This window comes from Ruegeria sp. A3M17 (assembly GCF_003318255.1).
GTDB lineage: Bacteria > Pseudomonadota > Alphaproteobacteria > Rhodobacterales > Rhodobacteraceae > Ruegeria.
Genome location: NZ_QOCF01000008.1, coordinates 1 through 54974, shown reverse-complemented (window position 1 = coordinate 54974; position 54974 = coordinate 1). Strand labels below are relative to the sequence as shown.

Below are 54974 nucleotides of genomic sequence, written 5' to 3'. Positions count from 1 at the left end.
ATGGAAACGCAACTGCGCCGTTATAAGCGCCGGCTGAAAGACCACCACAAGGATCGGTCCGAGCCTGTTGAACTCTTCGGAGCGTCGTCTTATATCCTCGCCTCTGACGAATCGGAGATGGCTGACGAGCCCGATACTCTGCAGCCCATGATCGTGGCTGAGATGGAAACCAAGATCCCATCGCTGAGTGTTGGAGAGGCGGTCATGCAGATGGAACTTGCCGGTGCGCCGGTGCTTGTGTTCCGAAACGAAAACAAGGACGGATTGAATGTCGTGTACCGTCGCGAGGACGGTAACATCGGCTGGATTGATCCGTAACAGGCAAGACTAGCAAGGCACGCCCCTGCAATTGCAGGGGCCCCGCCATGGAGCGTGATGATGGAGCTTTCGAGCATATTAAGGCCCGAAGCAGTACGTGTGTTGTCCGCCGCTTCTAGTAAGAAGCGGTTGTTTCAGGAAATTGGCGATGTTGCCGCCGGGACTTTGCATCTGGATGCGCAGACTGTCGTCGATTGCTTGCTGGAGCGCGAAAGCCTGGGTCCGACCGGGGTTGGACACGGTGTCGCGTTGCCACACGCTCGGCTGGGAGATCTGGACTCTGTCTCGGGTGTATTTGTTATGCTCGAAAAACCGATTGATTTTGGATCGGTCGACCGGCAGCCCGTTGATATAGCATTTGCGCTTTTCGCACCGGAGGAGGCAGGTGTCGATCACCTTAAAGCGCTTGCGCTGGTGTCCCGAACACTGCGCGACACGTCTGTTTGTACAAAGCTGCGGGCTAACCCTGATCCGGTCAAGCTTTATGCGATTCTGACCGAAGCGCAGTCCATGCAGGCCGCCTGACCTGCTGAAATAAAAAAGCCCCCGAAAGCTGGGGGCTTTTTCCTCGAGGCGGCTTTTGGTTACCCGCCTGCTCCCATTTCCAGCGTCCACCAGATTTTCCCGCCACCTTCCTGATGCCAGGAAAAGCCCATTTGTGACGCTTTGGGATCCATGATCACGGCTCGGGGGCCGGGTTCCTGCATCCAGGCGGCCAGGGTTTCGGTTTCGGTCTCATAGGTTTCTGAAATCGCCTCACCCAGGAAAGTCCCGTAGAAACCGACGCGTTGCGCGCGATCTATGGGCGACGACCCGTCCGAACCGAAGTGCCATGGGCGGTTCTGGCGCGCCATATCCTTGGAGTGGGTCGCGGCCGCGGCATTCAGCTGCGAGTTCAGCTGCACCGCCTGCAAACCCTGAGCCTGGCGCAAGGCATTTACCGAATCCAGCATGCGGAACTGGAGCTTTTCGGGGTTGCCGCGAATCTTATAGACCGACGGCAGTGGACGGCCATCTGATCCGTAAGTTGGGGTGCCGCTTGGGGTACATGCAGCCAGCGCAACAAAGCAAAGAAACAGTAATGTGATAATACGCGTCATGATCGACCTGATTATTGTGTCGACATACGGCATAGCGCGCCATGCAGCCTTCGGCAAACCTGCAATGGCTGATTCTTGCATGTTTCTGCCGGTTTGATTTGCGATTGACGCATTCTGGCAATAAAATACGTGAAAATTTCAGGACATCTTTCGCAAAGGACCGGTCACTATGGTCAAGAAACCCATTCACTCATCAAGCCGCCGAGGATTTCTGGCCGGTGCTTCGGCCCTGCTGGCATCGCCAGCGCTCGCCCAGTACACTCCAGGTGACCCACTGCGCCCAGCACCCGAGGCCGAGCCAGACGTGCGTCGCAATGTCTCGGGGTTCCGCGCCCTGGATTGGCAGCCCTATTTCTCGAACACGAATAATGGGGCTATTCTGGTCGATACGGTTTCCCGAGCGCTGCATTATTGGTCAGATGATCAATCTGTATACAAACTCTATCCCTCATCCGTTCCGCTGACCGAAGAATTGACCCGCCGGGGCCGCACCAGCGTCATCCGCAAAGTTGAAGGTCCCAGCTGGTCGCCGACACCTTCTATGAAGAAGCGAAATCCCGAATGGCCGGACCATATTCCGCCGGGCCCCGATAACCCATTGGGAACGCATGCTTTATACCTGAGTTGGAAATACTACCGGATTCACGGAACGCATGACACGCGCAAAATTGGTCGCCGGTCGTCGAACGGATGCATTGGCCTGTTCAACGAAGATATCGCTGAGCTGTTCTCGATGGCGAAGGTCGGCACGCAAGTGTTGCTAATTTGACGACATTTTCGCGCACGAACCCGCTTGTGGCTCAAGTTGCAATTGCATTCCAGCCATATAGCTGATTAGAAAAAAACCACGAGGTAAGTCTTAGGTGTGCGGTTCCGATTGATGGAGCCGTGCAAACTCTGGAGGTTAATATGAAAAAACTCGTTCTCGCCGCTGCATTGACTGCTGCTGCTTCGACCGCTTATGCCGGTAACCTGGAAGAGCCGGTTGTTGAAGCACCGGTTGTTGTAGAGGAAACTCAGGGTTCGTCGCAGGGTATCATCCTGCCGCTGATCCTGCTGGTCGTAGTTGCCGCAGCTGTTGCAGCAAGCTAATTTGACGAGCTAAATCTAGAGAAAAGGCGGTGGAGCGATCCACCGCCTTTTTTCATGTCTGTATGATTGGAAACGGTCAGTCGAGCCAGCCCTTCAGATTGTCTTCGATTACCTTGCCCAGCGCGCCAATGTGCGAATCATCGTCATTGAGGCAGGGGATATAGGTAAAGGTCTGACCGCCGGCCTCTTCAAAGCTTTCCTTGATCTCTTCGTTGATCTCTTCCAGCGTCTCGATGCAATCGGCGGAAAACGCGGGCGCTATCACGGCGATGTTCTTCTTTCCCTGCCGCGCCAGATCAGCCACATGATCCACGGTATAGGGTTTAAGCCATTCCTCGGGACCGAATCGCGATTGGAAGGTTGAGACCAGCTGATCGTCCGACCAGCCCAGCCGTTCTTTCAGCAATCGGCTCGTTTTCGCGCATTGGCAATGATAGGGGTCGCCCTGGTGCAAATAGCGCTCTGGCATGCCGTGATAAGAACAGACAAGGACATCCGGTTTGGTCTCCAGCGCGGCATAGGCTTTTTCCACTGACCCGGCCAAAACGTCGATATATGCAGGCTCGTCGAAATAGGCCGGAACGGTGCGAGACGCAGGTTGCCAGGTTTCGTCCATCAGCGCGCGGAAGAACTGATCATTGGCTGTTGCAGTCGTCGCGCCAGCATATTGCGGGTAAAGCGGGAAGAACAGGATGCGGTCGCAGCCTGCGGCAACCATCTCACGGACTTTGGATTTGGTCGAAGGGTTGCCGTAACGCATGCAGAAATCGACCATCACCTGATCGCCATACCGTTCCTGCATCGCGTCGCGCAGCTTGGCTGTCTGGTCCTTGGTGATCGTCATCAGTGGGCTTTCGCCCTTGTCGTGGTTCCAGATCGACTTGTAGGCCTCACCGGAACTGAACGGGCGTTTGGTCAGGATGATTCCCTGAAGAATCGGCTGCCATTTCCACTTGGGATAGTCGATTACGCGCTGGTCTGACAAAAACTCGTTCAGATACCGGCGCATCGGCCAATAGCTGTAGTCATCCGGGGTACCAAGATTGGCCAGCAGGATGCCGACGCGGCCCATTTTGACCTTGGGGTGGTCTGCGGGGGCATGATCGGGGCGAGTGGCGTCAAACATCTGATGCTTCCTAAGATTTCTCTGTACTGGCCTGAGATAACCGGAAAAGCCCGGTCGTCAATTGGACAGTTTGCCTTCTTTTGTACCCAGCGCATCCGCAAGCCGCGCTTTGGCTGATCCGGGGCGTAATGGTTTTTGCTGGCTGTCATCGGGCGACCAGCCGGTCAGGCAGATCAATTCATAGGTGGCGGCCAACCGCTCCCCGGGCGTTGAGAAGTTGTCGGCATAGACCTGCTGTGCGCGAGTAAAGACCTGTCGCTTGGTGGGTTGTTTCATGCGCCCGGACAGGCTGTTGGTCTCACCCATGGCGCGCAGGTCATGCATCAGGTGGTGCATGTCGCGGTATTCAGCCGTCAGGCGCGCAGTGTCGGCGACTGGCAGCGCAAACCCCGCCCGTTGCAGCAACCCGCCAAGATCGCGTAGCTCGGCCATCGGAACGATGCGGGGGCTGAGGCCTCCGGTTACCTCGATTTCGGCCTGTCCCAATGCGGCGCGCAATTCGTGCAGGGTTTCTCCGCCCAGACACACGACCAACAGCAACCCGTCGGGGCGCAGAGCACGGCGACATTGGATCAATTGCCCGACAGGATCATTGGCCCAATGCAGCGCCATGGCGTGGATGACCAAATCATGCGCGCCGGGAGTCAGGGCCAGAACCTCTTCATCCGCAACGATCTGCGCCTCGGGCAACGTGTTCTGCCAGATATGTGCAAATGGCGTCACGATCGCAGGGGCCGTAAAGGTTTTGTTAACCATGGAGAGCCGATCCTGCACTTCGTCCACAGCGGCACGATGCAGGAACAGGGCCTCATTCTTCGCGCGGACGCGATGCAGGGCAAGGACCTGGCGATCAAACAAAGAGGGTGTATTGGACTCAGGCAGTTTCATAGGGCGCAACTATCGCATGTGGCACCGGATTCAAACCGCCGTCGCGCTGATCTATCCGCCGCGCTGTCTGGGATGCGGGGACCTGACCGAATCGGATTTCGGGCTGTGTGGGCCCTGCTGGCGCGAGACGCCCTTTATCGGTGGAGTTGTTTGCGAAAGCTGCGGGGTGCCGTTGCCGGGGGTTTCAGGCGGTCACCGGATTGAGTGCGACGATTGCTTGGCGGCGCCGCGCCCGTGGCGGGATGGGCGTTCGGCCCTGTTGTACGATGGCAAAGCGCGGTCGCTGATACTGGCCTTGAAACACGGTGACAGGCCCGAACTGACCCGCCCCGCCGCACGCTGGCTGGCGCGGGCCGGGCAAGAGCTGTTCCGGGGAGGCATGCTGCTTGCACCGGTGCCTTTGCACTGGTCCCGATTGTTGAAACGGCGGTACAACCAGTCCGCTCTACTGGCGCAGCACCTTGGGAAAGAGGCTGGGCTTGAGGTGTGCCCGGACCTTTTGCTGCGCCACCGAAAGACACCGGTTCTGGACGGCAAAACAGCCGCCGAGAGGGCTGAAATCCTTGAACATGCGATCATCGCCCATCCAAAGCGGCAAGACCAATTGCAGGGCCGCGATATCTTGCTGGTGGATGATGTGATGACGTCCGGCGCAACACTGGCGGCTTGCGCGCGTGTCTGCCTTGCATCCGGAGCAAATCATATTTCCGTGTTGACCCTAGCGCGCGTTGCCAAGGATGCCTAATTCGCCCAAGATTATGCGAAACGCGAAGGTACGGAATATGAAACCGGTAGAAATCTACACCTCGCCGCTCTGCGGCTTTTGTCACGCGGCCAAACGCTTGCTGAAACAGAAAGGCGTCGAATTCAAGGAAGTCGACGTGCTGATGCACCCCAAGCGCAAGCCCGAGATGATCCAGCGCGCTGGTGGCAAAAGAACCGTGCCACAGATCTTTATTGGTGCGCAGCACGTGGGCGGCTGTGACGAACTGTATGAGCTGGAGCGTCAGGGCAAGCTGGATCGCCTGCTCGCAGCCTGATGAAGACCGCGCTGCTGCAAATCACCTCGTCGGACGATCCGGCCGAAAATCTGGACAGGGTGCGCGCCATGATGGCCGAGGCGGCGGCGCTAGGCGCGCGGTTCATCCTGACGCCCGAGGTGACGAACTGCGTGTCCACCAGCACCACGCGGCAGCGCGAAGTCCTGCAGCACGAAGAAGAGGACCAATCGCTGGCCGGCCTGCGGGATCAGGCCGCCGCGCTGGGTGTCTGGCTGCTGATCGGGTCTTTGGCAATCAAAACCCATGATGCGGACGGTCGGTTTGCCAACCGGTCCTTCATGATCGACCCGCAAGGGCAGGTCGTGGCGCGGTATGACAAGATCCATATGTTCGACGTGCAGGTCACCGAGACCGAAACCTTTCGCGAATCCAAAAATTACCGACCCGGCGACAAGGCTGTGATTGCCGAAACCGATTTTGGCAAGGTTGGCATGACCGTCTGCTATGACGTCCGGTTTCCAGCGCTTTACGCAGCATTGGCACAGGCGGGCGCACGTATCCTGACGGTTCCGGCGGCGTTTTCGCCGGTCACGGGTGCCGCGCATTGGGAATCGTTGCTGCGCGCCCGGGCGATTGAGACCGGCTGTTGGGTTCTGGCCCCCGCACAAACTGGCGAACACCCTAAGACCCGCGGCAAGACGCGCTATACCTATGGCCACAGCACGGTTGTCGCCCCTTGGGGCGAGGTCGTCATCGACGCAGGGACCGATCCGGGCATTCACATTTTCGATATGCATGATAGTTCTGTGTCTGAGGCGCGCCGTCGCGTGCCCTCGTTGACTCACGTCCGTCGCTTTGATGGACCCTGATCCAGAACCGGACCATGACTGACGAACACAATGCCCTTGCGGTCACGCTGTTCAGCGAAATCCTGACCGCCGACCAGCTGTTGCGTAATCGGCTTAGCCGGGTGCTGCCCAAGGGTATGGAGATTTCGCATTTCTCGGTGCTTAACCATCTGGTCTTTGTGGGGAACGAGCGTAGCCCGGCACAATTGGCCGATACGTTCCACGTCACGCGTGGCGCGATGACCAACACATTGGCTAAACTGGAATGGGCCGGGTACATCCACATCCGCCCCGACTGGGACGACGCCCGCCGCAAGATGGTCGCCATCAGCCCCGCCGGTCGCAGGGCGCGGGATCAGGCGATTTCCTCGATTGCCCCGCTGATCAACCGCGTGGTCGGAGAGCTGGGGCTGGAGCGCGTCCGCAGCACGCTGCCGGTGCTACGGGATTTGAGGTTGCAGTTGGAGGGGGAATAGGGGTCGGTGCTTAACGACGTCCCTATTAAATTTCGCCGTTCATCACTTTAAACAATTATTCGGTTTGCCCTTGGCTACAACTTCGGCCCAATTGGTGCCTAAAGTGGTTCTTGCATCAATTGCGTTTGCAGCTTCTAGATCGTTTTTCTTGAACATAACGGCAACAACGGCTGCATCTTGCGTACCGCCGATGATTGGTGTCGCAGTAGTGTGCCCGGAATAGGTTCCGGTGTTTCCATACGTGTTTAGAGTTCCGGTCGTGTTGTAGTTGGCCCCGACAATGCGAACATTATTCTCAGAGTCCATCGCCGCGATAAGATACTTGTCGTAACCCAAGCGAATGGTTTCGACCGCAGCCATTCTTGAAACCAGTTTTCTTGCGCCAGTCGAGCCGCAGGCTGGAGCGGCGCTAACATCAATTCGTACGATGTTTTGAGCGAGTCGAGTTGTCGTTGAAGAAGCGCATGCGCCTACAATGGTCACCACTGACAACGTGGCGATTAGATGGAGAAAGTTCATTGGTTGCCCTACTAAGAATCATCGCGAAATATCAACACGATGCAGAGCGTATAAATTGATGTTTGTCAATTTTGATTGCTTTTGACTCGAAAAGGCAATTCCTCTGAGCTTTGGTTAGGATGGGTTAAATCTCCACCCTAAGCCCAGTTTATGTGCTCACCCCGGTTTCACACTCGCCGTCACATAATTGACGCTCAAATCCCGGTCCGAGATCGACCAACTCCACAGGATTGGGTTGAATACAAACCCCTTGCGATCCACCGGCTCCAGCCCGGCCTGACGCAGCAGGTCGAACAGCTCATCGGGTGTGATGAACTTGTTCCACTCATGCGTGCCGCGGGGCAGCCAGCGCATGACGACCTCGGCCCCGAAAATGGCCATCGCGTAGGATTTCGGGTTACGGTTGATGGTGGAACAGATCAGCAATCCGCCCGGTTTCAGCAAGTCTTGCGATGCGGTCAGAAAGCCAAGGGGGTCGGCCACGTGCTCGACCACCTCCATGTTCAGCACCACGTCGAATTGTTCACCTGCAGCGGCCATGTCTTCGGCAGTGGTGTGGCGATAATCGATCTCCAACCCCGATTGTTCAGCATGAATACGTGCGACGGGCAGGTTGCCTTCGGCGGCATCGGCACCCACGACCTCGGCCCCCAGCCGCGCCATCGGTTCGCTGAGCAAGCCGCCGCCGCAGCCGATATCCAGCAAACGCAGGCCCTCGAACGGCTTTGGCGACTTCAAATCGCGATCGAATTCGCCCGCGATCTGCTGTGTGATATAATCCAGCCGACAGGGGTTGAGCATGTGCAGTGGTTTGAATTTTCCATGCGGGTCCCACCATTCCGCAGCCATCGCTTCGAATTTTGCGATCTCAGAAGGGTCAACCGTGTTCGGATGCGCTTGCATTCCTGTCTCCGTATGCTCTTTTACGCTTAAGGACTATATAGGGCCATAATGGACAAGTACCCGGACCAAAAGCGCGCAGTTCAATATCTGTACCCGCCGATCGATCCTTTCGATCAGCGTATGGTCGATGTGGGCGACGGGCACCGTATCTATATGGAACAATGCGGCAATCCCAACGGCATTCCGGTGGTGATTCTGCACGGCGGGCCGGGCGGCGGCTGCAGCCCCGCGATGCGGCGCTATTTTGACCCGGACGTCTACCGGGTGATTCTGTTCGATCAGCGTGGCTGTGGTCGGTCGCGGCCCCACGCGTCGGTCACGGACAACACCACTTGGCATCTGGTGGACGATATCGAACGTCTGCGAACCCTGCTGGATATCGACGACTGGATTGTCTTTGGCGGCAGCTGGGGGGCAACGCTTGCGCTGGTCTATGCGCAGTCCCACCCGGATCGGGTCAATCGCCTGGTGCTGCGCGGTGTGTTCCTTGCGACGCAGGCCGAGTTGGATTGGTTTTACGGCGGCGGCGCGGGCAAGTTCTGGCCGGAGCAATGGGCGAAGTTCACCGCTCTTCTGTCCGACAATGAGCTGAGTGACACCATAGGCGCATTTAACAAGCGCCTGTTCTCGGGTGATCGCGCGACCGAGATCCTGTATGCCCGGGCCTGGTCCAGTTGGGAAAATGCGCTGGCCTCAATCCATTCCCATGGCGCAACCGGGGAAAGCCCCGGCGAATACGCGCGCGCCTTTGCGCGGCTTGAGAATCACTATTTCATCAACCGCGCGTTCCTTGAGCGGGACGGGCAGATTCTGGACCAGATGGACAGAATCGCGCATATCCCCGGTCATATCGTGCAGGGGCGGTATGACATGATCTGCCCGCCTCAGGCCGCGTGGAACCTTGCCCAGCTATGGCCCAATGCCGAGCTGAAGATGGTGCGTCAGGCCGGGCATGCGCTGTCCGAACCCGGAATTAGCGCTGAATTGGTTCGCATCATGGACCGAGTGGCGGAGGGCGCATTATGACCCGTATCGACCGTCGTGCTCTGTTTGCGTCTGGTGCTGCTGCCGCCTTGTTGGCGGCGACGGGCGCTTCGCTGGCGGATACGCCCAAAGTGGGTGGTACGCTGCGCCTGGCCGTGCCGCGCGATGACAGTTTGGAGCAGGTCGCCCGCGGGGCTGTGTTCGACACCCTGACCGAGATTGCACCCGACGGCACCCTTCGCGGAGAGCTTGCGACCGGTTGGCAAACTGATTCCCAAGCCCGCATCTGGAGCTTTGATCTGCGCGAGAACGCTCGTTTTCACGATAGCGCAGTCCTTGATGTAAAGGATGTGATGGCTGTTCTGGGCGATGTCGGGCAGATCGAAGCCTTGTCAGATAACCGCGTGCGTCTGGAATTGGCTCAGGCCAACCCGGGTCTACCCTTCCTTTTGGCCGACAGCAGGTTCGTTATTACGCGCAACGGGCAAGGTGTCACGCCTTTGCAGGCCGCGAATGGCACCGGATGCTATCGTGTTGAACGGGCGGAAGATGATCGCCACTTCCTTGGGCGCCGTGTTTCCGGCCATTACAAGGATGGATCGGCCGGCTGGGCCGAAACCCTGGAGGTTATCGTCATCCCCGATGCACGTGTGCGTACCGAAGCGCTGCGGGAGGGCTTTGTGGATATCGCAGCGCTGCCGCAGGGCGAAGGGTTGAGCCCGCAACGCGGATTGCGCTTTTTCCCGAGCGAATCCGATATGGCGCTGGCCGTTGCCGGGCATGTCGGCATGCCCCGTCAGATCGGAACGGATCGTCCCCTGGATGATGGCCGAATTTCCGAGCGTTGGTGGTTGATTTAAACCCCAAAAACTCGTCTGACTTCTACTTTGTGCAAAAATTTGGTACTGTGTGCGCTGTATTAGCTTAATTGTTTCGAAAATGGGAGAATTCCCATGAGGGTTGAAGGTTTAAAGAATATATCAATATCCATTTTGTCCGTAGCATTGGCGGTTGTTGCGGTGTTTGCCCTGAAATCAGGTAAAGACGTTACCGTAAAAGTCAGCAAAAACGGGACGATAGAGTTGGATGCCCGCGAAGGGCAGTCGCTGACTCAGTTGCTGGATAAGGGTTTTGAGGCCGTAAAGGCGACCCCTGAAGATGATAGAGAGACGACGGCGCGGAAACTGTCCGATATGCGGGCTCTGACCCGCACGCTGAAATCGCACGGCTATTATGCGCTGAACGATTCGGAACTGGTTCACGAGATTAGAGGGCTGGAAAAGGAGGATCCGCTGTCGGCCGGGCTGCGCGACGTTCTGTATGATCTGGAAGGTCCGTTTTCGCTGCCCGGAACACTGCGTGGGGCGGATTCACGGATGTGGCAGGCGATCGCTGATCTGTACGAGGGCATAAAGTCCGAACCGCGTGGTGACAGTCAGCTATTTGCGACGCTTTACACCAATTTCATTCAGCAAGAGACCGTGTTCAGCCCCTTCAAGCACGAGGTAACGGCCGAGGGCGTGTTGTTGCATGACGCAAATGGCGACGAAAAACCGATGGTGTACACCTGCCCCGACAGTTTTTTGAAACCGGGGATCACCGTCCTGATCAAACCGACCGGCGGGTCATCCAATATCATGCGTCAGTTCACGGTGCGGCAAGATCCTGTTTTTCACGCCTGCGCCGCGCGGACACCGTTCGAGTTTTTGTCGGGTTCGGAGATGAAGCTGGGGCTGAACCGGGTGGCCTTTGATCAACTCTTCCCACCGCGGACGGCGAATGCCGAGCAGTTTCAGGGCAGGGGCACTCTTTCGGTGATTATCTACCCGCGCAACACGCAGCCTGCGCTTTTTGCATCTTCGGCGGAATAGGAGCTTTCCATGAAAAAACTTGCTGTTCTGGCTGCCACTATTGCACTTGTGACCGTCGCTCTGTCAGGCGTAGCACATGCTCAGGGACGTCAATGCCTGTTTGACGGCGAGGTCTACGAAGACGGGGATCGCGTTGGCCCCTACCTTTGTGAAAATGGTGAGTGGATTCTCTCAGACTGATATTGTGATTGACCATCCTGCCGCTTGGGCTTGCAATCTTGCAGTCGCTTGGCTATATGGCCGTTAACAGCGGCGTGTCGGGCTTCGGTCCGGGGCACCACCGGAAAAGATCGACGGGCCGCGCGCCCGTTTTTTTGTGCCCGACTGACAGGGTAGAGTACCAAATGACAAATGACCTGATAGCCAAAGCAGCCATCGACCGGCGACTGGCCGAGATCATCACCCCCGTGATCGAGGATCTGGGGTATGAACTTGTGCGTATTCGCCTGATGAGCGGCAAACAAACCACGCTGCAGATCATGGCTGACAAGCCTGATGGCGGTATTGAAGTGGATGATTGCGCCGAGATTTCGAACGCGGTCAGCGCCACGTTGGATGTCGAGGATCCGATCCTTGACGCCTATGCGCTGGAAGTGTCCAGCCCCGGCATCGACCGCCCCCTGACTCGTCTCAAGGATTTTGAGGCGTTCGAAGGGTATGAGGCCAAGATCGAAACCGCCGAACTGATCGACGGACGCCGCCGTTTCAAGGGTGAGCTGGCCGGAATCGAAGGCGACGAGGTTCTGATCAACCTCGCCGAGGGGGACGAGACGATCACCATCGGACTGCAATTCGACTGGCTGAGCGACGCCAAACTGGTCCTGACCGATGACCTGATCAAGGAAATGCTGCGCCAGCGCAAAGACGCCGGTGCCCTGAACGAAAACGCTTTCGACGAGATTGAGACCGAAGGGTCCGAAGAGGAGACGAACTGATGGCAATCACCTCAGCCAACCAGCTGGAGCTGCTGCAGACCGCCGAGGCCGTGGCCCGCGAAAAGATGATCGACCCCGGTCTGGTTGTCGAAGCGATGGAAGAATCGCTCGCCCGTGCTGCCAAGAGCCGTTACGGCGCCGAGATGGACATCCGCGTCAGCATCGATCGCAAGACCGGCAAAGCGACATTCACCCGCGTTCGTACCGTGGTCGAGGATGAAGAGCTGGAAAACTATCAGGCCGAGATGACCGTCGAGCAAGCCAAACAGTATATGGAAACGCCTTCGGTTGGCGACGTCTTCGTTGAAGAAGTGCCGCCAGTTGAAATGGGCCGTATCGCGGCACAATCCGCAAAGCAGGTGATCCTGCAGAAGGTTCGCGAAGCCGAGCGTGACCGTCAGTACGAAGATTTCAAGGATCGTGCTGGCACCATCATCAATGGCGCGGTCAAGCGCGAAGAGTTTGGCAATGTCATCGTCGATCTGGGCGGTGCCGAGGCCGTTCTGCGCCGCAACGACAAGATCGGTCGCGAAAGCTATCGTCCGAATGACCGTGTGCGTGCCTATATAAAGGAAGTGCGACGGGAAGTTCGTGGCCACCAGATCTTCCTGTCGCGTACCGCGCCGGAATTCATGGCCGAGCTGTTCAAGATGGAAGTGCCGGAAATCTACGACAACATTATCGAAGTTAAGGCCGTGGCCCGTGACCCCGGATCGCGCGCCAAGATCGCCGTGATTTCCTATGATGGTTCGATCGATCCCGTTGGTGCTTGCGTTGGTATGCGCGGCAGCCGCGTGCAGGCCGTTGTGAACGAGCTGCAGGGTGAAAAGATCGACATCATTCCGTGGAACGAAGATCAGCCAACCTTCCTGGTGAACGCGCTGCAGCCCGCCGAGGTTTCCAAGGTGGTTCTGGACGAAGAGGCCGGCAAGATCGAGGTTGTGGTTCCCGAAGAACAACTGTCGCTGGCCATTGGTCGCCGCGGTCAGAACGTGCGTCTGGCCAGCCAGCTGACCAATCTGGACATCGACATCATGACAGAGGCCGAAGAATCGGCGCGCCGTCAGAAAGAATTCGAAGCCCGCACCGGCCTGTTCATGGACAGCCTGGATCTGGACGAGTTCTTTGCCCAGTTGCTGGTGTCCGAAGGCTTCACCAACCTCGAAGAGGTGGCCTATGTCGAGATTGACGAACTGCTGGTGATCGACGGTGTTGATGAGGGCACCGCGCAAGAGCTGCAGACCCGTGCTCGTGAACACCTGGAAGCTCAGGCCAAGGCGGCGCTGGACAGTGCGCGCAGCCTGGGTGTTGAGGACAGCCTTATTGAATTCGAAGGCCTGACACCCCAGATGGTAGAGGCTCTGGCAAAGGACGGCGTGAAAACGCTTGAGGATTTTGCCACCTGCGCCGACTGGGAACTGGCGGGCGGCTGGACCACGGTCGATGGCGAGCGCATCAAAGATGACGGTGTGCTTGAGCCTTTTGGCCTGTCGCTGGAAGAGGCGCAAGATCTGGTCATGACCGCGCGCATCATGCTGGGTTGGGTTGATCCCGCCGAGCTGGAACAAGCCGAAGAAGATGGCGAATCAGTAGATGAGGAGGCCGAGGCCTGATCTCAGGCTTCGGGTGGCGCAAATGAGTCGCGGTGGCGTCCATAAGGATCGGTCTGACGGACCTGATCGCAAGTGCATCGCCACGGGCGAGGTTCAACCTAAATATGGGTTGATCCGCTTTGTGACGGGGCCGGATGGTCAGGTTTTTCCGGATGTCGCGGCGAAACTGCCGGGGCGCGGTGTCTATGTTGCGGCGGATCGCGGTGCGTTGGACAAGGCCGTGGGCAAAAAGCTGTTTGCACGCGGTTTCAAGGCGCAAGTCAGCGTGCCTAACGATCTTGCGGATGAAGTTGAGCGTCAGATTGCGCGCCGTGTGATCGAGTTGATGAGCCTTGCGCGCAAATCCGGTGACGCGATCGCCGGTTACGAAAAGGTCAAGACGTGGCTGGACCGGGAAGAGGCCCAGGTACTGATACAAGCCTCTGATGGATCGGGGCGCGGCAAGTCGAAACTGAGCACGCCGCACTTCGGAACATACATCGGCTGGTTGACGGCGGACGAGCTGGGACAGGCATTTGGGCGCCAAACCGTGATTCATGCGGCGCTCGCCTCTGGCGGACTCGCCAAACGTGTTGTAGAGGAAGCGCAGCGCCTGCGTGGCTTGCGCGAAACGGATGACGGCGGCAGGGGCCGCGCGGAAGGGTAAGAAGCTTTATGAGCGATAATGACGGCAAAAAGACATTGGGTCTTCGTGGCGGGGCACGCCCCGGAAATGTGAAACAAAGTTTCAGCCACGGACGTACCAAGAATGTCGTGGTGGAGACCAAACGCAAGCGCGTGGTGGTTCCCAAGCCGGGTGCCGGCAAGCCGGGTGGCGGAGCAACGCCCTCGGGTGATCCGTCGCGCCGCCCTGCCGGGATTTCCGATGCGGAGATGGCCCGCCGGATGAAGGCGCTGCAGGCCGCCAAAGCCCGCGAGGTCGAAGAGGCCGCGGCCCGCGAGGCAGCTGAAAAAGCGCGTGAAGAAGAACGCGCCCGTCGTCGTGCGGAGCAAGAGGCTAAGGAACGCGAACAGCGTGAGGCCGAAGAACGTGCACGTGCCAAGGCCGAAGAAGAAGATCGCAAGCGCAAAGAGGCTGAAATTGCGGCCCAACGCGCTGCTGCTCCGGCTGCACCGGCAGAGCCCAAGGCGGCTGCTCCGCGCAGCCCGGCCAACAAGCCTGCACCGGCTGCAACGCCGCGGAAAAACGATCGCGAGCGTGAACAGCGCGGCAATCGTGGCAAAGGCCGTGATGACAACCGCCGGTCCGGCAAGCTGACACTGGGTCAGGCCACGGGCGGCGAAGGTAATCGTCACCGTTCTATGGCGGCGATGAAGCGCAAGCAGGAGCGGGCGCGTCAGAAAGCAATGGGCGGCACGGTCGAGCGCGAAAAGGTAATCCGCGACGTACAGCTGCCCGAGGCGATCACGGTATCCGAGCTGGCAAACCGTATGGCCGAGCGTGTGGCAGATGTGGTCAAATCGCTCATGAACATGGGTATGATGGTCACGCAGAACCAGACCATTGATGCCGATACCGCCGAGCTGATCATCGAAGAATTCGGTCACAAAGTGACCCGTGTCTCTGATTCGGATGTCGAGGACGTCATCAAAGAGGTCGAAGACGACGACAAAGATCTGAAATCGCGCCCGCCGGTCATCACCATCATGGGTCACGTTGACCACGGCAAAACCTCGCTGCTGGATGCGATCCGCGATGCGCGGGTTGTGGCAGGCGAGGCGGGTGGCATCACTCAGCACATCGGTGCCTATCAGGTGACAACCGATAGCGGCACCACGCTGTCATTCCTGGATACGCCGGGTCACGCGGCCTTTACCTCGATGCGCTCGCGCGGTGCTCAGGTCACGGATATTGTGGTTCTGGTTGTTGCCGCCGATGACGCGGTGATGCCGCAGACGGTCGAAGCGATCAACCACGCGAAAGCGGCCGGAGTGCCGATGATCGTGGCGATCAACAAGGTCGACAAGCCGGGCGCGAACCCGGACAAGGTGCGCACCGATCTGCTGCAGCACGAAGTCATCGTCGAGAAAATGTCGGGTGAGGTTCAGGACGTCGAAGTTTCTGCCATCACCGGTCAGGGTCTGGGCGAGCTGTTGGAAGCCATCGCGCTGCAATCCGAGATTCTGGAGCTGAAAGCCAACCCGAATCGCGCCGCCCAGGGTGCCGTGATCGAGGCGCAGCTGGACGTGGGTCGCGGTCCCGTCGCCACTGTTCTGGTTCAGAACGGCACGCTGCGTCAGGGTGATATCTTCGTTGTGGGTGAGCAGTACGGTAAGGTTCGTGCGCTGATCAACGACAAGGGTGAACGCGTCAAGGAAGCTGGCCCCTCGGTTCCTGTCGAAGTTTTGGGCCTGAACGGCACGCCTGAAGCGGGCGACGTTCTGAACGTGACCGAGACCGAAGCACAGGCTCGCGAGATCGCGGAATACCGCGAACAGGCCGCCAAGGACAAACGTGCCGCCGCTGGCGCCGCAACGACCCTTGAGCAGCTGATGCAGAAGGCCAAGGAAGACGAGAACGTCAACGAACTGCCAATTCTGATGAAAGCAGACGTTCAGGGCTCGGCTGAGGCCATCGTTCAGGCGATGGAAAAGATCGGCAACGACGAGGTGCGCGTGCGCGTGCTGCACTCGGGCGTAGGTGCGATTACCGAAACCGATGTCGGCCTTGCCGAAGCATCCGGTGCGCCGATCCTGGGCTTCAACGTGCGTGCCAATGCGTCGGCGCGGAACACCGCGAACCAGAAGGGCGTGGAAATCCGCTACTATTCAGTGATCTACGACCTGGTCGATGACGTGAAAGCTGCCGCATCGGGCCTGCTGAGCGCCGAGATCCGCGAAAAGTTCATCGGCTACGCCGAGATCCGCGAAGTCTTCAAGGTTACTGGTGTCGGCAAGGTTGCTGGCTGTCTGGTCACCGAAGGCGTGGCGCGTCGTTCCGCAGGCGTCCGCCTGCTGCGCGACAACGTGGTGATCCACGAAGGCACGCTGAAGACGCTCAAGCGCTTCAAGGACGAAGTGGCCGAGGTTCAGTCGGGTCAGGAATGTGGTATGGCGTTCGAGAACTACGACGATATCCGTGCAGGCGACGTGATCGAAATCTTCGAGCGCGAAGAGGTCACCCGCACGCTGGATTGATCCGGTTTTGCAGAAAAACAAATAGCGGCGGCCCCATGGGTCGCCGTTTTTCATTGTAGCGGGCGCTTTTCTACAGCGCGAATGCGGCAAAAGGCAGTGTTGTTGGTCATGAAAAAGCATGAAATCCAGCATTTACATTCTCGCTCAGATTGTTTCAGCCTACTGCCATTGGATCGCGTCAATCTTGTGAGGATCGCGAAGTGTCAAAAATGGTGTTTTCTTTTGTCATCATTGCCTGCGCCGTATTGGCCGTTTTCGGGTTGATCGGCCGGCCTGCAAACACAACTGAGCAGGATCCGGGGCGGGGGCCTTATGAGCATGTCATGCGCATTACGGCCGTGCTTGAATTTGATGGCGAACGTATTGAGGTGGATGATCTAATTGATTGTCGATCTGACTATTCTGGTCCTGCATCAAGAGCAGTTCAGTTGCCGTTTAACATCTCTAGGGCGGAATTGGCATACGGAACGAAAGATGGCGGCCTGATCAAAATCGACATCCCTCCCAAACTGTGCAGCGCTTATTCCGAGGTGTGGGCAGGGATCGACAAAGGGTATGTAGTGCCTGAAGCGTGGATCCCTATCATTGGTTGGTTTGACAACCGCGATCCAAATAAGGCGACCATTGGTGAGCGCTACTGGAGTGAAACGGCCCTCAAAAATCCAAATGGACGGTTGAAAGTCATCAAAGGCTTTAAGGTGCTGGTTCCGGAACAAACGGATGCTTTGATCGGTGAAGCCGAGGAACAAGCTATTGTTCGTGATCTTTGGTTGGGGGCCGAGCGTCATACAACGCGACGAGACTTGGGTGTCAGATCGCTTCCATCCTACATTCGAATTCCGCGCGAGGAATGGTCACAACCGCCTGAGTATTTACGAAACCCAGACCGTCCCGCTGATCCGAGCGGGTTGAGAAATCTATTGGATTCGTTACCTCATGGAGAAGGGCTCATGTTCCTCGGAGATGATATCAACGGGGAAAACAACGAAGCTATTAGTTTTTCGATCAATGATCTAATCACCGGCAGATGGGGAAGAGCAAATTCTATTGGTTACCATGGTATTCCTCAGCGAAATGAGCCGCGTTGGGGAATGTATCTGAGCCAACGTTCCTGGGAACGCGCGCAAACCCAGAAAGAGAGAATTCCCTTTTATGATGATTGGGTGCCTCTCGAATACGATAAAGGCGAACTGGTTCTTCGTACGGACAGACCCGGCCTTCGTTACCATTACAGAGGGTATGGCGACTGGTATCGAGAAACAGACCGTTCGATCAACTTTTTGGGAAAGCCATTCTTTAATGGACCTTATGAGGTCCTGAAGGGCTCTCTAATTTTTGATCTCGAGACAAGGGATTTGTGGGTTCGCACGTAGTGGCAGCCTATGGTTTTACCAAAAACGTCCCCGGATGCATGATGATGTCGAAATGCTGCATGCCCTCCTGCAGTTCAAAAATTACCGAATGCCCACCCTTGCGCAGCAGTTCGGCGTAATCGCGGCTCTGACGAATGAACTCTGGCGTGTCCCGTTCGGCCACGGTCACGTGGTACCGCGGGCCGGGGGCGGGCAGGTGCAGGATGGGGGACTGATCATGTATCTCAACCGGGGTCAGCTGCAGGGGATCGTTTACCGTCGTCAGGCTGATCGGTTCCAGATCATAGACCCCGCTGATCAGGATCACATCGCGCACGCGTAGCCCAGCACGGGCCAGCGCATCAGCCGAGGTCGCCATGACCATGGCCACCAGATGCGCACCAGCACTGTGTCCCGATAGGGTGATCCGCGACGGATCAAAGCCCAAATTGAACGCGTTTTCTGTCAGCCAAAGCAAGGCATCGCGGCATTCGTTGACCATCTGATCCAGCCGCGCATCCGGGGCCAACGTGTAATTCAACGTGGCAAAGGACTGCTCGGCCTCGATCAGTGTGGGGGCCATCATCGCTGATTCGCGCTGGCTGAGCGCTTGCCAATATCCGCCGTGAACAAAGACGTGCAGCGGCGCACCTGATCCTTTCGCGGGAAAGAAATCCAGCACTTGTGTCGGCGATTCGCCATAGGCAAGGTTTTCCCGTACCTCCATCCTTGCCCGGTGCTGCGCGCTGAGTGCGGTATAGCTGTCCAGATAAGGCGTAAGATCGCCACCGATCATCGAGCTGGGAGAGTATTCACGCTCCAGCTCATCCTTAGGGAACCCTCGATACAGCATCGCCTACTCCTGCCCCGCATACATCAATTCGGTGCGCACATCGTAGAGGTCGTGAAAGAAGCGTAAATCCAGGGCCTTGCGCAGAAAGGACACGCCGCTGGATCCACCCGTGCCGGGTTGGTTGCCGATGACACGTTCCACAGCCGTGACATGGTCAAAACGCCAGCGTTGGAACAGGGATTCGACGTCCATCAGCTTTTCGGCTAGCGCATAAAGGTCCCAATACCGGTCCGTGTCGCGGAACACCTGCCCCCATATCTTCACCACGCGGTTGTCGCCGGAATAAGGCTGCGCATAGTCCCGGTTCAGTAAATCATCGGGCACATCGAAACCTTGACGGGACAACATGTGCAGCACCTCGTCATACAGCGACGGTTTTGTCAGCGCGGCATTCAGTAAGCCCATGACCTCGGCGTCATGTTTGTGCACTTTCAGGGTCGAGGCATCTTTGTTGCCCAGAATAAATTCGATCTGACGATAGCCGTAGCTTTGGAAACCCGAAGAACTACCAAGCGCCTCGCGGAAGGTCATATAGTCGGCCGGCGTCATGGTCAGCAACGTCTCCCAAGCCGAGATCAGTTGCCGCTGAATCGCCTTGACCCGGTCGAGGTTCTTCATCGCAGGCCCGAATTCATCCTTTTGCAAGAACCGGCGCACCTCTACCAGTTGGTGGTGCATCAGTTTCAGCCACAACTCGCTGACCTGATGGATGATGATGAACAGCATTTCATCCGGCTGCGCAGGGTCCTGAAACGTTTTTTGCAGGTCCAACAAGGTCTTGAGCTGCAGGAAGTCGCCATAACTTTTGCGATGGGTTTCCGCGAAATCGGTGACCAGAGTTTCCTCGATCCCGCGTTTCAGATACCGGTCCTTGTCGCTCATGTGCTCCTCCAAACGCCCGAGTTCACCCCTGTTTAGGGTCTGATCCCGCGCAATTCCAGAGCGTTAAGTCCAGTCCAGAACAACTTTGCCGGATTGGCCGGATTTCATCGCGTCAAAACCTGCGGCGAAATCGTCGACCTTCATCTGGTGCGTGATGACCCGGCTGACGTCCAGACCGTTCTGCAACATGGCGATCATCTTGTACCAGGTTTCGAACATTTCACGCCCATAAACTCCTTTGATGGTGATGGCCTTGAAGACGATGCGGCTCCAATCCACCGGGGATTTTCCGGGCGGAATACCCAGCAGCGCGATTTTGCCGCCCATCACCAGCGCCTCGACCATCTGGTCCAGTGCGGCTTGCGAACCGGACATCTCCAAGCCAACGTCAAACCCCTGCTGCATACCAAGCTCGGTTATGACGTCTTGCAGGTCTTCCTTGCTGACATCCACGGACCGCACGGTGGGCACGACGTGTTCAGCCAGCTTTAGACGATCCGGGTTAATATCTGTGATCACCACATGCCGCGCGCCTGCATGCCGGGCTACAGCCGCGGCCATGATGCCGATAGGGCCTGCGCCCGTGATCAGAACGTCTTCGCCCAACAGGTCGAAGCTGAGCGCGGTATGAACAGCGTTGCCAAGCGGGTCGAGGATGGCACCGATCTCATCCGGAACATCCTCGGGCAAGGGCACCACGTTGAAGGCAGGAAGTTTAAGGTATTGGGCAAAGGCCCCCTGTTCATTCACACCAATACCTCGCGTGCCGGGGTCCAGATGGAACTTGCCCGCACGGCTCTGGCGGCTGTCGGTTGTGATCAGATGACCTTCGCCGGAACAGCGCTGGCCGATCTCCAGACCGGTGACATTACGCCCGATTTCGACGATCTCACCCGCGAATTCGTGGCCCGTGATCATCGGGATCGGCACAGTGGCCGCAGCCCAGTCATCCCAGTTCCAGATATGGATATCTGTCCCGCAAATGCCGGTCTTTTTGATGCGGATCAGAACCTCGTCCGCGTCGATTTCAGGCACCGGGGCCTGAACCATCCACAGGCCTTCTTCGGGCTTGGATTTTTCTAAAGCTTTCATTGTGTTGGGGCGCATCAGATCACTCCCAATTCTTTGCCGACCTTGCCAAAGGCTGTCAGTGCACGGTCCAATTCATCCCTTGTTAGAGCCGCATTCATCTGTGTTCTGATCCGTGCCTGACCACGTGGGACCACAGGGAAGAAAAAGCCCGAGACATAGACGCCTTCGTCGAACAGGCACGACGCCATATCTTGCGCCAATTGCGCCTCGCCCAGCATCACCGGGATAATTGGATGCTCACCGGGCAGAAGATCAAAGCCCAGCTTCTGAAGCCCCGCGCGCCAGTATTTCGCGTTGCCGAACAGTTGGGCGCGCAGCATGTCGCCCTCTTCGACCAAGCGGATTGCTTCCAATCCGGCGGCGACGATGGAGGGTGGCAGCGAGTTTGAGAACAGATAGGGCCGCGCCCGCTGCCGCAGCAGGTCGATCACTGGTTGCGGCCCGGCGATGTAACCGCCGATAGCCCCCCCAAGTGCCTTGCCCAAGGTTCCAGTCAGAATGTCCACGTCGACGCCGAAGTGATCCGGCGTGCCCGCCCCGTTTGGCCCCATGAAGCCGGTGGCGTGGCAGTCATCCACCATGACGATGGCATCGTATTTGTCCGCCAGCTCGCGAATTTTCGGCAGGTTGGCCAGATAGCCATCCATTGAGAACACGCCATCGGTCGCAATCATGATGTGCCGCGCACCATCCTCGCGCGCCTGTTTCAACCAAGCCTCAAGATCGTTCATGTCATTGTTCATGTACCGATAGCGCTTGGCTTTGCACAACCGCACACCGTCGATGATCGAGGCGTGGTTCAAACTGTCCGAGATGATGGCGTCTTCAGACCCTAACAAAGGCTCAAACAGGCCGCCATTGGCATCGAAACAGGCGGCAAACAGGATCGAATCGTCCTTGTTCAGGAACTTGGCCAAGCGTTGTTCCAACTCACGGTGAATGTCCTGCGTACCGCAGATGAAGCGGACCGAAGCCATGCCGAACCCCTTGGGTTCCATCGCGCCTTTGGCGGCCTCGATCAAAGCAGGATGATCGGCCAGACCTAGATAATTGTTGGCGCACAGGTTGATGACCTTCCGGTCGCCAACCGTAATCTCACCGCCCTGAGGCGAGGTGATCATTCGTTCGCGTTTATACAGACCCTCAGATTCGATCTGCGCGAGGGTGTCCGTGATGTGGGACAGGAATGCATCTGCCATGGCGATCTCCTTGCTCTGAGTCGCGTATCTATCATAACGGATGCGTTTCCCGAATAGAGGAATGACAAAATTACGGAAAAAAATCCGTGAAGGCGGAATTTCGCTGAGATTAGGCGTTTTTGACGATCAGGAAAACGCGCGCTGGCCCATTGGCTACGATTGAATGGGCGATGTCCGCCGAATAGCGCGCCGTATCTCCCTGTTTCAGGTCGCTGATGGCAGATCCCGAAGTCACACGAACCGCGCCTTCCAGCACAGTCAATTGTTCTCTCGCTCCACGGGCATGGGGCCGGCTGTTCAGTGCGCCGTCTTTGTCGAACTGAATGTCGTAGACTTCGTGACCACCTGCTTCCTCGGGCGGTGACAGAATGCGAATCCGGCAGTTATGGCCCATGTTGTCGATGCTGGGCACTTCGGATTTCCTAAGGACTTCGATCTGGTCCGCGCTGTTCGCTTCCTCCAGAAGACCCGCGAAATCCACCTGTAACGCGCGGGTCAGGTTCCACAAGGTCGAGATCGTCGGGCTGCTTTCGCCCCTCTCGATCTGGCTGACCATGGATCGGGATACACCGCTGAGGTTTGCCACTGCTTCAAGCGACAGGCCCTTGGCGCGGCGGGCCTCTTTCAGGCGGGCAGGCAGGCGTGTCAGGATATCATCTGGGTTTTCCGTCATGACGGAATCTCATGCGCGTTTGTCCGTCATATGTCAATTCTGCTTGTGACGGTACGTTCCATAGGACAGCCTGATGCCGCAGATGCATAGTTCCGTCAAATTCCGGAGGAGTAGAGACATGAAAGACATCGTGATTCTTGATGGTGCCCGCACGGCGATCGGCACCTTTGGCGGGGCATTGGCCTCAACCGCGCCGATTGATCTTGCGACCGTGGTGACGGAAGCGGCAATGGAACGTTCAGGGGTCGAGCCGACCCAGATCGGCAGCGTTGTTTTTGGCCATGTGATCAACACCGAGCCACGCGATATGTACCTGTCGCGGGCAGCTGCAAAACAAGCGGGCATTCCGAACGAAACACCTGCGATGAATGTGAACCGCCTGTGCGGGTCGGGGGCGCAGGCGATTGTGTCGGCGGTACAATCACTGATGTTGGGTGATGCAGAGTTTGCTGTGGCCGGAGGAGCCGAAAGCATGTCGCGCAGCCCGTTTATCGTCCCGCAGGCGCGCTGGGGTGCGAAGATGGGGGATGTGAAATCTCTGGACATGATGTTGGGCGCACTCAACTGTCCTTTTGGAACCGGGCATATGGGTGTGACGGCCGAAAATGTAGCGGATGAGCATCAAGTCACCCGTGAGCAAATGGACGAATTTGCGCTGACCAGCCAGGCGCGGGCTGCTGCCGCGATTGGGGCTGGCTATTTTGAAAGCCAGATCGCGCCTGTTCAGGTTAAAGTCAAACGCGATATGGTCGATTTCACGGTCGACGAACACCCCAAGCAGACCTCGGCCGAAGCGCTGGCAGGACTGCGTCCGGCGTTCAAGAAGGACGGCCGGGTGACGGCTGGGAACGCGTCCGGCATCAATGACGGTGCCGTCGCGATGGTTCTGGCTACGGCAGAAGCTGCTGAGAAAGCGGGTCTGAAACCCAAGGCGCGCATTCTGGGATATGGTCACGCTGGTGTTCGCCCCGAGGTCATGGGGATCGGACCGGTTCCGGCCGTGCTGAACCTGTTGGCGCGCACGGGCCTATCGATCGAGGATTTTGACGTGATCGAAAGCAACGAAGCCTTCGCGTCGCAAGCCTTGGCCGTAAACAAAGAACTGGGGCTGGATGCCGCCAAGGTGAATCCAAACGGGGGGGCAATTGCTTTGGGGCACCCGGTGGGCGCTACAGGCGCGATCATCACCCTTAAGGCGTTGTATGAACTGGAGCGCATCGGCGGATCCAAGGGCCTGGTCACCATGTGCATTGGCGGCGGACAGGGCATCGCCATTGCCTTCGAGCGGATCTGATCCGGATCGGGCAGAGGGGGGCTGTCTGCCCCCCATCGCGCTTGCGCGATTCCCCCCGAGGATATTTTTGGCCAGATGAAGCTGGCGGATTTGCCTTAGGTGAAGGCTGTCAGGATCAGGACAATTACGGCGCCGGCAGCGGCGCCGATGGTTGCTGGAAGAATGGCCGCCGATAGGCCTTTGTTCTGAGTGTCGTCCTTTTGCGTCTGCGCGATCAGCGCATTTTCCACCAAAGCGGGCAGGCGCGGGCCGAAGCGGGCCAGCACCATGGCGGTTTTGCCAAAATCCCGTAGTGCTGCGCGGGGGCCGATGGATTGCTTGATGTAATCTTCGACAACCGGGCGGGCGACTTCCCAGATGTTGATGCGTGAGTCCAGTGACCGCGCCACACCTTCGACAACCACCATTGTCCGTTGCAGCAGGATCAGTTCCGTGCGGGTTTCCATGCCGAACCGTTCAGTCACCTCGAACAGGTAATTCAGTAGGCGTCCCATCGAAATATGAGTGGCATCCATGCCAAAGATCGGCTCTCCGACCGCGCGCAGGGCGCGGGCAAACTCGTCGACGTCCCTGTCCGCAGGGACATAGCCAGCTTCGAAATGCACTTCGGCCACGCGCTTGTAGTCGCGGCGGATAAAGCCAAAAAGGATCTCGGCATAGACCCGGCGGGTATATTCGTCGATATGACCCATGATGCCATAGTCGTAGGCAATGATGTCCCCATTGGCCGCGACCTTCAGGTTGCCCTGATGCATGTCAGCGTGGAAAAAACCGTCACGCAATGCGTGCAGCAGGAACAGGCGCAGCACGCGTTCCGCCAGATCGCCGCGGTCGTGCCCCGCAGCATCCAGCGCGGCGTTGTCGCCCAGCGGAACGCCGTCGGCCCAGCTGAGCGTCATCACGCGGCGGGCGGACAGGGACCAGACGACCGGCGGCAGCCAAAAGCCTGTGTCGTTCTTGGTGTTGGCCGCATATTCCGACGCGGCAGCGCTTTCCAGCCGCAGGTCGAGTTCACCGCGTACCACGCCGTCGAAATGTTCGATCACCTCCATAGGGCGCAAGCGGCGCGCGCCGGGAGCGAATAGCTGTACGATGCGGGCGGCGAAATAAAACGCGTCAACGTCTTTGCGGAAAGCGCGTTCAATGTTTGGGCGCAGAACTTTGACCGCCACGTCTTCGCCGGTGCTAACCAGTTTAGCCTTGTGGACCTGAGCAATCGAGGCCGCGGCGATGGGTTCACTGAACTCGCTGAACATTTCGGAAACCGGCTGGCCCAGTTCCTTTTCAACCTCGGCCATGGCCTCGGCTTTGGAGAATGGGGGAAGCTTGTCCTGCAGCACGCGCAATTGTTCGGCCAACTCATCCCCGACCACATCGGGACGGGTCGATAGTACCTGACCAAACTTGATGTATGCCGGTCCAAGCGCCGTCAGCGCCCTTGTGGCGGGGGGCATGTCAGGATCGCCTTTGTAACCCAGCCATTGGAATGGCTTGCCCAAGGCATGCGCCAGAAACCGCAGTGCGCGCGGAGCCTCGAACGCGTCCAGCACAACGTTCATGGCGCCTGTGCGCTCAAGAGTGGCGCCTGTGCGGATCAGGCGAATGATGTTGTGTGGTCCGCGCATCAGATTTTCCAGCCGGAATGCAGCGCGGCGATGCCCATGCTCAGGTTGCGGTACTTGGCGTTTTCAAATCCGGCCGCGCGGACCATGCCCAGAAACGTTTCCTGATCCGGAAAATTCCGGATCGATTCGACCAAGTATTGATAGCTGTCGTAGTCATTGGCGATGAGTTTCCCCATGCGTGGGATGACGTTAAAGCTATAGAGGTCATAGAGCTTTTGCAGCCCGTCGTTTGGCAACTGACTGAATTCCAGCACCATCAGGCGGCCGCCGGGTTTCAACACACGGAATGCTTCGTTCAGGGCCTCTTGCGGGCGGGTCACGTTCCGGATGCCAAACGAGATGGTGTAGACGTCGAATGTGTTGTCGTCGAAGGGCAGAGCCATCGCGTCGCCGACCACCCAGTTCAGGCTGTCGGCCATCTGGTCGGCCTCGGCCCGCTGTCGGCCTTCGACCAGCATCGGTTCGGTCAGATCCAGAACAGTGGCATGGCCATAGCCCGCGCGTTTCAAAAAACGGAACGAGATATCTCCGGTGCCACCTGCGACATCCAGCAGGCTCTGGCCTGGGCGCGGCGCAAGCCAGTCCATCATCGCGTCTTTCCAGACCCGGTGAATGCCCATCGACATGACATCGTTCATCACGTCATATTTTGAGGCGACGGAGTTGAACACGCCCTGCACACGCCCGGCCTTTTCAGCCTCACGTACGGTTTCGAACCCAAAATGAGTGGTCTTGTCGCTGTTGTCGGACATTAGCCTTGCCGTTTTTCGAATTTCGCCTCTGTTATAGGGCTCTGGAACCGGGGCACAATGCGGCCCTTTGGAAAAGGAGCCGTGTAATGCCGGAATTGCCCGAGGTCGAGACAGTAAGACGCGGCCTGAGCCCAGCGATGGAAGGCGTGGTGATCGACCGGGCAGATGTGAATCGCCCCGATCTGCGCTGGCCTTTCCCTGAACGGATGGCCGAGCGGTTGACCGGGCAGACGGTTCAACAATTGCGCCGACGGTCGAAATACATTCTTGCCGATCTCAGCAGCAGCGAGACTTTACTAATTCATCTGGGTATGTCGGGTCGGATGACTGTATCTGGTGACCCGCTGGGGCAATTCGTGCACGATCATCCGATGCCCGCGAAACATGACCACGTGGTCTTTAACATGGCCAATGGCGCGCGTGTCACGTTCAACGACCCGCGCCGGTTTGGTGCGATGGACCTGTTGCAGACAGCAACTGCGCACGATCACAAGCTGCTGTCTGTCCTCGGGCCGGAACCTTTGGGCAATGATTTTCACGAACAACATCTGATCGATGCGCTTCGGGGAAAGAACACCCCGATCAAATCTGCACTTTTGGATCAGGGAATCGTTGCCGGACTGGGTAATATCTACGTCTGCGAGGCGCTTTATCGCGGTCGTGTGTCGCCACGTCGCAAAGCCGGTCAAATTTCTGCGACCCGAGTCGCAGCACTTGTTCCGATCATCCGGAAGGTATTGCAAGACGCCATCGAAGCAGGTGGATCTTCCCTACGTGATTTCCGTCAAGCCGATGGAGAACTTGGATATTTTCAGCACAGCTTTGACGTCTATGGGCGAGAGGGCGAACCCTGCCGGACCGAAGGTTGTGGTACCCCGATCAAAAGAATCACCCAGTCCGGTCGCTCATCCTTCTACTGTGCGCAATGCCAAAGATAGCTTGATCCAGCGAATTCGCGTGGTAAGGAATCGTACCTGAACGGAACAACCGGAAGCTCTCACCTCATGGCTTTTGAGACGATCATCGTCGAAATCGAAGACCACGTCGCCCTTATCAAGCTCGACAGGCCCGATGCGCTGAATGCGCTGAACTCACAGCTGGCGCAGGAATTGTGCTCGGCATTGGAAGATGCGGATAGCAACGACAAAGTGCGCTGCATCGTCATCACCGGGTCGGACAAGGCGTTCGCGGCAGGCGCGGACATCAAGGAAATGTCCGAGATGAGCTTTGTGGATGTCTACAGCTCGAACCTGTTTGGCGCTCTGAACGACCGCGTGTGCGCGATCCGCAAGCCAATCATAGCAGCCGTTGCGGGCTATGCGTTGGGCGGCGGGTGCGAACTTGCGATGTTGTGCGATTTCATCATCGCAGCGGACACTGCCAAGTTTGGCCAGCCCGAGATCAATCTTGGCGTCATTGCCGGGCTTGGGGGCAGCCAGCGTCTGACGCGGTTTGTTGGCAAGTCCAAATCCATGGACATGAACCTGACCGGCCGTTTCATGGATGCAGATGAAGCTGAACGCGCCGGCCTTGTCAGCCGCGTTGTCCCCGCCAAGAAACTGATGGATGAGGCGATGGGCGCAGCCCAGAAGATCGCCGAAAAATCGCAGCTGACCGCTATGGCGGCCAAGGAATCGGTGAATCGCAGCTATGAGCTGCCGCTGAGCGAAGGCATGCTATTTGAACGCCGTGTGTTCCATTCGATGTTCGCGACCGAAGATCAGAAAGAAGGCATGGCCGCGTTCCTGGAAAAACGCGCTGCGCAATTCCGCGACAAGTAAGTGGTGCGCTGATCAAATCGAAACCGGCGGGCCTTTGCCCGCCTTTTTCATACCTGCAATGCGCATCAAAAGAATCGGCTTGGCAAACCTGGCCAACTTGGGTAGTACCCGCTGCTATACATGCGCGTGCGGCCCGCTTGGCCCGACTCACACTCGTGATTTCTGATCCGGTGCGGATATTCCGCGACGCGCAACCCTAGATAACGTACCGAACCAAAGGTCGGAGATACACATGGCTAATTCGCCCCAAGCAAAAAAACGCGCTCGTCAGAACGAGAGCCGTTTCGCAATCAACAAAGCACGTCGTTCGCGCATCCGCACCTACCTGCGTAAAGTAGAAGAAGCGATCACATCCGGCGACAAGGACGCTGCAACCGCAGCTCTGCGCGCAGCTCAGCCTGAATTGATGCGCGGCGTCACAAAAGGCGTTTTCCACAAGAACACCGTGTCGCGTAAAATGTCGCGTCTGTCGGCTCGTGTAAAAGCACTGGGCTAAGGCCTGGGTTGACCTGAGGTCAATCAAACAAGGTGAAATGAAAAAAAAGCGCCGCGTCCTGCGGCGCTTTTTTTTTGCTGTTGCCGGAAAGCCGCGCCTTCACAAACCCGAGAGATTCTTTCGGCGAAAGATACGAGTCAATATCAGAGTTTCGTTGCCGGATGCCTTGGCCTCTTGCTACCACTGTTACAGCGATTCACTCGCTTGGGGGGACAGGCTGTTCCATCGACCAAACTGACGGGCATCAGTACGGTCAGGAACGAATGTTGGCAACTGGTTTGCTAATCTGCTGCGGTCCTTGGGTCACCAGGGAACCAAGCCCTGTCGAATATGAGATTGCGTTGCGCAACCCTGTTTTCAGGGCGTTCCGGGTATGGAGCGCTGGCAAATAAGGATGTGCGGACTTTCTAATACACTCTCGTCAAACTTCTGCGGTTTGGCGAAGGGTATCCGTGCGCGTGTGATTGTTTAATCCGGGTAACCGGAAAATAGCAATAAGGCCGACAGGCCAATAAAGAATGGGATGCGTGAGGCGTTTAATGACACAAGAGAAATGGGGACTACTACGTAACAAGTTGCTCAAGGCCATCGGGAAAAACAACTACACGACCTGGATCGAACCTCTTGAATTCCAAGAGTTGCAGGACGGTGTAGCGGTGTTTTCCGTGCCGACAAATTTCATGGGCAACTATGTCAGTCAGAACTTTGCGGATCTCATTCTGTATGAGATGAACACCGCAGGGGAAAAAGTTCAACGACTGGCCTTTCGCGTCGCTGCCAACTCATCGGCGCGCCCTAAGGCAGAGGCCGAATCCGAGCCGAAAGTTGTGCGGGATGCACCTGTTGTGACGAAGATGGAATCCGCGAATGGCGCGTTTGAATCCTTGCAGGCCGCGCCGCTGGATTCCCGCTTTACCTTCGACAGTTTTGTCGTTGGCAAACCCAATGAACTGGCCCATGCCGCGGCGCGTCGTGTGTCAGAAGGTGGTCCTGTGACCTTCAACCCGCTGGTTCTTTACGGTGGCGTTGGTCTGGGTAAAACGCACTTGATGCACGCCATTGCATGGGAGCTGAAAACAAAGCACCCCGAGTTGAACGTGCTCTATTTGTCGGCGGAACAGTTCATGTACCGTTTTGTGCAGGCCCTGCGTGAACGTCGGATGATGGACTTCAAACATCTGTTCCGGTCGGTTGATGTGTTGATGGTGGACGATGTGCAGTTCATCGCCGGCAAAGATTCGACACAGGAAGAGTTCTTCCACACATTCAATGCACTGGTGGACCAGAACAAGCAGATCATCATCTCGGCCGACCGCGCCCCGGGTGAAATCAAGGACCTTGAGGATCGGGTGAAGTCCCGTCTGCAATGTGGTCTGGTGGTCGATCTGCACCCAACCGACTATGAACTGCGTCTGGGCATCTTGCAAAACAAGGTGCAGCAGTACAGCAGCACATATCCCGACCTGACAATTGCCGATGGCGTCCTGGAATTCCTGGCGCACCGGATCTCGACCAATGTTCGCGTGCTGGAAGGTGCCCTGACCCGTCTGTTCGCTTTTGCCTCGTTGGTGGGTCGTGAGATCGACATGGAGCTGACGCAGGACTGTCTGGCCGATGTGCTGCGCGCATCCGAGCGCAAGATCACCGTCGAAGAGATTCAGCGCAAGGTTTCGGACTATTACAACATCCGTCTGTCCGACATCATTGGACCCAAACGCCTGCGGTCTTATGCCCGCCCGCGTCAGGTGGCGATGTATCTGTGCAAGCGACTGACCAGCCGGTCCTTGCCGGAAATCGGCCGCCGGTTCGGAGGACGTGACCACACGACGGTCATGCACGGCGTAAAACGCATCGAAGAGCTGAAAACCACGGATGGCCAGATCGCCGAAGATGTGGAAATGCTGCGGCGCGCGCTGGAAGCCTGAGCTCCTACTCATATCACTTGAGAAACGCCCCGGACTCTCACGCCCGGGGCGTTTTCTTGTGCGCTATTTTCCACGGTTGGAAATGAACTGTGCTTGCTGGGCCACGCGCCCCTTGACGCTTTGGGCAATCCGACCGAGAAATCCATAAAAAATCCTTGTGCCTCAGGGCGGAACCGCTAACGTGCCAGTCCCGCCCATTTCGGCACGCAAGTCAGAGGAATTAAGGGTATGAAGATCAGCATCGAACGCGGCACCCTTCTCAAGGCCGTTTCCCAGGCCCAATCTGTTGTCGAACGTCGCAACACCATTCCCATACTTGCCAACGTTTTGATCGAAGCCGAGGGCGATCAGGCGATGTTCCGGGCGACCGATCTGGATATCGAAGTTGTCGACAAGGCGCCTGCGCAGGTCGAAAAAGCCGGGGCTACAACGGTCGCCGCAACGACGTTGCATGAGATCGTGCGCAAGCTTCCGGATGGAGCGTTAGTGACACTGACCGCTGACAGCGCCGCAGGTCGTCTGACGGTTGAAGCAGGCCGGTCGAATTTCTCATTGGCGACGCTGCCGAAGGAAGACTTCCCTGTGATGGCGTCTTCGGAATACCAATCGAACTTTACGGCCTCGGCAGCCTTGCTGCGCCGGTTGTTCGATAAGTCGAAATTTGCCATCTCGACCGAAGAGACGCGTTACTATCTGAACGGCGTCTATATGCATGTGGCCGACGGGTCCGAAGGCGGCAAGGTGCTGCGTTGTGTGGCTACCGATGGCCACCGACTGGCACGCATCGACGCGGATCTGCCGGATGGCGCTGCAGACATGCCCGGCGTGATTGTGCCGCGCAAAACCGTAGGCGAAATGCGCAAGCTGCTGGACGACGATGAGATGGATATCGCCGTGTCAGTCAGTGAAACGAAGGTGCGCTTTGCAACACCGGACATCACGCTGACTTCAAAAGTGATCGACGGGACGTTTCCGGATTACACACGTGTGATTCCGCAGGGCAACACGCGCCAGCTGGAAGTTGATGCGGCCGAGTTCGCAAAGGCCGTTGACAGGGTTGCAACCGTGTCCTCTGAACGGTCTCGTGCGGTAAAGCTGCAGCTGGATACCGACAAACTGGTACTTTCCGTCAACGCCCCGGATAGCGGCGCGGCCGAGGAAGAACTGGCCGTGGCCTATGGCGACGAGCGGCTGGAGATCGGATTCAACGCCAAGTACCTGCTGGAAATCGCCTCTCAGGTGGATCGTGAGAACGCTGTGTTCCTGTTCAATTCAGCGGCTGATCCGACCCTGATGCGCGAAGGCAATGATCTGAGCGCGGTATACGTCGTCATGCCGATGCGCGTCTGATCGCACGGACGTGCGATGCCTCCGGCGGGAGTATTTTTGAAAAGATGAAGGGAGGGGTCATGGGTTTGGCCCTGACCGAGCTTACCGTCTCGCATTTTCGGTCCCACAAGCTGGCGCGACTATCTTTGGATGGTCGGCCTGTTGCGATTCACGGACCGAACGGGGCGGGCAAGACCAACATCCTGGAAGCGGTGTCCTTGTTTTCCCCCGGCCGCGGAATGCGGCGGGCCAGCGCGGCCGAGATGACCCGACGCCCCGAGGCGCTGGGTTGGAAACTGTCCGGGTTGCTGCAGGCGCAGGGGCGGCACTACGAGATTGAAACCTGGTCCGAGGGCGGTGTCGCGCGGCAGGTCCGCATTGATGGCAAGGCGTCCAGCCAGATTGATCTGGGCAAGCTGGCGCGGATTGTCTGGCTGATCCCGTCGATGGACCGGATTTGGATCGAGGGGGCCGAAGGACGTCGGCGTTTTCTGGACCGGATCGCGCTGAGTTTCGACCCGGCCCATGCTGAGGCGTCTTTAATTTACGAAAAATCCATGCGCGAAAGGAATCGCTTGCTGAAAGAGCAGGTGCGGGATGCGCATTGGTATGCCGCACTTGAGGCGCAGATGGCGGAGACGGGGTATCGTATCCATGCGGCGCGGCTTTTGGCGCTGGACCATCTGCGCGCGGCGCAGGATCAGGCGGAAACCGCGTTTCCATCGGCGGAATTGGAGCTGGTACAGACCGAAGGTGCGATGCCGGAAACGGAAGCGGATCTGCGCGAAGCGCTAAGTGAAAGCCGGTTCCGGGATCTGGCGGCCGGGCGGACGCTGGTGGGGCCGCATCGGTCGGACGTGTACGGGGTGTTCGCTGCCAAGGGCGTTCCAGCCAAGGATTGTTCTACCGGTGAGCAGAAGGCCTTGTTGGTCTCATTGATCCTGTCGAACGCACGGGCCTTGGCGAGTATGATCGGCGCGCCCCCGATCGTATTGTTGGACGAGGTGGCGGCGCATTTGGACGCGGATCGGCGCGCGGCGCTGTATGATGAGATTTGTGCGCTGGGTGCTCAGGCCTGGATGACGGGCACCGGGCCTGAGCTGTTTGCGGAACTGGGCGACCGGGCCCAATCATTGATCGTGAGTGATGGCTCTGAGGGCTCGGTCGTGTCCGCTTAGGCCGGCTCGCCGACCTTACGTTCCCACAGGAAGCCGCGCATGACTTCGTCGACCGGGGTTTTTGCCATGTGGTTCACGTAGTTCGACATGGTTTTTTGCGCCAGGCCGAGAACCACATCCAAAACTGCGCGGTGCGAGTAGCCCGCATCAAAGAACGCCTGCAGCTGTGCGTCGGCCGGGTTGCCTCGGGTTTCCATCATTTGCAGGGTGAAGGTGCGCAGTGCTTCAAGCTTGGCCGAAGGCAGCGGGGTTTCATTACGCAGGGCTTCGGTGATATCGTCCGAAACCTTCATCATCTTGGCGATGCCGGTATGTGCGGGCACGCAATAGTGACATTCGTTTTCCACGTTGATGGTCTGCCAGACGACAGTTTTTTCGTCATTGTCGAACTCGGTCTGCATGAACAGGCCGTGCAGAACCTGATAGCCTTCCAGGTGCTGGGGGCTTTCGGCCATGACCTTGTGCAGGCCGGGCAGGCGGCCAAAAGCGGCCTGCGATTTTTCCAGCAGCGGTTTGGACCCTTCGGGGGCGGATTCGAGATCATGTGACGGGAAGTTGGCCATGTCGGAACTCCTTTTCTGGCGCGTTCAGGCAGAAATAGTCTTTCTTGAGTGATCACTCAAGTATATATTTGAGCAATCGTTCAAGAATTGGTGAAGTCGATGCCTCGCAAACCCGAATATGACCGTGATGACCTGATTGCCCGGGCCAGGGATATCTTCTGGCGTCAGGGTTGGGCTGGTACATCCCTGAAAGACCTTGAGCGCGAATTGAAGTTGAAACCCGGCAGTTTCTACGCGGCATTCGGGTCCAAGGACGCGCTTTACGGGCTGGCGTTGAACCGCTACGCGCAAGAGGGTGTCGCACGGCTGAGGGCATTGGCTGATCGGCTGGGTCCGCTCGAAACTTTAAAGGCGCAGCCGCGTTTGGTTATCGAGGCAAGCGGAGCGCCCGCGAAGGCCTGTATGTTGGCCAAGACCTACGCAGAACTGCAGGCTAAGGATCACGAGCTCGCCGGTCGGGCGGGTGTTCTTATGTCCGAGATGAAGGCTTGCTTTGCAGATCTGTTCCGTCAGGCGCAAGACGCTGGGGATATTGCCCCAAACTACGATCCGAACCGGCTGGCGACGCGTTATCAATCTGACCTTTTGGGGCTGCGTTTGTCAGCCGAGCGAAGTGATGTCGACGCCAATGAAATCGCAGCGGATATAGCGGCCGATATCGACCGTTTGTAGGGATTCGGCAGTCAGCTGCCGAAAGAAACTAAATCACGCAAGGCCGACACAAAATGTTGGGGTAGCGCGTGACAATCCCCCCCAGAAAACGTATAAGTTACCAAAATAATATAGGTACTGACGGCATGTCCGAAGACGCACAGGCACCCCAGGAATACGGTGCAGATTCCATCAAAGTTCTCAAAGGGTTAGAGGCAGTTCGAAAGCGCCCCGGCATGTATATCGGGGATACGGACGATGGCTCGGGTCTGCACCATATGGTGTATGAGGTCGTTGACAATGGGATTGACGAAGCGCTGGCCGGTCACGCCGACCATGTAACCGTCAAAATCCACGCGGATTCCAGCGTCTCGGTCAGCGACAACGGTCGCGGAATTCCTGTCGATATTCACCCCGAAGAAGGTGTGTCCGCCGCCGAAGTGATCATGACCCAGCTGCATGCCGGCGGCAAGTTCGACAGCAATTCCTACAAGGTGTCCGGCGGTCTGCACGGGGTGGGCGTTTCAGTAGTGAACGCATTGTCCAACTGGCTTGAGTTACGCGTCTGGCGCAAAGGTAAGGAACACGTTGCACGGTTTGAAGGTGGTGAGACGGTCGAGCATCTGAAAGTTGTCGCTGAATGCGGCGACCGGACCGGAACCGAGGTGCGGTTTCTGGCGTCGTTAGACACGTTCTCAAACCTGGAATATTCATTCGAGACGCTGGAAAAGCGTCTGCGCGAACTGGCCTTCCTGAACTCGGGCGTGCGGATCATTCTGATTGATGAACGCCCGGCAGAACGGTTAGAGACCGAGTTGTTTTACGAAGGCGGCGTCAAGGAATTTGTCAAATACCTCGACCGCTCCAAGACGTCTGCGATGCCCGAACCGATCTATATCAAGGGTGAGCGCGACGATATCGGTGTCGAAATCGCCATGTGGTGGAATGACAGCTATCACGAGACAGTTCTGCCCTTCACCAACAACATCCCACAGCGCGATGGCGGAACCCATATTGCCGGTTTCCGCGGTGCGCTGACCCGGACCATCAACAATTACGCCCAGACCAGCGGGATTGCAAAAAGGGAAAAGATCAACTTTACCGGCGACGATGCGCGCGAGGGTCTGACCTGTGTGCTGTCGGTCAAAGTGCCCGATCCGAAGTTCTCGTCCCAGACCAAGGACAAGCTGGTGTCGTCCGAAGTGCGCCCTGCGGTCGAAGGTCTGATGAACGAAAAGCTGGCTGAATGGTTCGAAGAAAATCCGAACGTGGCCAAGATTATCGTCGGTAAGATTATCGAGGCCGCTCTGGCCCGTGAAGCCGCTCGCAAGGCGCGCGAGCTGACCCGGCGCAAAACAGCAATGGATGTGAATTTTCTGGCCGGCAAGCTCAAGGATTGTTCGGAAAAGGACCCGACCAAAACCGAAGTCTTCCTGGTTGAGGGTGATTCCGCAGGCGGATCAGCGCAAACGGGCCGCGATCGGCAAACTCAGGCGATCTTGCCTCTCAAGGGTAAAATCCTGAACGTCGAGCGGGCACGGTTTGACCGGATGTTATCATCTCAGGAAATCGGTAACCTCGTCATGGCGCTGGGCACCGGGATCGGGCGAGACGAGTTCAATATCGAGAAACTGCGCTATCATAAAATCGTCATTATGACCGATGCGGACGTCGACGGTGCGCATATCCGGACATTGTTGTTGACGTTCTTCTACCGGCAGATGCCTAAGCTGATTGAGGGCGGTTACCTCTACATCGCCCAACCACCGCTTTACAAAGTGGCGCGCGGCAAATCCGAAGTGTACCTGAAGGATCAGGCGGCGATGGATGAATACCTGGTCAATCAGGGTGTCGAAGGGGCGGTGCTGAAGCTCGGTTCTGGCGAAGAGATCCTGGGTCAAGATCTGACTCGTATTGTCGACGAAGCGCGTCAGTTGAAGCGCGTTTTGGACGCCTTCCCAACCCATTACCCACGTCACATCTTGGAACAGGCCGCCGTTGCAGGTGCCTTTGTGCCGGGCGCGGTCGATGCGGATTTGCAGGGCGTTGCAGACAAGGTTGCCGCCCGTCTGGACCTGATTGCGCTGGAATACGAACGCGGCTGGCAGGGCCGGATCACACAGGATCACGGCATCCGTCTTGCCCGTATTTTGCGCGGTGTCGAAGAGGTGCGTACTCTGGACGGCCCGATGCTGCGTTCGGGTGAGGCCCGTAAGACCGGCAGCTTCACGCAAAGTCTGCAAGAGATCTACAACACCCCGGCAACGCTGGTCCGTCGCGATCGGTCACAGGCAATTCACGGCCCGCTGGATCTGCTGCGTGCCATTCTGGAAGAAGGTGAAAAGGGATTGTCGCTGCAACGCTACAAAGGTCTGGGTGAGATGAACCCGGATCAGCTCTGGGAAACGACGCTGGACCCGGACGCACGTACGCTTTTGCAGGTGCGGGTGGACGACATGGTCGAAGCGGATGATCTGTTCACCAAGCTTATGGGCGACGTGGTGGAACCTCGCCGCGAATTCATCCAGAAAAATGCCCTGAATGTGGAAAACCTGGATTTCTAGGCTTATGTAGGTGTGCCCATAATATTGAATTTTGCGCATAACTTTGCATTACTTGCCCAAAGTTTTGCGCAAAACCCAACCATAAGTCGAACCCAATTTTAAGAACAGCCGTCAAAAGGTAGTCTGACTATGGGTCATGCAGTTTTCGCGGAGTCGGTCAATATAACTCGGAAGCCTACGGTCTTTTCTGGAACTGATTTATTTGGTCTAAAATAGGTAGTTGGGTTGGAGGCAGTCGTTCCCGGCATAAACCGCAGAAACCAGGCTATCGAAGGTGCTCATTCACGAGCTGGAGGACCAGACCCGTCATACCACAGCCAACCCAAGTTTCGGCCATGCGCAACAAAAGCAGGCTTTGCAAAGTTCAGTGAATAAGCCCACAGTGGTCTTCTCAAATGAATGGCACTATTGCGCGGCTACTCTAAAGCAGATTTTCGAGTATTGTGTTCAATCAAGGCGTGTGGGAGAGTTTCGCCGACGTTCGACGGGACAAAAACTAGAGAACGCTACCTTTGAAAATTTTAAAACGCCTAACTAAAAAAAGTTACAGCAGTAATACAAATGCCGATCACACTTTCGCGATTCTCTGAAGAAGACTGTTATTTTGGAAATTCTTGGCAAGTTACAGATGAAGATGAGCTGGCACGCCAAATCGGTGTCATAGCGCTCGGTTACTCTCATCACGTGCTCAAAATACTTCAAGGGACTGGCGTCGTTGACGCTGATTATCCTGCTGACGGAGTGGCTTCTGCAATAGAACTACTAACTGTTAGTGGAGAAGATTCTTCGCACCGAGATGGCTGGATGTTTCAGGCAATGTCATGGATTGCTGCCATTCGCGCAAATCCCACGGCAAAATTGGCGGCTCCTCACATGCAGCATGCTGACAAAGGCTTTGATGGGCTGCAAGTCGAGATTGATGACGAAACTCGTCGAGTGAAATGTGCGGTCATAAGCCCCGGAAATTGTGGGCGCAAAGCTGTGGAAGCGATAGTCAATACTCTTCCACATTCTGATGTTTTAAAATGGCGATTGGGTAGCAAGGAGGCCAAGCGTCATCTGCGTGTAGCCCAAAAATATCAAACGGTTGAACGCCCCTACGAGCGAATAGAACTCGACTGTACCGAAGCAGACATAATCCTCGCGGATGAACGTGGAAATCCGATTGGTCGCCCGCATGTATGTGCTGCCATTGATTGCGCCACAGGTTGGATCGTTGCTCTCATTGTAACATTGCACAAGCCGACCGCCGAAGACGTCGCGAAAGCTACCCGAGGTTCCCATCCATCTTGTGCATCAAGAGGGTCGAACCGTGTCTGCGAAGGTGCGCGCTTTTGTTGATTTTGCGGTCGAACGTCTCAAATCGGATTTCCTTATTGGCCAGAACCAAACTCAGGCCTAAGCGCAAGACCAACAATTAGGCAAAATCGCGCTATTCAGCCGCCGCCGCGGATGAGGCGGTCCATGCATTTGGGACAAACGCATCATCCAAAGCCGTTTCCGCCACATGGTTCGTATAGTTCGACAGGATTTTCAACGCTGTGCCAAGGATGACTTCCAGCATGGTCTGGCGGGTATAGCCAGCCGTCAGAAACGCCTCGACCTGTGCGTCGCTGGGCCAGCCTCGGCTTTCGTTGATCACGATGACGAATTTGCGCAGTGCTTCCAATTTGGGGTCGGCGATAGGGCTGCCATCGCGTAACGCTGCGATCACGTCTTCGGGGACACCGGCCATCTGTGAAAGAGTGGTATGGGCGGCCATGCAGTACTTGCACCCGTTCAACCGGTTGTTAGTCATAAGGATGATCTGGCGCTCAGTCTCTGACAGGCCGGTCTTTCCAAAGATGTTGGAAAGTGTCGTATAGCCTTCCAAAATTGCGGGCGCTTCGGCCATGGCCGCATAAAGGTTGGGCACAAAACCATATCCTTTCAGCGATGCTTCCAGAATTGGTTTCGCGGCATCAGGGGCTGAGGCGATTGTATAGGTCTCAAAATCAGTCATGTCTGGTTTCCTTTGGGAAGAGTTTTCGACGCACGCGAATTGTCATTGCGGACAGGGCGTCTTGGAGAAATGCCGGCCTTTTGGGGAGGGGAGAGGCAGCGGTGGCTCCGACCGGCAAGAGCCACCAAATTCCTCGATCAAAGGCTGCCGACAGGCGTGTGGTGGATGTCTGCCCACTTGGCATGGGCGCCTTGGATCACGGTCTCTTTGTCCTCAAGGTACTTCTTGAAGATGTCCTCATTCACAAAGAGATAGAGCTTGTTGTCCACGATATCGGCATACCGAACATCGCCATCAAGCTTCTTGCCTACATAGACGCCAAAGGCGCAGAACCCGCCGAATTGAGGCAGATGTGCCGTCGGATCCGCCTCGAATGTGGCTTGCGCTGCCTGCGACGCAAAATAGTAGTCCACTCCATCATGGGCCGATGTAAAAGTGGCGTTGCCCATTTCGGGTTTTTCGGCTTCAAACATCGATACAGGATCGACGCCATGCATGCCGAGGGGCTGCCCGGTCAAGGTAAGACTGTTCGAAACGTTGTATTCATCGTCAGCCAATGCCGCCGCCGCCAGGGCGAGAGTCAACGCTGTTGTAAGTGCGGGAAATGTAAAGATGCGTGTCATGATATGTCCTTTCAGGATGTCAGGATCAAATTTGAAGATCGATTTGCGTCAGGCCGATTGGCCAATGCGCTCAACCGCGTCGTCGGTCCACCAGACGCCGTTGGCGACCATTCGGAAGTTGATGATGGCGGCGAGATACCCGTCACCTTCAGGCACCTTGGCCCCGGCTGTGGCATCGCGAACGACAGCGACTTCGTAGCCCAGCTCAAGCAGCTCGTAGAGATGCGCCTGCGTACACAGGTTCGCCGACATCCCCGCGAGGATCACCTTGTCGATCTTGCGTTTACGCAATTGCAGGTTCAGGTCATTCTGAGCAGGGCTGTAAACCTTGTGTGGCGAGCAAATGATGGTTTCGCCATCTTCGATGTACTTCTTGTATTGCGGCATCCAGTCGGCACCTGAGCCCTCGAAGTTGTCCAAATTGAGCGGTCCCAGGCGGTCAAACATGCCGATGCTGTGCATCGTTGCTTCCAGAGTGCCCTCGAACTCCCACTTGTGGTCATGCGGGTAGTAATAGTGGGGCGAGATGAAGACCGGCATCCCCGCAGCCTTGGCGGCAATGAAAAGCCGTTCGATATTGTCGACCGTGCCCTGTTCGGTCACGCTTTCGCCAACCACACCCCACGTCACACCGTCCTCTGACAAAAAATCAATCTGGGGGTCGGTCACCACAAGCGCAGTACGCCCCGGCTCGATGGTCATGTCGATTTGGGGAAGGCCTGGATTTTCCGGGTCAGCATAGTAGGCGCGTGCTTCGTCGGTCGCGGCAAGGGCCTGCCCGCCAGCCACTATTGTTGTACCTGCCGCGGCCGCACCGGCGGCTTGTTGCAAGAGTCGCCGGCGCGCCATATCAACGCGTTCGGGCGTGACGTCGCAAGCGCAGCTTGCTCCATGTTTGTGGTCATGATTGCTCATTGCAAATTTCCTTTGTCTGAGAGGGGCAAATGGGTTTGCTTTACTCGGGAGCGCCCCAGGTGGATCTGACAAAGAAGAAGTTAGGCGCCACATCGATTGAGGTATCGGCCCGCCCTGCCAAGGTTTTGGCCGAACCTGCCATGTGGTCTTGAGGTGTGTGCTTAGTCGGAGGTCGCCTGCTGCCTGAATCGTGCCGGAGCCTGGCCAACCCAGCGCTTGAAGGCGCGGCTGAACGTGCTCTGTTCCGAAAACCCGGTCATAAATGCGATCTCGGCTATGGAAGCCTTACCGTCACGGAGCAGGTCACGAGCGAGTGCAACTTGTGCCTGACCAAGAACGTCGCGATAGGTCAGCCCTTCTTCGGCCAACCTGCGGTAAAGAGTGCGCTCGCTCATTCCCATCTCTTGGGCGACATGCGCTGCCTGCGGTGCGCCGTTACTAAGGGCTGGCGTAAGCCGGTGGACAATTTCTTGGCTCAGTGAGGTGTCGTCATCGCGAGAGTTGAACTCCTCATCCAGGTGCTTCGTCATGAAATCTGACAAGCCCGGATCGCCAAGACGATTTTCGCTTTCCAGCATAGCAGGGCGCATAGCAATGGCGTTGTGGGCGCTCCCAAATCGAACTGGGCACCCGAAATATTCGGCGTAATGTTCTGGCTCTTGTCTGCATGCATGCTGAAACGTGACATATGCGAGCGACAACCCATCACCCACAAACCGATGCATGTTCCTCGCAAAGGCCGCAAGCGCGCATTCGTTGCGCAGCTCCAAGGCGGCGCGATGTGGTGTTTGTCCTTCAAAAATCCAAAGAACCGGGTCGCCGGTTTCATCAAGTCTGTAAACTGCGGTGTCCGTGACGAGACGAAAATAGCGCTCGATCCGTTGCAATGATTGCCGCAAGGTCGGAGCTGTCTTAACGGCCAGGCCAAGTACGCCGAGATCATCGGTCGCAATCGCGTTTGCATAGGCCTCAACTAACGCGGCCTCGTCCGCTTGTTGCGCACGAATCCAATCTATCAAATCGAAATACGCATCATCCGCCAATTGGCCGTGTTGAGCTCCTGGTAAACGCAGCACGACAGCGCCATTCGAAATCAGGGCGCCATCGTCGTTCAGCGTCATCCCGGCGGCGTTGGCCATCGCGCGGGCGAATGCGTAAGTTACACTTGCCATACAGTGAGATTAGCACTGGAAAGCTCTTTCACACCAGATCGTCCAACCCTGTGATAGGTATAATAAATAAAGACAGCCTCGATCTTCGGGCGCTTGAGGATAAATGCGCCAAACTGATAAAACTCGTCATCAGGTTTTCTGAACGGTATCGTCCGAAAGCGTGCGGAAGCATGCAGTCATAGAGGTCATGGTAGATGGGCGAAATTTTTACATCTGTGCTGCTGCCGCTCGCAGTTGTTGTCATCATGTTCTGCCTTGGCCTCGGACTCACAGCGGCTGACTTTCAACGCATCGGACGACGTCCACGTGCCTTTTGCGTCGGGGCTCTCAACCAGATCATTTTGCTGCCTTGCATCGCTTTGATGGTGATCTTTACTTTTGGGATTTCCGCCGAGACAGCCGTTGGCATTATGATTTTAGCGGCCTGTCCGGGCGGGGCGATCAGTAACATCGTAACCAAGCTTTCGAATTGGGATGTTGCTTTGTCCGTTACTCTTACAGCAGTCTTCAGTCTGACTTGTGTCGTTACCGTACCGCTTATCCTGGGGTTTTCGATGCAGATGTTCATGGGGGCAACTGCGCCCGCTATCGACATCTCTTCGACGGCTTTAGCAATGTTTTTTTTAACAGCTTCTCCAATCCTAGTCGGGGTGACCGCGCGGTCATTGGCGCCGCGGATTGTAGCCGCTGTCGAACCAGTCTTTAGCAAGGTCTCTATGCTACTTTTTGCGCTGGTCATCGGAGGCGCGATCATTTCAAACTGGGTGGTGGTCGCGGATAACTTCCTTAGGCTTGGACCCGCACTTTTGGTTGTAGGTGCGTCACTCACGTTTATTGGCATCATGAGTTCAGGGATGCTCGGATGCACAGACATCGAGGCGAAGACGATTTCAATTGAGACCGGCGTTCAAAACGGAGCTTTGGGGATCGCAATTGCCACCTTGCTGTTGCCAAACACCAATGGGTTAAGCGAATATGCCATCCCATCCGCAATTTATAGCGTGGTCTGGATCGTAACAATGTTGCCTGTGTTCGCTTTCCTTGCGCGAAGAAGCCCAATTTTATGATCCTGAAGTCTATTTGCCAGCTCTGGTTATGGGCTGGGCCAAGCCCCTTAGTTTCCATGCCGGAGCGCCATCTGGTCAAAGAGCGATCAAGGAGCTCCCAAGCCCTCTGTGGAACGGCCGCTTTGGCGATTTTCCCTGTTGAAGGGAAAAACTGTTGCTGCCAGTGCGGTGGATCCTGCGTCAGCGAAGGTGTAGACTCCAAGGTCAGTTTTGTCCGCAAGGCGGAAGTCACCACGCTTGGATGTGAAGCTCCGGGTTTGAGCTCAATCCATACTTTGAAGACTTACGAGAACGGCTCAAATGAAATTGCCTTTAACCAAACGACGAACTTGCTGGGGTCTCGTTAGGCAATCCTGCCGTTCGTAGTGTTCCAACGGAAATTCTGTGCGGAACCCGGATTTGCGTTAAGGTTGCGTACACATCGTTGCTTCCTCATTTTGAGACGAAGTGATCCAAAGCAAGATTGAAAGAGAATTGAATGAAACGCCTGTTTCCATCTCTGCCCGAGAACGCAACACTGGGAAGTGTCTATCAAGCCTTTCCAGACAAGCTTTCTCCGCTTTGTGCGTACGAAAGCCTTGTGATGAGGGGCGAGAGCGATCTCTCGGTTGCTGAACGTGAATTGATTGCAGCCTATGTCTCGGGCTTGAATGCTTGTGCGTATTGCCATGGCGCACACATCGTTTTCGCCAAAGCCTATGGCATTGAGGTCGAGACAATCGAGGCACTGATGGAAGACCGCGATACGGCACCCGTCGAGGATCATCTCAAACCGTTACTAGCATACATTGAAAAGCTCACCATCTCTCCATCCCGAATGACGGAAGCCGACGCAAATGCAGTCTACGCGGCAGGCTGGTCAGAGAGCGCGCTGTTCGATGCTATCCAAGTCTGTGGTGTCTTCAATCTCGTGAACCGCTTCATAGAAGGAACAGGTGTTCAAAGCCCTGGCACCGATCCAAGAGAAGCGGACGAAGCCACTTTGAACCGATGCCGCAGTGACAGCTTTTACACCGATTTCGGACGGGAGAACGGCCTCGACATCCCTTGAATTGATGTTGTTCGAACTTTCGAGCGACGACAAAAAGCTGGTTCGATAAAGCGGCAGAAGCGTCCTTACCTCCCGAGGTTAACCAATTCGTCGATACCAGTCGGCACCTTCATCTATTGTTGGTGGACCTATGTTCAAACCAAAACGATCCGTCCTGCTTTTCGTAGAAATCCCATTTTCTGATAAGGTTTTGGGGACATGTGGTCTTTGTAAGGGGAGCGAGTTGCTTAAATTTGACGCTGAAACAACGAGATTGCTTGAAATCGCCTATCAGGGAGCAGAATTGACACGGCGAAGACAGGCTTCATTTGATGCGCTGCGCCCGGCTCCTGGTGAGACTATTTTGGATGTCGGTTGTGGCAACGGGATGTTAACAGCGGAGTTGGCCCGTGCAGTTGGCTCGGATGGCTATGTCATCGGGATCGACCCAAGCGAGGATATGACAGCAGCCGCAAGAGAACGATGCAGCGACTATGCGAACGTGGAGTTTCGTGCTGGTGCTGCAAATAGTTTGCCCATTGAGGATGAGAGTGCTGACAAGGCCGTCTCGGTACAGGTCTTTGAGTACATCGAAGACGTAGACGGTGCACTGTCCGACACGCTGCGGTGCGTCAAACCCGGCGGACGTCTCGTCATCAGCGATCTACACTTTGGGAGCTTGATTTGGTTCAGCGATGAGCCCGACAGAATGCAAAAGATGCTGACGTCCTGGAACCAGCACTTTGTGAGTGGCTCCGTCCCGGAAAGACTGCCTGCACTAATAAAGGCTCGCGGCGACCATGTGGAAGATGTCTTGTCGTTCACAATGACAGATCACCAGCTAAAGCCTGATGGCCTCGCAATCATGATGATGCACCTCATGAAGCAATACACTGTCGCAAATGACCATTTTGATCCCGCAGTTGCGCAATCGTGGTTTGATGAGCAGCTCAGCCTTGCAAGGACTGGACGCTTCTTCTTTTCGATGACCCAATTTGTCGTCGTGGTGCGCAAAAAGGGGTGATTGAGCTAAGTAAATCGGCCTAGGTTCTTTCGCGGGCTTCATGAAAGTCGCGGTTCAAGAGACCCCCATTGGTGTCACAGGCGCCCCAACAGGTGCTGCAAGTCTTTTGTCCATACTTAATTGTCGTCGGTGAAGCCCCAAGGAAGTGCCAGACGTGCAGGCATTGATCAGACGTTCGAACGACCGCAGCGATAGGCGTGATGACAGAAGGTCTCGTATTGGTACTTACTCAATGGCTACAACACAGGTGCGTGGCTGCCACTTCCAGCTTGCAGCTGCATTTGGCGTGATCTAATCGCCTTATTCGGCAGATTGTCACCGAGTGTCGTCAGAACCTTCCTGAATACAGACTCATCATGTTCTGCACGTCCAGTTCACTCGAAAACGCAGCGGGATTACTCCAGATCACGTCATTAATATAGTCGCGTTCCGCGTGAAGATCGTTGGCTGTAGGCTGCGGCTTACGGGTTTCGGGGCAGGCTCTTTTGGTCCAGCCGAACAGTCCACCAAATACGGTCCAGATGCTGGGTGACATTGTATGGGAAGCCATCTCATGGTCCTTTCCGAGTTACTTGCGCTGTCGCAACAACAGTAACTGTTCACCTGTTTTTCTGGTATCCGGCACAAAATTGTGCTGTTCTACAAAAATGAAGAACGGGTTCCGAAATTGGTCGGATATTCGTGTGTTCCTCTCTGTCTTCAGAGAAGGGTCTACGCTTGCGGCCTCTAGAAAGCTAAAGGTCTCCCAACCAACGGTTGCCCGACGCATTGATGTTCTCGAAAGAGAAACAGGCTTAACGCTTTTTGAGCGCGGTACGCACGGGTTCAAACCAACCCCAGAAGCCCTTCGCCTTGTTCCTCTCGCCGAAGCAATCGAGGCTTCAGTCCTTGAATTTGCCGATTGCGCGAAAGATTTGACGTCGACACAACCCATCCGTATCACCGCTTATTCGGCAAATTTCTCCGCACGCATGATCGAAATCGTAAACGAGTTTTCCGCCAACAATCAGGATGTCGCATTCGAGTTTTTATCCAGCGTTCGAGCGCTGGACCTGACGGCCGGAGAGGCCGACATTGCTTTGCGCCTTGCAAGAACCGATCCTGATCCCGACCTGATCTGCCGGAAAATCAGCACGGCTCGCTGGTCTTTGTTCGGCAGTAGAAATTACGCGGACAAGTTTGGCTTACCGAGGTCAACGAATGATCTGGCCGGGCATCAGTTTGTTACCTTTCAGCGGGACGATGTGCCAAATGTATTCCACGAATGGTTGACCAATCACGTGGAGCCGGACCAGATCGTCATGTCTTTCACTGAACTGGAGCTAATGCATGCGGCGATCAGGTCAGGGCAAGGCCTTGGGATCAGCAATGTCAAGCTGGTGGAAACAGACATGTCTTTTATCCGATGTTTCGACGAAATCCCGGAACTTGCGGTGCCGCACCTAATGCTCATTTCGCCGGAAGCTTATCGCCGGCCAGAGGTTAGAGCCTTCGTTAAGTTCTTCGCACCTCGCTATGCGGCAATCTACAAGTAGTTATTTGGGCAAAAAAGGATTGAGAACACGCGAACAAGCTAGTTTGCATGTACGCCACGACCGCAATTGCGAATAGAAGCCTTATGTGGCGAGCCCAAGGATACTCTTGAAGATGACAAAGGGAGGTCGAATTGATCGCCGCGCCCAAGTCGCTGCAAACCGCCTTAACTCCGACATGCTATCACGTGGTGCATGACCAGGTTAAGAACTTCAACATCGTTCTGGTTAAATGTCTGGTATCGGAATTTGACTGTTCCCCGGTCTGGCTTCGAACGTGATGGTGCAATTGCCTCAACCGTGACGCGCACGCTGATCGTGTCACCGGAATACACCGGAGCCAGCCACCGTACCTCGTCCATACCATGTCCACCCAGATTGGTGCCGGTAAGTACACCAGTGTCGCGGAACAACCTGAAAGTAAGCGCTATTGTTTGAAATCCACTGGCTATGAGACCGCCGAAAATCGACTCTGCGGCAGCCACTTTGTTAACGTGGAAGGGCTGCGGGTCATGAACCAGTGCGAAGTCAATAATCGCTCCCTCGGTCAGCGTAACGCCTCCGGTTTCAAAGGTTTCGCCAACCGACAAATCGTCGATGTATTTTCCGCTGGCCATGGCAAAAGTATAGTTTGATGTACACTCAACCGTCAACGCGGAGCCACGCTTGGCAGCTAATGCCGCGTTGTCATTCGACCATGGTAAAGATCGTATTGGAGAACTGAGCCAGTGGTCGTTGACCTATGCCGCGGCGACAAAAAGGTGCGCTTCTTGCGGTACGTGCAATACGCCTTCTTTGTCATATCTAGACAAAGCGTCTGCAACCTCTTCCACGACCTTGTTGGTGACGTCAGCACCTGCATCCCTAAGATCAGTTTCGATTGGCAGCGCCATGATTTGCGCACGAAGATCAATAAATCTTCGCTCAAGTACCAATGGCTCGTGACGAGCTATCTTGAAGCCTGCATCGACCAAAAATTCCGATATTAGGTCCCCATCTCGAAACGAAAAAGGCGCTCCGGCCTTGACTGCGGCATCTGTTCCAACATGTCGTTCGAGAGCTTTTGCAAGCGCTCCATTGAAGGGCGACACAGCGCGCCAACATGTCAAAAATAGCTGACCGTCATTGCGCAAGATCCTATGAACTTCCTGCAACGCGGCGGACTTGTCGGGGAAGAACTGAAGCCCCTGTTGTATGAAGGCATAGTCAAACGTAGCATCTTCGAAAGGTAACTCGGTTACATCTGCTGCATACCACTCGAGCACATGACGACAATCCGGCTGATTGGACTGCGCGACCTCAATCATGGTTTCGTTGAGATCTACGCCAACAACCCGGCCTTCGCCCGTCAGTTTCCTTGCAATCTCTCGCGTCAAAGCCCCGGTGCCGCATGCAATGTCGATAACACAAGTGCCGCTTCGAAGCTGAACCTTCTGCATTGTTGCTTCAGCCAATGGGCCGAACATCGCAGGCACACTATGGCTGTTGTACTTCTGCGCAGCTTCTTTGGTCAGCCGGAAATTGTCCGTCATCAAAACATCCTCCTAGCAACGCGTCAATAATTGGACCACCCAAAGTGACCCAAAATCGTAGTCTCACGAGGTTTCAACTGGAAGGCTCTCATCGGCGCTCCACTCAGCCCATGAACCATCATACAGGCGGGACTTTTCGAACCCCATTTGGCGCAGCGCAAGGAGCCCACAAGAAGCAGCTATGCCACGGCCACAATAGGCGATGACCTCATCGTCAGTTTGAATTCCCTTGTCCTGATAGTGCTTGAGAAGCTTGGAATGATCCGCCAACTTGAATGAACCACGTTCCTTTAGTTTAGCTGCACGTTCGGCAATGGGTATGTGTGCCAAATCCGGATCGATGTTCGATATCGCCGGTATGTTGACGGCACTGGGGATATGTCCCGAGCGACCTCCCCATGTGTGAACTCCGTCGCCTCGGAAGAGGTCGTTTGGTAGAAAGTCCACAATTCTGACTCCGGGCTTACCCATCGCGTCCAAGACATTAGCTTTGCGGGCAATCCAATTGCTCTGCACTGTTGGTTCAAAGTCACCATGCTCAACGGTTAGATCGCCAGTTTCAGTGGGCCGACCTTCGAGTTTCCATTGCTGCAAGCCGCCGTCCAAGACCTGCACGTTTTTATGGCCATAGTGCGAAAGTGCCCACCAAACACGCGCAGACGCCAATGGAAGCCCGGAGTCATCGTAGACCACGACATGACTGTCGTTGGAAACACCCAACTCGCGCATCCTTTCCCCGAAATCCTCTGGGCCGAGCATCATGTCGGGAGTGTTCTGAGTGCTGTCTACAAGCTCCGTCGACATGCCAACATACACTGCGCCAGGAATGTGCTCGGCCTGGAACTCGCTCCTATCGTCATAGGCTACGCCCTTGCCGTTTTCCTCCCTAAACTTCCAGCGAACATCAATGATGCGTAGTTTCGGGTTAGTCAGGTTATCTGCCAACCAAGCCGTATCAATGAGCGGGCGAGTTTGGGTTGTCATACCTACGTTCTCCTCTAACCAGACGCGGGTCGAGCCGTATGGAATAATCCCCAAAATTGCCTTCGGAGTCCAATTTTGGAAAATCGGGATTTGATAAAGCAAATATGGTTTAAGGGGCATTTTGATGATTTCATGAGACTTCTGAAAGAAACGGATGCTGAAATCATGGCGCCTCGTAACGTCGATTTCCTTTGACTCGTTTATGGGTAGGCATGCTCATATAGCTCACTGACGGACAGGTTTGGTACAGATAGTGGAAGGTTTGGATGCTTGAAGATCGGTACGGAAGCCCGCTAACGACCACATCACAAACTGCGCGAGACGCCTATGTGGAAGGCATCGACCGATTTCTGGGTGCTTTTGATGATGTTGAAGAAGCTTACCGTTCTGCAATGCAGACAGATGATAGCTTTGCCATGCCCCATGTTGGGCTTGCGCGCTACCTTGTTACCGTCGGGCGTGGACAAGATGCAAAGCGTCAAATAGCCTTGGCAAAGGAACTGTCGCATGGCGTCAGCCCGCGCGAAGCCGCCCAGATCGACATTATCAGCGATCTCATTGAGGGGCGTGCACCGCAGGCCTACAGGCGCATCCGAGATCACGTCGCAGACCATCCGCGAGATATTTTGCTTGCTCAGACCTGTACCAGCGTATTTGGCTTAATTGGGTTTTCAGGTCAGGCTGGACGCGAGGCAGAGCAGCTTGCGTACACTACCATGTTGAAGCCACACTATGGCGACGACTGGTGGTTTCTCTGCCAGCATGCATTTGCCCAGATGGAGGCCGGACAGATTGGCCCGGCCGCGGAAAACATCGAGCGCGCGCTTGAGTTGAAGCCAGACAGCGCACACAGTGCACATGTCAGGGCCCATCTCTACTATGAGAACGGGGAGACGGACGCTGGCTACGCTTATCTGCGCGAATTCTGGCAAGACTATCCCTTCACAGCGTATCTGCACTGCCATCTCAGTTGGCACGTCGCTCTGTGGGCGCTTGAGAGCGGCGATGTGGCGGGTATGTGGAAGCTGTTCGATGATTATGTTTCCCCCGAACGACCTCCTGCGCCACCACTGAACGTTCTGACTGATAGTGTGGCAATTGTTCACCGCGCCTTTTTGGCTGGCGAGCAAATTCCCCAGGAGCGTTGGCAACAACTCAGCGACTATGCTGTTCAGTTCTTTCCGACACCTGGCTTGGCTTTTGCGGATATTCACGCTGCTCTCGCGCATGCGATGGCTGGAAACAGAGAGCGTCTGGAAGCAACCATTGACGGCGCAAAGGGACCCGCAGGCCCCACCGTTGCTTCAGTCGCAGGCGCATTCCGTGCGTTGGCGGATGGAAATGCGGATGAAGCGATTGAGAAATTCGTAAGTGTCATGTCTGAGCACGAACGCCTTGGTGGTAGCCGGGCGCAACGCGACATTGTTGAGTTTTCATTGGCGCATGCGCTGGCAATATCGGGACAATCGAATGAAGCTCGACGTATCCTCAACATGCATCGACCGCATACCTCTCACGACCATGCAGTTGCCACGCTAGAAGGATAGGGCGCCTGTATTTTTGACGCCCGCATTGAGCGCAAATTACACGTTTTCAGTGCCACTTAAAACGGAAGCTGTCGCACGACGCTACTAGGCCCCAAAAGTGTTGGTTGGCGGAAAAGACCAATCTGACTGCTGACATCAGCTTTCTCAAAAGCCCGTCTTTGGTGTGTGCAAGCGGTGTTTGTGGTCTTGTCGGTGGGCTACTGTGGAGGGATTGGACGGCGCGTCACTCATGCGGCCGACAAGTTGATCAGTCGCCAAGAAGAGTGCTTCGATCAAATGGCGCTCATATAAGACGGGTCTATGCCTTGAATCGGCTTTGATGTCGCCAGTATCGAGAAACAGCCCATTGTGGTAACCTCCTAACTTTAATTAGGGGGTTATTGTGATGGAATACTATGATCTCGGTAGCTACAGCCGAAAGATCACAACCTCGTCGGACGAAGCCCAGCTTTGGTTTGATCGTGGTTTGGCTTGGACTTACGCGTACAACCACGAAGAAGCGATTGTATGCTTTCAGAATGCCGTGGCTGCGGATCCAAATTGCGCAATGGCGCACTGGGGCATCGCGTATTGCATTGGGCCGAACTACAACAAGCCTTGGGAAACGTTCGAGGAAGACGAGAAGCCTGACTGTATCGCCTTGGCAAAAGCGTCAATCGAGACTGCTGCGTCGTTAAAGGACAAACTGACGCCTGTTGAACGCGCGCTCATCGAAGCCATTCCGGCTCGTTATCCATCCTCATCGGATATTGAGGATTTTAGCCCATGGACTGATGCATTCGCTGGTGCGATGCGAAAGGTGCATGCTGAATTCAAACAGGATCTCGACGTTTGCGCCCTCCTGGCCGAGGCACTCATGAATCGGACCCCTTGGCAGCTTTGGGACTTGCCGACTGGGAAACCAGCGGATGGAGCCGATACGCTCGAGGCAATATCCGTGCTCGAAAATGCGTTCGATACACTTTCCGGAGCATGGGAGCACGCAGGACTATTGCACATGTACATTCACCTGATGGAAATGTCGCCCCACCCCGAACGGGCACTGCGTCACGGCGATGTGCTCAGCACGCTGGTGCCCGAGGCCGGGCATTTGTTGCACATGCCGACCCATATCGACGTGTTGTGCGGAGACTACATGAACGTGGTACTGCGCAATCACAAAGCCATATTGGCAGATCGCAAGTTTCTGAAGCGCGAAGGCCCTGACAATTTCTATTCCGTCTATCGGTGCCACAACTATCACTTTAAAATATACGGTGCGATGTTCTTAGGGCAACCATCGGCAGCAATCGAAGCCGCCGATGAGCTGATCGACACCTTGCCGTCAGACACTCTTCGGCCGATGGCGGACTGGTTTGAAGGCTTCATTCCAATGAAGCAACATGTGCTGATCAGGTTTGGTCGCTGGCAGGATATTCTCGATCAGGACCTGCCAGAGGATGAAGAGCTTTACAGCGTGACCATTGCCATGATGCGGTATGCAAGGACGGTTGCCTGGGCCAACCTACACAGGGTCGCCGAAGCCGAGAGTGAAAAAGCCAAATTCTATGATGCTCTGGCCAGAGTTCCTGAGACTCGAATGCTGTTCAACAACACATGCTGGGACATTCTGAAGGTCGCTGAGCAAATGATGCTGGGTGAGTTGGCCTATCACACAGGGGAGCACGAAACGGCCTTTGACCACCTGCGAAAGTCAGTCGAGATCGACGACAACTTGCCATACGACGAGCCCTGGGGCTGGATGCAACCCACCCGTCATGCGCTGGGTGCTCTTCTTCTTGAACAGGGCCAGATGGAGGAAGCCGAAGCTGTTTACCGTGCAGACCTTGGCCTGGATGCAACGCTTAGCCGGTCCTGTCAGCATCCGGGCAACGTCTGGAGCCTGCATGGTTTGCACGAATGTCTCACCCGGCGCGGTGAAACGGTCGAAGCCGCTCACATTAAGCTACAACTAGACAAGGCCGCTGCCCGCGCCGAGGTGCCGATAAAGGCGTCGTGTTATTGCAGGCAGAAGGCTTTGGCCGCCGAGTAATCACTGATCAACAGCAATGGCTGGGGCATTTGCGTGGCCCGCTTCTGCCGTTGACCGGGACTGGTTTAACTTCGTTGATGGCAACCGTCTGGGCGACCACAAGACTGCCGAGCATCGCTTGGATGCCGTTTTGCGGTAAATCAGCCGCATGGTAGCATCGCGTAGGATACGCAGTCGGGGGCAATATGGTCTTAACATTCGCACAAATGGAAGCTCAGGAAATATCCAAAGCAAATCCGATTTCAGCAACTGACGCGCTGGCAGTACTGATCGAAGACCCCAACGCACTTGTGGTGGACGTGAGGGATAGCGCTGAAATGGCGGCCACAGGTATCAGCCCCAGAGCCATTCTGGCTCCTGGTCGCGCCGTCGCTTGGATGGCAGACCTTGAAAGTGAATACAGATCTCAAGAGTTACAGGATCGTGGAAGACGAATTTTCACCACTTGTGGAGGTGCTCCGAGCTACCGAGGCGCGGCAGCGGCAAATGTATTGACTGCGATGGGTTTTCAAAACGTGCAGTTCATCGATGGAGGGATGGCGGCTCTGATCGCAGCTGGTTCCTCCACAAAGCAGCCTTAAAAAACGGCGAAACCAACGGTCTTGAGCAAACAGAGCGGGGAAAAAAGATACGTCTCAGCTTCCAGAGTTGTGTCTCGATACGACTTGCGACTGAGACATAAGCCAATTGACGAACACCTTACGAGAAGAACAGCCAATTGCGCTCAATGCATAGTACTGTGGTAGAGTATCCACAATCACGGCTGCGGTGCCGGCTGTGAGGCACCACTTTTCGGCCGATAGAATTGCATCGTTACACCATTTCCGCAGTGCTCAAATCTGGTCAGATTCAGCTGGCGTAGTGGGCTGTCTTTCTCGAAAAGACGCTTACCGTCGCCGACAACCACCGGAAAGACCCATAAGCGGAACTCGTCGATAACGTTGTGCGTGAGAAGCGTTTGTATAAGGCGGGAGCTGCCATGCACCTGCAACAGGGGCCCATCCTGCGCCTTTAAAGTCGATACTGCGCCAGCCACATCACCACTTATCGGCTGCGAGTTTTGCCAATTCAAACTGTCAGGTTGTGAGGTCACAACGTATTTTCGAGCCTTATTGATACGGTCTGAAAGTGCGGACTTCGGCGCGTTTGGCCAGTGGCCAGCAAAGATGTCGTATGTCTTTCGGCCAAAGACCATATCATAGGGTTCGGACATTGCGTGACGCTCGACTTGGTCCATCACGCCTTCCCAATATGGCGCGGCCCAACCACCATGTGCAAATCCGCCGGATGGGTCTTCTTCTGGCATGCTTGGGGATTGCATTACTCCGTCGAGCGTCACGAATGTCAGAACGGCGAGCTGTCGCATGTGGTCTGGCCGTCACTCGCCGCTCATGGAAGCAAGATACTCGCCAAGCTTGTCAAAGGCCTGGTTCCAGCCACCGGCGCCGGCTGTGCCCTCTTCGACGCCGATATGGACCATTGTCATCACAGTCTTCCCGTTCACTTCCGAGAGTTCGACGATGATTTCCGTGATGTCGGGAAAGTCTTCGGGCATACCCATCGCTTGAGGTGTGATTAGGGTGCCATCCTCGTCACACATACTCTCGGTATAAACGAGGCGGTTTGGCCGGGTGACTTCCTTGTACACGCCGGTGAACCACATTTTCATAGGCCGTTCGGCTGCGGTCATTTCCATACAAACCTTACGCCTACCGCCAACAACCACATCCATTTCTGCGACCGGAACGGACATACCGCGGGGTCCGTACCACGCCCGAAACAGAGCCGGGTCAGTCCACATGTCCCATATGGTCTCAATCGGGGCATCAAATTCGCGCTCGATCTTCACCCATTTATATTCCTCATTCATCGGACGTTCCCTTCATTCCATTCAGAATTCTGTCCATGGCGTCGAAGCGGGCCTCCCAGATGAAGCGGTATTGGTCGGTCCAGCTTGCAACGGCCTCCAAAGGTCTTGTGTCCAAGGCACAGGGCCGGAACTGGGCTTCTCTACCACGTGTGACGAGGCCAAGCGAAATAACCCTTCTGTTGATGGCTTTACGGGAGGTGAGGCTAAATCGGATTTGGACCAAGAGGGAATCCACGCCGGTATCCAGGCACGGAAGTTGTTTAACCAGGACAGCGGTGCAAGGGTTTCTACGGTTTTTGGATTGAACTACGGGCGTATTCAACAAGGTTCAGGCACAGAGACTGGCGGTGGTGACTTCAACTACTCAATTGAAAAAGCGGATGCCGAGTCTCTGGTCGCTTCCATTGGAGTTGACTACCAACGGGACTTCTTGACAGAGAATGGTGTGCTAACCCCAATTGCCTTTGCTCGTTACGAGTATGACTTCTTTGCCTACAAGGATAGTGAGCACGAAATCACTGTAACGAGCCCGATATTTGGCACGTTCACACAAGTCGGACAAAACCGAGGAGCAAATGGCTTCGTGCTTGGTCTGGGGCTAGGGTGTCTGACGTCAGCACCAA

Annotated in this window: 59 protein-coding genes (1 of these 59 running past the window's edge); 36 read left to right on the top strand and 23 right to left on the bottom strand. The window is 56.1% G+C overall.

From position 1 onward, the window contains the following. Nucleotides 1-318 carry the 3' portion of a ribosome hibernation-promoting factor, HPF/YfiA family gene (gene hpf, locus DS906_RS05190; RefSeq protein ID WP_113789241.1) on the top strand. It extends 246 nt beyond the left edge of the window, so the window shows 318 of its 564 coding nt (coding positions 247-564); the start codon falls outside the window, past its left edge; it ends in the stop codon at nt 316-318. Between the two features lie 60 nt (nt 319-378). After that, a complete protein-coding gene (locus DS906_RS05185; protein WP_113789240.1) occupies nt 379-843 on the top strand; it encodes a PTS sugar transporter subunit IIA in 465 nt (154 codons plus the stop codon). A gap of 59 nt (nt 844-902) precedes the next feature. Here DS906_RS05185 and DS906_RS05180 read toward each other — a convergent pair whose 3' ends face one another. Further along, complete coding sequence (locus tag DS906_RS05180; RefSeq protein ID WP_113789239.1) at nt 903-1418, bottom strand: CAP domain-containing protein; 516 nt, start codon at nt 1416-1418, stop codon at nt 903-905. A gap of 169 nt (nt 1419-1587) precedes the next feature. On the opposite strand from DS906_RS05180, the gene DS906_RS05175 reads away from it, so the two are divergent. Both DS906_RS05175 and DS906_RS05170 read left to right on the top strand, forming a co-directional pair. After that, nucleotides 1588-2187 carry a L,D-transpeptidase gene (locus DS906_RS05175; protein ID WP_113789152.1) on the top strand — a complete coding sequence of 200 codons (600 nt, stop codon included), beginning with the start codon at nt 1588-1590 and terminating at the stop codon, nt 2185-2187. A 140-nt stretch (nt 2188-2327) separates the two neighbouring features. Continuing rightward, the gene (locus DS906_RS05170; protein ID WP_010442520.1) at nt 2328-2510 is read left to right on the top strand and encodes a hypothetical protein; all 183 of its coding nucleotides are present in this window, start codon (nt 2328-2330) and stop codon (nt 2508-2510) included. Nucleotides 2511-2586: 76 nt separating this feature from the next. Here the strand turns inward: DS906_RS05170 and hemH are convergent, their stop codons facing one another. Then, complete coding sequence (gene hemH, locus DS906_RS05165; protein ID WP_113789151.1) at nt 2587-3636, bottom strand: ferrochelatase; 1050 nt, start codon at nt 3634-3636, stop codon at nt 2587-2589. 57 nt (nt 3637-3693) lie between these two features. Further along, a complete protein-coding gene (locus DS906_RS05160) occupies nt 3694-4524 on the bottom strand; it encodes a methyltransferase domain-containing protein (RefSeq protein WP_113789150.1) in 831 nt (276 codons plus the stop codon). Between the two features lie 16 nt (nt 4525-4540). On the opposite strand from DS906_RS05160, the gene DS906_RS05155 reads away from it, so the two are divergent. Genes DS906_RS05155 through DS906_RS05140 form a run of 4 tightly spaced genes read left to right on the top strand, consistent with a single transcriptional unit; the run spans nt 4541 to nt 6849 of the window. Then, complete coding sequence (locus DS906_RS05155; RefSeq protein ID WP_113789149.1) at nt 4541-5269, top strand: ComF family protein; 729 nt, start codon at nt 4541-4543, stop codon at nt 5267-5269. A gap of 37 nt (nt 5270-5306) precedes the next feature. After that, on the top strand, nt 5307-5564 hold the full coding sequence (grxC, locus tag DS906_RS05150) for a glutaredoxin 3 (protein ID WP_108861637.1): 258 nt from the start codon (nt 5307-5309) through the stop codon (nt 5562-5564). Beyond that, nucleotides 5564-6394, top strand: a complete 831-nt coding sequence (locus tag DS906_RS05145; RefSeq protein WP_113789148.1) for a carbon-nitrogen hydrolase family protein — start codon at nt 5564-5566, stop codon at nt 6392-6394. The genes grxC and DS906_RS05145 overlap by 1 nt, the downstream gene beginning before the upstream one ends. Before the next feature lie 14 nt (nt 6395-6408). After that, on the top strand, nt 6409-6849 hold the full coding sequence (locus DS906_RS05140) for a MarR family winged helix-turn-helix transcriptional regulator (protein ID WP_109311271.1): 441 nt from the start codon (nt 6409-6411) through the stop codon (nt 6847-6849). 42 nt (nt 6850-6891) lie between these two features. On the opposite strand, the gene DS906_RS05135 is transcribed toward DS906_RS05140, so the two are convergent. Continuing rightward, nucleotides 6892-7368, bottom strand: coding sequence for a hypothetical protein (locus tag DS906_RS05135; RefSeq protein WP_147235179.1), 477 nt, complete (start codon nt 7366-7368; stop codon nt 6892-6894). A 156-nt stretch (nt 7369-7524) separates the two neighbouring features. After that, nucleotides 7525-8271: a bifunctional 2-polyprenyl-6-hydroxyphenol methylase/3-demethylubiquinol 3-O-methyltransferase UbiG gene (ubiG, locus tag DS906_RS05130; protein WP_113789146.1), complete on the bottom strand. Its 747-nt coding sequence runs from the start codon at nt 8269-8271 to the stop codon at nt 7525-7527. A 48-nt stretch (nt 8272-8319) separates the two neighbouring features. On the opposite strand from ubiG, the gene pip reads away from it, so the two are divergent. The 9 genes from pip (at nt 8320) to DS906_RS05090 (ending at nt 18185) form a co-directional block, all read left to right on the top strand. Further along, nucleotides 8320-9297: a prolyl aminopeptidase gene (pip, locus tag DS906_RS05125; RefSeq protein ID WP_058272986.1), complete on the top strand. Its 978-nt coding sequence runs from the start codon at nt 8320-8322 to the stop codon at nt 9295-9297. Next, a complete protein-coding gene (locus DS906_RS05120; protein WP_113789145.1) occupies nt 9294-10115 on the top strand; it encodes an ABC transporter substrate-binding protein in 822 nt (273 codons plus the stop codon). Before pip ends, DS906_RS05120 begins: the two co-directional genes overlap by 4 nt. Nucleotides 10116-10247: 132 nt before the next feature. Then, the gene (locus DS906_RS05115; protein ID WP_147235177.1) at nt 10248-11126 is read left to right on the top strand and encodes a hypothetical protein; all 879 of its coding nucleotides are present in this window, start codon (nt 10248-10250) and stop codon (nt 11124-11126) included. Nucleotides 11127-11135: 9 nt separating this feature from the next. Beyond that, nucleotides 11136-11306: a hypothetical protein gene (locus tag DS906_RS22130; protein ID WP_158541287.1), complete on the top strand. Its 171-nt coding sequence runs from the start codon at nt 11136-11138 to the stop codon at nt 11304-11306. 164 nt (nt 11307-11470) lie between these two features. Next, on the top strand, nt 11471-12061 hold the full coding sequence (gene rimP, locus DS906_RS05110; RefSeq protein ID WP_058276577.1) for a ribosome maturation factor RimP: 591 nt from the start codon (nt 11471-11473) through the stop codon (nt 12059-12061). Further along, nucleotides 12061-13674 (top strand): transcription termination factor NusA, encoded by a 1614-nt coding sequence (gene nusA, locus DS906_RS05105; RefSeq protein WP_113789143.1) that lies wholly within the window; start codon nt 12061-12063, stop codon nt 13672-13674. Before rimP ends, nusA begins: the two co-directional genes overlap by 1 nt. A gap of 22 nt (nt 13675-13696) precedes the next feature. After that, complete coding sequence (locus DS906_RS05100; RefSeq protein ID WP_113789142.1) at nt 13697-14320, top strand: RNA-binding protein; 624 nt, start codon at nt 13697-13699, stop codon at nt 14318-14320. An 8-nt stretch (nt 14321-14328) separates the two neighbouring features. Further along, nucleotides 14329-16812, top strand: coding sequence for a translation initiation factor IF-2 (gene infB / locus DS906_RS05095; RefSeq protein WP_113789141.1), 2484 nt, complete (start codon nt 14329-14331; stop codon nt 16810-16812). 200 nt (nt 16813-17012) lie between these two features. Then, nucleotides 17013-18185 (top strand): hypothetical protein, encoded by a 1173-nt coding sequence (locus DS906_RS05090; protein WP_147235175.1) that lies wholly within the window; start codon nt 17013-17015, stop codon nt 18183-18185. A 7-nt stretch (nt 18186-18192) separates the two neighbouring features. Here the strand turns inward: DS906_RS05090 and DS906_RS05085 are convergent, their stop codons facing one another. The 5 genes from DS906_RS05085 to DS906_RS05065 form a co-directional block, all read right to left on the bottom strand. Continuing rightward, on the bottom strand, nt 18193-19017 hold the full coding sequence (locus DS906_RS05085) for an alpha/beta hydrolase (RefSeq protein ID WP_113789139.1): 825 nt from the start codon (nt 19015-19017) through the stop codon (nt 18193-18195). 3 nt (nt 19018-19020) lie between these two features. Further along, the gene (locus DS906_RS05080; protein WP_113789138.1) at nt 19021-19899 is read right to left on the bottom strand and encodes a tryptophan 2,3-dioxygenase; all 879 of its coding nucleotides are present in this window, start codon (nt 19897-19899) and stop codon (nt 19021-19023) included. A 63-nt stretch (nt 19900-19962) separates the two neighbouring features. Then, a complete protein-coding gene (gene tdh, locus DS906_RS05075; RefSeq protein WP_113789238.1) occupies nt 19963-20991 on the bottom strand; it encodes an L-threonine 3-dehydrogenase in 1029 nt (342 codons plus the stop codon). Nucleotides 20992-21005: 14 nt separating this feature from the next. After that, complete coding sequence (locus DS906_RS05070) at nt 21006-22190, bottom strand: glycine C-acetyltransferase (RefSeq protein ID WP_113789137.1); 1185 nt, start codon at nt 22188-22190, stop codon at nt 21006-21008. A gap of 109 nt (nt 22191-22299) precedes the next feature. Next, a complete protein-coding gene (locus DS906_RS05065) occupies nt 22300-22863 on the bottom strand; it encodes a helix-turn-helix domain-containing protein (RefSeq protein WP_113789136.1) in 564 nt (187 codons plus the stop codon). 118 nt (nt 22864-22981) lie between these two features. On the opposite strand from DS906_RS05065, the gene DS906_RS05060 reads away from it, so the two are divergent. Next, nucleotides 22982-24157 (top strand): acetyl-CoA C-acyltransferase family protein, encoded by a 1176-nt coding sequence (locus tag DS906_RS05060; protein WP_113789135.1) that lies wholly within the window; start codon nt 22982-22984, stop codon nt 24155-24157. 95 nt (nt 24158-24252) lie between these two features. Here DS906_RS05060 and ubiB read toward each other — a convergent pair whose 3' ends face one another. Both ubiB and ubiE read right to left on the bottom strand, forming a co-directional pair. Then, a complete protein-coding gene (gene ubiB / locus DS906_RS05055; RefSeq protein WP_113789134.1) occupies nt 24253-25782 on the bottom strand; it encodes a 2-polyprenylphenol 6-hydroxylase in 1530 nt (509 codons plus the stop codon). Beyond that, nucleotides 25782-26534, bottom strand: coding sequence for a bifunctional demethylmenaquinone methyltransferase/2-methoxy-6-polyprenyl-1,4-benzoquinol methylase UbiE (gene ubiE / locus DS906_RS05050; RefSeq protein WP_113789133.1), 753 nt, complete (start codon nt 26532-26534; stop codon nt 25782-25784). Before ubiE ends, ubiB begins: the two co-directional genes overlap by 1 nt. Nucleotides 26535-26620: 86 nt before the next feature. Between ubiE and mutM the strand changes: the two genes are divergently transcribed. From mutM to recF, 6 genes are all read left to right on the top strand, one after another. Beyond that, nucleotides 26621-27472 (top strand): bifunctional DNA-formamidopyrimidine glycosylase/DNA-(apurinic or apyrimidinic site) lyase, encoded by an 852-nt coding sequence (gene mutM, locus DS906_RS05045; RefSeq protein ID WP_113789132.1) that lies wholly within the window; start codon nt 26621-26623, stop codon nt 27470-27472. Nucleotides 27473-27538: 66 nt separating this feature from the next. Continuing rightward, complete coding sequence (locus DS906_RS05040) at nt 27539-28315, top strand: enoyl-CoA hydratase (protein WP_113789131.1); 777 nt, start codon at nt 27539-27541, stop codon at nt 28313-28315. A gap of 232 nt (nt 28316-28547) precedes the next feature. Next, nucleotides 28548-28811: a 30S ribosomal protein S20 gene (rpsT, locus tag DS906_RS05035; RefSeq protein ID WP_113789130.1), complete on the top strand. Its 264-nt coding sequence runs from the start codon at nt 28548-28550 to the stop codon at nt 28809-28811. A gap of 539 nt (nt 28812-29350) precedes the next feature. Continuing rightward, complete coding sequence (gene dnaA, locus DS906_RS05030; protein WP_113789129.1) at nt 29351-30736, top strand: chromosomal replication initiator protein DnaA; 1386 nt, start codon at nt 29351-29353, stop codon at nt 30734-30736. A 228-nt stretch (nt 30737-30964) separates the two neighbouring features. Continuing rightward, the gene (gene dnaN, locus DS906_RS05025; protein WP_113789128.1) at nt 30965-32086 is read left to right on the top strand and encodes a DNA polymerase III subunit beta; all 1122 of its coding nucleotides are present in this window, start codon (nt 30965-30967) and stop codon (nt 32084-32086) included. Nucleotides 32087-32145: 59 nt separating this feature from the next. Continuing rightward, on the top strand, nt 32146-33243 hold the full coding sequence (gene recF / locus DS906_RS05020; RefSeq protein WP_199528483.1) for a DNA replication/repair protein RecF: 1098 nt from the start codon (nt 32146-32148) through the stop codon (nt 33241-33243). Here recF and DS906_RS05015 read toward each other — a convergent pair. Continuing rightward, nucleotides 33240-33806 carry a carboxymuconolactone decarboxylase family protein gene (locus tag DS906_RS05015; RefSeq protein ID WP_113789126.1) on the bottom strand — a complete coding sequence of 189 codons (567 nt, stop codon included), beginning with the start codon at nt 33804-33806 and terminating at the stop codon, nt 33240-33242. The two genes, recF and DS906_RS05015, sit on opposite strands and share 4 nt — an antisense overlap. Nucleotides 33807-33905: 99 nt before the next feature. On the opposite strand from DS906_RS05015, the gene DS906_RS05010 reads away from it, so the two are divergent. From DS906_RS05010 to DS906_RS22270, 3 genes are all read left to right on the top strand, one after another. Further along, nucleotides 33906-34478, top strand: coding sequence for a TetR/AcrR family transcriptional regulator (locus tag DS906_RS05010; RefSeq protein WP_113789125.1), 573 nt, complete (start codon nt 33906-33908; stop codon nt 34476-34478). A 125-nt stretch (nt 34479-34603) separates the two neighbouring features. Continuing rightward, the gene (gene gyrB / locus DS906_RS05005) at nt 34604-37021 is read left to right on the top strand and encodes a DNA topoisomerase (ATP-hydrolyzing) subunit B (protein WP_113789124.1); all 2418 of its coding nucleotides are present in this window, start codon (nt 34604-34606) and stop codon (nt 37019-37021) included. Nucleotides 37022-37582: 561 nt separating this feature from the next. Continuing rightward, nucleotides 37583-38362, top strand: a complete 780-nt coding sequence (locus DS906_RS22270) for a hypothetical protein (protein WP_199528481.1) — start codon at nt 37583-37585, stop codon at nt 38360-38362. Nucleotides 38363-38453: 91 nt separating this feature from the next. Here the strand turns inward: DS906_RS22270 and DS906_RS04990 are convergent, their stop codons facing one another. The 4 genes from DS906_RS04990 to DS906_RS04975 form a co-directional block, all read right to left on the bottom strand. Then, entirely contained in the window at nt 38454-39023 is a 570-nt protein-coding gene (locus DS906_RS04990; RefSeq protein WP_113789122.1) for a carboxymuconolactone decarboxylase family protein, read from the bottom strand. Nucleotides 39024-39160: 137 nt separating this feature from the next. Then, complete coding sequence (locus DS906_RS04985; RefSeq protein ID WP_113789121.1) at nt 39161-39646, bottom strand: YHS domain-containing (seleno)protein; 486 nt, start codon at nt 39644-39646, stop codon at nt 39161-39163. A gap of 48 nt (nt 39647-39694) precedes the next feature. Next, on the bottom strand, nt 39695-40561 hold the full coding sequence (locus DS906_RS04980) for a cysteine hydrolase (protein WP_058282012.1): 867 nt from the start codon (nt 40559-40561) through the stop codon (nt 39695-39697). 161 nt (nt 40562-40722) lie between these two features. Then, entirely contained in the window at nt 40723-41700 is a 978-nt protein-coding gene (locus DS906_RS04975; protein WP_233494687.1) for an AraC family transcriptional regulator, read from the bottom strand. 227 nt (nt 41701-41927) lie between these two features. On the opposite strand from DS906_RS04975, the gene DS906_RS04970 reads away from it, so the two are divergent. From DS906_RS04970 to DS906_RS04960, 3 genes are all read left to right on the top strand, one after another. Beyond that, nucleotides 41928-42800: a bile acid:sodium symporter family protein gene (locus DS906_RS04970; protein ID WP_113789119.1), complete on the top strand. Its 873-nt coding sequence runs from the start codon at nt 41928-41930 to the stop codon at nt 42798-42800. 478 nt (nt 42801-43278) lie between these two features. Beyond that, the gene (locus DS906_RS04965) at nt 43279-43851 is read left to right on the top strand and encodes a carboxymuconolactone decarboxylase family protein (protein ID WP_113789118.1); all 573 of its coding nucleotides are present in this window, start codon (nt 43279-43281) and stop codon (nt 43849-43851) included. Between the two features lie 223 nt (nt 43852-44074). After that, nucleotides 44075-44854, top strand: a complete 780-nt coding sequence (locus DS906_RS04960) for a methyltransferase domain-containing protein (protein ID WP_113789237.1) — start codon at nt 44075-44077, stop codon at nt 44852-44854. Between the two features lie 328 nt (nt 44855-45182). Here the strand turns inward: DS906_RS04960 and DS906_RS22020 are convergent, their stop codons facing one another. Then, nucleotides 45183-45404 carry a hypothetical protein gene (locus tag DS906_RS22020; protein ID WP_158541286.1) on the bottom strand — a complete coding sequence of 74 codons (222 nt, stop codon included), beginning with the start codon at nt 45402-45404 and terminating at the stop codon, nt 45183-45185. A gap of 97 nt (nt 45405-45501) precedes the next feature. Here DS906_RS22020 and DS906_RS04955 point away from each other — a divergent pair, with 97 nt between their 5' ends. Continuing rightward, nucleotides 45502-46389 carry a LysR family transcriptional regulator gene (locus DS906_RS04955; RefSeq protein ID WP_158541285.1) on the top strand — a complete coding sequence of 296 codons (888 nt, stop codon included), beginning with the start codon at nt 45502-45504 and terminating at the stop codon, nt 46387-46389. Between the two features lie 164 nt (nt 46390-46553). On the opposite strand, the gene DS906_RS04950 is transcribed toward DS906_RS04955, so the two are convergent. The 3 genes from DS906_RS04950 to DS906_RS04940 all read right to left on the bottom strand — a co-directional run bounded on the left by DS906_RS04950 (nt 46554) and on the right by DS906_RS04940 (nt 49022). After that, nucleotides 46554-47003, bottom strand: coding sequence for a MaoC family dehydratase (locus DS906_RS04950; RefSeq protein WP_113789116.1), 450 nt, complete (start codon nt 47001-47003; stop codon nt 46554-46556). A 123-nt stretch (nt 47004-47126) separates the two neighbouring features. Further along, nucleotides 47127-47918, bottom strand: coding sequence for a class I SAM-dependent methyltransferase (locus tag DS906_RS04945; RefSeq protein ID WP_113789115.1), 792 nt, complete (start codon nt 47916-47918; stop codon nt 47127-47129). A gap of 63 nt (nt 47919-47981) precedes the next feature. Then, nucleotides 47982-49022: a sulfurtransferase gene (locus DS906_RS04940; RefSeq protein WP_113789114.1), complete on the bottom strand. Its 1041-nt coding sequence runs from the start codon at nt 49020-49022 to the stop codon at nt 47982-47984. 209 nt (nt 49023-49231) lie between these two features. Between DS906_RS04940 and DS906_RS04935 the strand changes: the two genes are divergently transcribed. The 4 genes from DS906_RS04935 to DS906_RS04925 all read left to right on the top strand — a co-directional run bounded on the left by DS906_RS04935 (nt 49232) and on the right by DS906_RS04925 (nt 53062). After that, a complete protein-coding gene (locus DS906_RS04935; RefSeq protein WP_199528479.1) occupies nt 49232-50449 on the top strand; it encodes a tetratricopeptide repeat protein in 1218 nt (405 codons plus the stop codon). A 385-nt stretch (nt 50450-50834) separates the two neighbouring features. Continuing rightward, nucleotides 50835-52481, top strand: coding sequence for a tetratricopeptide repeat protein (locus tag DS906_RS04930; protein ID WP_113789112.1), 1647 nt, complete (start codon nt 50835-50837; stop codon nt 52479-52481). A 16-nt stretch (nt 52482-52497) separates the two neighbouring features. Continuing rightward, nucleotides 52498-52620 (top strand): hypothetical protein, encoded by a 123-nt coding sequence (locus DS906_RS22605; RefSeq protein ID WP_255415367.1) that lies wholly within the window; start codon nt 52498-52500, stop codon nt 52618-52620. 46 nt (nt 52621-52666) lie between these two features. Continuing rightward, the gene (locus DS906_RS04925) at nt 52667-53062 is read left to right on the top strand and encodes a rhodanese-like domain-containing protein (RefSeq protein WP_113789111.1); all 396 of its coding nucleotides are present in this window, start codon (nt 52667-52669) and stop codon (nt 53060-53062) included. 176 nt (nt 53063-53238) lie between these two features. Here the strand turns inward: DS906_RS04925 and DS906_RS04920 are convergent, their stop codons facing one another. Together DS906_RS04920 and DS906_RS04915 are read right to left on the bottom strand one after the other, a co-directional pair. Then, nucleotides 53239-53847, bottom strand: coding sequence for a dihydrofolate reductase family protein (locus tag DS906_RS04920; RefSeq protein ID WP_113789110.1), 609 nt, complete (start codon nt 53845-53847; stop codon nt 53239-53241). A 12-nt stretch (nt 53848-53859) separates the two neighbouring features. Further along, on the bottom strand, nt 53860-54351 hold the full coding sequence (locus DS906_RS04915; protein WP_113789109.1) for an SRPBCC domain-containing protein: 492 nt from the start codon (nt 54349-54351) through the stop codon (nt 53860-53862). A 214-nt stretch (nt 54352-54565) separates the two neighbouring features. Between DS906_RS04915 and DS906_RS04905 the strand changes: the two genes are divergently transcribed. Next, on the top strand, nt 54566-54974 hold a 409-nt coding region (locus tag DS906_RS04905; RefSeq protein WP_233494686.1), incomplete at its 3' end, for an autotransporter outer membrane beta-barrel domain-containing protein.

Bases quoted from the DNA above. Each gene is read 5' to 3' on its own strand.
- ubiE (WP_113789133.1), bottom strand. From the start codon at position 26,534: ATGTCCGACAACAGCGACAAGACCACTCATTTTGGGTTCGAAACCGTA.
- DS906_RS04945 (WP_113789115.1), bottom strand. From the start codon at position 47,918: ATGACGGACAATTTCCGGCTGACCAAAGAAGCTGCGCAGAAGTACAAC.
- ubiG (WP_113789146.1), bottom strand. From the start codon at position 8,271: ATGCAAGCGCATCCGAACACGGTTGACCCTTCTGAGATCGCAAAATTC.
- DS906_RS05070 (WP_113789137.1), bottom strand. From the start codon at position 22,190: ATGGCAGATGCATTCCTGTCCCACATCACGGACACCCTCGCGCAGATC.
- DS906_RS05060 (WP_113789135.1), top strand. From the start codon at position 22,982: ATGAAAGACATCGTGATTCTTGATGGTGCCCGCACGGCGATCGGCACC.
- DS906_RS05155 (WP_113789149.1), top strand. From the start codon at position 4,541: ATGTGGCACCGGATTCAAACCGCCGTCGCGCTGATCTATCCGCCGCGC.
- DS906_RS04940 (WP_113789114.1), bottom strand. From the start codon at position 49,022: ATGCCCCTTAAACCATATTTGCTTTATCAAATCCCGATTTTCCAAAAT.
- DS906_RS05145 (WP_113789148.1), top strand. From the start codon at position 5,564: ATGAAGACCGCGCTGCTGCAAATCACCTCGTCGGACGATCCGGCCGAA.
- gyrB (WP_113789124.1), top strand. From the start codon at position 34,604: ATGTCCGAAGACGCACAGGCACCCCAGGAATACGGTGCAGATTCCATC.
- nusA (WP_113789143.1), top strand. From the start codon at position 12,061: ATGGCAATCACCTCAGCCAACCAGCTGGAGCTGCTGCAGACCGCCGAG.
- hemH (WP_113789151.1), bottom strand. From the start codon at position 3,636: ATGTTTGACGCCACTCGCCCCGATCATGCCCCCGCAGACCACCCCAAG.
- DS906_RS05065 (WP_113789136.1), bottom strand. From the start codon at position 22,863: ATGACGGAAAACCCAGATGATATCCTGACACGCCTGCCTGCCCGCCTG.
- DS906_RS04965 (WP_113789118.1), top strand. From the start codon at position 43,279: ATGAAACGCCTGTTTCCATCTCTGCCCGAGAACGCAACACTGGGAAGT.
- DS906_RS04990 (WP_113789122.1), bottom strand. From the start codon at position 39,023: ATGACTGATTTTGAGACCTATACAATCGCCTCAGCCCCTGATGCCGCG.
- DS906_RS22020 (WP_158541286.1), bottom strand. From the start codon at position 45,404: ATGGCTTCCCATACAATGTCACCCAGCATCTGGACCGTATTTGGTGGA.
- dnaN (WP_113789128.1), top strand. From the start codon at position 30,965: ATGAAGATCAGCATCGAACGCGGCACCCTTCTCAAGGCCGTTTCCCAG.
- DS906_RS04975 (WP_233494687.1), bottom strand. From the start codon at position 41,700: ATGGCCAACGCCGCCGGGATGACGCTGAACGACGATGGCGCCCTGATT.
- DS906_RS04970 (WP_113789119.1), top strand. From the start codon at position 41,928: ATGGGCGAAATTTTTACATCTGTGCTGCTGCCGCTCGCAGTTGTTGTC.
- DS906_RS05140 (WP_109311271.1), top strand. From the start codon at position 6,409: ATGACTGACGAACACAATGCCCTTGCGGTCACGCTGTTCAGCGAAATC.
- DS906_RS04955 (WP_158541285.1), top strand. From the start codon at position 45,502: ATGAAGAACGGGTTCCGAAATTGGTCGGATATTCGTGTGTTCCTCTCT.
- DS906_RS04925 (WP_113789111.1), top strand. From the start codon at position 52,667: ATGGTCTTAACATTCGCACAAATGGAAGCTCAGGAAATATCCAAAGCA.
- DS906_RS05010 (WP_113789125.1), top strand. From the start codon at position 33,906: ATGCCTCGCAAACCCGAATATGACCGTGATGACCTGATTGCCCGGGCC.
- DS906_RS05100 (WP_113789142.1), top strand. From the start codon at position 13,697: ATGAGTCGCGGTGGCGTCCATAAGGATCGGTCTGACGGACCTGATCGC.
- DS906_RS05185 (WP_113789240.1), top strand. From the start codon at position 379: ATGGAGCTTTCGAGCATATTAAGGCCCGAAGCAGTACGTGTGTTGTCC.
- dnaA (WP_113789129.1), top strand. From the start codon at position 29,351: ATGACACAAGAGAAATGGGGACTACTACGTAACAAGTTGCTCAAGGCC.
- DS906_RS04920 (WP_113789110.1), bottom strand. From the start codon at position 53,847: ATGCGACAGCTCGCCGTTCTGACATTCGTGACGCTCGACGGAGTAATG.
- DS906_RS05080 (WP_113789138.1), bottom strand. From the start codon at position 19,899: ATGAGCGACAAGGACCGGTATCTGAAACGCGGGATCGAGGAAACTCTG.
- ubiB (WP_113789134.1), bottom strand. From the start codon at position 25,782: ATGCGCGGACCACACAACATCATTCGCCTGATCCGCACAGGCGCCACT.
- DS906_RS05180 (WP_113789239.1), bottom strand. From the start codon at position 1,418: ATGACGCGTATTATCACATTACTGTTTCTTTGCTTTGTTGCGCTGGCT.
- DS906_RS05040 (WP_113789131.1), top strand. From the start codon at position 27,539: ATGGCTTTTGAGACGATCATCGTCGAAATCGAAGACCACGTCGCCCTT.
- DS906_RS04950 (WP_113789116.1), bottom strand. From the start codon at position 47,003: ATGGCCAGCGGAAAATACATCGACGATTTGTCGGTTGGCGAAACCTTT.
- DS906_RS05085 (WP_113789139.1), bottom strand. From the start codon at position 19,017: ATGCTGTATCGAGGGTTCCCTAAGGATGAGCTGGAGCGTGAATACTCT.
- DS906_RS04980 (WP_058282012.1), bottom strand. From the start codon at position 40,561: ATGAGCAATCATGACCACAAACATGGAGCAAGCTGCGCTTGCGACGTC.
- DS906_RS04930 (WP_113789112.1), top strand. From the start codon at position 50,835: ATGGAATACTATGATCTCGGTAGCTACAGCCGAAAGATCACAACCTCG.
- DS906_RS04915 (WP_113789109.1), bottom strand. From the start codon at position 54,351: ATGAATGAGGAATATAAATGGGTGAAGATCGAGCGCGAATTTGATGCC.
- pip (WP_058272986.1), top strand. From the start codon at position 8,320: ATGGACAAGTACCCGGACCAAAAGCGCGCAGTTCAATATCTGTACCCG.
- DS906_RS05015 (WP_113789126.1), bottom strand. From the start codon at position 33,806: ATGGCCAACTTCCCGTCACATGATCTCGAATCCGCCCCCGAAGGGTCC.
- DS906_RS05135 (WP_147235179.1), bottom strand. From the start codon at position 7,368: ATGAACTTTCTCCATCTAATCGCCACGTTGTCAGTGGTGACCATTGTA.
- grxC (WP_108861637.1), top strand. From the start codon at position 5,307: ATGAAACCGGTAGAAATCTACACCTCGCCGCTCTGCGGCTTTTGTCAC.
- DS906_RS05160 (WP_113789150.1), bottom strand. From the start codon at position 4,524: ATGAAACTGCCTGAGTCCAATACACCCTCTTTGTTTGATCGCCAGGTC.
- rimP (WP_058276577.1), top strand. From the start codon at position 11,471: ATGACAAATGACCTGATAGCCAAAGCAGCCATCGACCGGCGACTGGCC.
- tdh (WP_113789238.1), bottom strand. From the start codon at position 20,991: ATGAAAGCTTTAGAAAAATCCAAGCCCGAAGAAGGCCTGTGGATGGTT.
- recF (WP_199528483.1), top strand. From the start codon at position 32,146: ATGGGTTTGGCCCTGACCGAGCTTACCGTCTCGCATTTTCGGTCCCAC.
- mutM (WP_113789132.1), top strand. From the start codon at position 26,621: ATGCCGGAATTGCCCGAGGTCGAGACAGTAAGACGCGGCCTGAGCCCA.
- DS906_RS05120 (WP_113789145.1), top strand. From the start codon at position 9,294: ATGACCCGTATCGACCGTCGTGCTCTGTTTGCGTCTGGTGCTGCTGCC.
- rpsT (WP_113789130.1), top strand. From the start codon at position 28,548: ATGGCTAATTCGCCCCAAGCAAAAAAACGCGCTCGTCAGAACGAGAGC.
- DS906_RS22605 (WP_255415367.1), top strand. From the start codon at position 52,498: ATGGCTGGGGCATTTGCGTGGCCCGCTTCTGCCGTTGACCGGGACTGG.
- DS906_RS05170 (WP_010442520.1), top strand. From the start codon at position 2,328: ATGAAAAAACTCGTTCTCGCCGCTGCATTGACTGCTGCTGCTTCGACC.
- infB (WP_113789141.1), top strand. From the start codon at position 14,329: ATGAGCGATAATGACGGCAAAAAGACATTGGGTCTTCGTGGCGGGGCA.
- DS906_RS22270 (WP_199528481.1), top strand. From the start codon at position 37,583: ATGCCGATCACACTTTCGCGATTCTCTGAAGAAGACTGTTATTTTGGA.
- DS906_RS04985 (WP_113789121.1), bottom strand. From the start codon at position 39,646: ATGACACGCATCTTTACATTTCCCGCACTTACAACAGCGTTGACTCTC.
- DS906_RS22130 (WP_158541287.1), top strand. From the start codon at position 11,136: ATGAAAAAACTTGCTGTTCTGGCTGCCACTATTGCACTTGTGACCGTC.
- DS906_RS05175 (WP_113789152.1), top strand. From the start codon at position 1,588: ATGGTCAAGAAACCCATTCACTCATCAAGCCGCCGAGGATTTCTGGCC.